The following is a 40,617-nucleotide window of genomic DNA, read 5'->3' as shown; positions in this document are numbered from 1 at the left end:
CGGCAGCTCCTACCGGACATTCGTTGCAGCCACCTGGAGTATTGCCATGCACAAGCCTTGCGCGTTAGCTGCTGTCCTTTCCTTAAGCCTCTGCTCGCAATGGGCGCTGGCGACTCCTGAACTTCCCGAGCGATTAAGCAAGAGCGAGAAAATCGTCTATTGCTCCGGCATGGATTCGCCACCGCTGGTGTCGTTTGATCTGAAGCAAAAACCGGTCGGCCTTCAGGTGGATATGGGCGAGGCGATTGCCCAGCGCCTGGGTGACAAAAAAGTCGAATGGCGGATCTCTCCATTCGCCGGGCTGATCCCGGCGCTGTTGGCGCAACAGTGCGACATGATCGTCGATCAACTGTTCGACAAGCCCGAACGCCGTGAGGTGATCGACATCGTCAACTTCATGTATTCCAGCCAGTCCATCGTGGTGCCCAAAGGCAATCCGAAATCAGTGAACACGCTGGAAGATTTATCGGGGCTCAAGGTCGCGGTCAGTAATGGTTCAACCATCCGCGTGCTGCTGGGCAAAGAGAACGAAAAACTCGAAGCGGCCGGCAAGGCACCGATGAAGCTGGTGGTCTACAACGTCGACGCCGATGCATTCCAGGCCTTGCGCATCAACCAGGTGGACGCTTTCGGCACCACGGTCGAGTCTGCCGGTCATTACCAGCAACTGGCCCCTGACTTGTTTCAATCAGCGGTGCCTGCTTTCAACCGCATCCTGACCGGTTTCGGTGTGCGCAAAAGTGATCCGCAATTGACTGTCGCATTGACCGAAGTCTTGCAAGGCATGCGTGCCGACGGAAGTTACGAAGCGCTCCTCAGTAAATGGCATGTCAGCAGCGACAAACTGGACTGAGGACGAACCTGATGAACTTCAATTGGGATGTGTTCTGGCAATACCTGTTACAGCCCAGTGATGTCTACCTGACGGGGTTGTGGCTGACGTGCCTGATCAGTGTGTCGGCGATGTTGCTCGGCTGTGTGCTGGGGTTGATCGCGGCGTTGATGAAACTGTCGAGTAACCCGCTGTTGCAATACCCGGTGCGCTTTTATGTCTGGCTGATGCGCGGCACGCCGCTGCTGGTGCAGATCGTGTTTCTGTACACGGCATTGGCGGCCGGTGGCATTTTCCGCTTCGAAGACCTGGACCTCGGCTGGTTCATCGTGCCGGGCAACATTCAGGCCGCGATCATCGCCCTGGGCCTCAACGAAGGCGCGTATATGGCCGAGATCATTCGGGCCGGCATCGGTGCGGTGGACAAGGGGCAGTACGAAGCCGGACGGTCCCTGGGCATGACGTTCCCCAGGTTGATGCGCCGTATCGTGCTGCCCCAGGCCTTCCGGGTCATCGTTCCGCCGCTGGGCAACGAGTTCAACGTGATGTTGAAAAACACCACGCTGGTCAGCGTGATCGGCGTGCAGGAGTTGTTGCTCAGTACGCAAATGGTGACCTCGGCGACCTTCCGGGTGTTCGAGTTGTATCTGGTTGTTGCCATTTACTTCCTGGCATTGACCACGCTCTGGGGCTTTTTCCAGCGCTGGCTCGAGGCGCGTTTCGGCCAATCCGATCGTCCGGCTCCGGCCGCCAGCCGAATGTTCGGTCGCAACACCATGAAACTGTTGAGAGGGCGTTGAGATGGCACACATGAGTGAAGAGCTGGTCATCGAAGCGCTGGATATTCACAAGTCGTTTGGTGACCTGGAAATTCTCAAGGGCATTTCGCTGCAAGTGAAGCGGGGTGAAGTGGTGGTGCTGATCGGCGCCTCCGGTTCGGGCAAAACCACCTTTATTCGCTGCATCAATCTGCTGGAGGACATTCAGTCCGGGCAAATCCGTGTCAGCGGCCAGCCCATGGGTTACCGCACCCGTGCCGATGGCAGCCTGGTCCGGGACTCGGAGCGCAACATTGCGCGTCAGCGCCGGGACATCGGCATGGTGTTTCAGCGCTTCAATCTGTTCCCGCACATGACGGCCCTGGAAAACATCATCGAGGCGCCCATCCATGTGCTCGGCGTGCCTCGCGCGGCAGCGGTGGAGCAGGCGCGGGCGTTGCTCAAGCGGGTCGGGCTGGCCGAGAAGGCGGATCACTACCCTTCGATGCTGTCCGGTGGGCAGCAGCAGCGGGTGGCCATCGCCCGGGCGCTGGCCATGAAACCCCTGGCGATGTTGTTCGACGAGCCCACCAGCGCCCTTGACCCGGAGACGGTGGGTGAAGTGCTGCAAGTCATGAAGGAACTGGCCGAGGAGGGCATGACCATGGTCGTGGTCACCCACGAAATGGGTTTTGCTCGCGAAGTGGCCGATCGGGTGGTGGTCCTCGATCAAGGCGAACTGATCGAGCAGGGTCCACCCGAACAGATCTTCAGCCAACCCCGCCATGCCCGTACCCGGGCGTTCCTCAGCCGCGTGCTGTAGGAGCGAGCAGGCTCGCTCCTACAGATTTTTATGAACATTACTTTTGTGTGAGTCCTGCCATGTTCAAGTTTTCTGCCCATGAGTATCCCTATACCTCACAACGTCAAAGCGTTTTCGCCAAGCGCGGCATGGTCGCCGCCTCTCAGCCACTGGCCRCCGAAGCCGGGATTGAAATGATGCGTCGCGGCGGCAATGCCATCGATGCGGCCATCGCCACGGCAGCAGCATTGACGGTGGTCGAGCCCACCGGTTGTGGTATTGGTGGTGACGCTTTTGCCTTGGTCTGGACCCAAGACAAACTGCATGGCTTGGCTGCCAACGGCGCCGCTCCGCAAGCCCTGAGCATTGAGGCAGTGAAAGCGGCCGGCCATGAAAAAATGCCGCTGCATGGCTGGACGCCTGTCACTGTTCCTGGCTGCCCGTCGGCCTGGGCGCAATTGTCCCGGCGTTTCGGTCGTCTGCCCTTTGCGGACTTGCTGCAGCCGGCGATCAGTCTGGCGCGGGACGGATTTCCCGTTTCGCCAGTGGTCGCCTTGCAGTGGCAAACCGCGCTGGAGGATTTCACTTCCGACCGTAGCGACGTGCTCGAGAGCTGGTTCGAGACCTTCCTGATCGAAGGCCGTGCCCCCCGCGCCGGCGAACTGTTCCGTAACCCGGCCCAGGCACGGACCTTGAGCGAATTGGCCGCCACCGAGTGCGAAAGTATTTACCGTGGCGCGCTGGCGCAGAGGCTGGATGAGCATTCGCGGGCCACGGGCGGCTATCTGCGCGCCAGTGATTTGCAGGACTACCGCGCTCAGTGGGTTGAGCCGATCAAGGTTAACTATCGTGGTGTCGACGTCTGGGAGATTCCACCGAGCGGTCAGGGACTCGTGGCGTTGATGGCGTTGAAGATTCTCGAGGGCTTTGACTTCGATCATCGCGACAGCCAGCAGACCTGGCATCGTCAACTTGAGGCCATGAAACTTGCCTACAGCGATGGTTTGCACTACATCACCGATCCGGAGCACATGCGGGTGGCGGCGGACGATTTGCTTAGCGACCACTATTGCGCTCATCGCCGGGCGCGGATTGGTGAGCAGGCCGTGGCGCCCCTGCCGGGTGATCCCCACGCCAGTGGTACGGTCTATCTGGCCACCGCCGATGCGGAGGGCAACATGGTTTCGTTCATCCAGAGCAACTATCACGGCTTTGGCTCCGGCGTGGTATTGCCCGACAGCGGTATCGCCCTGCAAAACCGCGGTGAAGAGTTCAGTCTTGATCCCGGGCATTCCAATTGCCTGGCGCCTGGCAAAAAGACCTTCCACACCATCATTCCAGGGTTCCTTACAAAAGACGGTGAAGCGATGGGCCCCTTTGGTGTCATGGGCGGCTACATGCAACCGCAAGGACATGTGCAGATGGTCATGAATCTGGTGGATTTCGGACTCAACCCTCAAGCCGCGCTGGACGCACCGCGTTGGCAATGGTTGGGGGGCATGAAGGTGGGCATTGAGCAGGACGCTTCGCGGGATATGGTTGCGGCACTGGCGCGTCGCGGGCACGAGGTTCAGGTGGCGAGCGATCTCACCAGTTACGGGCGTGGCCAAATTATCTTGCGCGACCCTGAAACCGGCGTGTTATGCGGCGGGACAGAGCCACGAACGGACTCACATATAGCGGTGTATTGAAGAACACGAGAGAGGGCGAGGAGTTGGGGGGCGTCCTCCTTGACGCCGCCGCAGCTTAGAGACTGTGTGACTGACTCTCAAGTGCTGCCTGTCGCTGGTTTGAACCCATGGTGCCGGGCTTCTCTTGCCAACTGGTATTCTTTTGATATCATCCGCGCCATCGAATTTGCGACACATGAAGACTTCATTAGCCTGAAGCCAAAGCCAGAAAAACTGGCAAAAAAAGACCCGGCAAAAAGCCGGGTCAAAAACCGTGATTAGCCTGATGAGGAGATAGTCCAGGAGACCGACCTAAGGTCACCTGGTCCATCGACTGATCTCGCGACCAGTTGATGCAATAATAATCATTCTCGTTTGCAAGTCAAACGAATTTGCCTGCTCGATAGGAAAATTCTTTCCTGTCCTCCTTGTTTGCGATTCCACCTCAGCCGTTTGCATACCCCTCCAGTGATCGATCGACCATTGCCTTGGCCATGTCGATCATGTGCACCGTCGAAAATGCCAGGTCACGGTTCGCGCCTTGCAGGTGATTGGCTGACTCGTACGCGGTGGCGGCAGCACAGCGCAACAGGTCCAAAGCATGGACCAGCGCCTCTTCGCCGCTGATATTGCGGTTCACATCAAAAAAACGCGGCTCGGCCACTTCCTCCGAAATAGCTGGTTTCAAGTAATAGTCCAGCGCGCGTTGTGCCGCCGCTGAGCCCTGGGGCGAGGTGAGGGTGGTGTCGATTTGCATGTCTGGCAGGTCATTGGCGGGTGGGTTCATGGCGATGGCAAGCTCCGTGTTAGATTCAGATCCGTGAATTGATCCTAATACGAACTGTATTTGTGACGATAATTTAAATACTACAATTTGTGTTTTGATGGCCGGAGTCACCCACGTATCGTGCCGCACATGGATAAATGGATTGAATTGGTCAAGGCCAAGATGAGTGAACTCAAAATCACTCAAGAGATACTCGCCGAGCGCCTCGGGATGTCCCAGGGCGGCATTGGCCACTGGCTCAACAAACGTCGTGAACCCGGCATCGAAGACATGAACCGTGTCCTGCGGGCGCTGGGCCTTGAGTTTCTCGAAGTGGCGCTGGTAATCCGGGAGCCGCAGGCGTCAACGGACGACGAAATCCCTCTGACACATAAGTACAATCCGTACTTCCGCTACCCGGTCAGTGACTGGCGCGAACCTGCCGAAGTGCGCGATGGCGAGGTCGCGGTGTATGGGAAAGGGCACTTTGAGTTGTCCGATTATCACGCGCAGGGACCGGCATTCTGGTTGAGAGTGTCAGGTGATGCGATGACCGCGCCCACTGGTATCAGTATTGCGCAAGGCATGCTGATCCTGGTGGACCCGGCGGTGGAAGCGGTGCCCGGCAAACTGGTCATTGCCCAGTGGCCGGACAGCACCGAAGCCACGTTCCGCAAGCTCATCGAAGAGGGCGGGCAGCGTTATCTGGTCCCGCTCAATCCGACGTATCCGAAAGCCTTGTACACCGACGAATGTCGAATCATCGGTGTAGTGGTTCAGGCAACAGCCAGGTTCTGATCGGATCGGTCCTCGTGATGCGTAGGACCGATCTTCATTTCACGCGTCTTCCAGTTCGACCAGTGCACTGCCTTCGCTGACCATCTCGCCTTCCTGGCAATACAGCGCCTTGATCACCCCGGCGTGGGGCGCGCGGATGCTGTGCTCCATTTTCATCGCTTCCAGTACCACCAATTGCGCCCCGGCTTCGACCGATTGCCCGGCCTCCACCAACACACGGACGATGCTGCCGTTCATCGGTGCGGTCAGCCCGCCGTGATGGCTGTGGCTGGCCTCGACGGCGCTGATCGGGTCGTAAGCCTCGATGCGGCGCAACTCGCCATCCCATTGCAAATACACCTGTTCGCCACGGCGTATTGCGCGGTGTTGACGGCGCACACCAGCCTGCTCGGTCAGCAGCTGCTCACCCTTGAGCCGAGCGCTGTGGGCATTGATGTCGCCCAGCGTCAGCGCCCGGTCCTGGCCTTCACAACTCAGGTGCAGGGTGATTGCTCTCGGCAAACCGGCACGCAGGCCATTACGCGCCGCCCATGGCGAACTCGGATCATCGGCGCGGGTTGCAGGCGGTTGGCTCTGGGCAAACGCCTGGGCGGCGGCCTGCCAGAAATCATCGCTGAGTTGCGCAGGCGTCGGCAGCAACTGCTCCTGATAGCGCGGAATGAAGCCGGTATCCAGTTCGGCAGCGGCAAATGCCGGGTGACCGATGATGCGCCGCAGGAAATTGATGTTGGTCTTCAGCCCGCCGATGGCGAATTCGTCGAGCATGCTCAGCAGGCGTAAACGCGCCTGTTCACGGTCCTCGCCCCAGGCAATCAGCTTGCCGAGCATCGGGTCGTAGAAAGGCGAAACTTCATCGCCTTCTTCAACACCGCTGTCCACTCGACGCCCCGGTCCCTGGGCGGATTCGCGATACAGCTCCAGGCGACCGGTTGCCGGCAGGAAATCATTGCCCGGGTCTTCGGCATATAGCCGCACCTCGATCGCGTGCCCCATCAGCGGCACCTGGTCTTGCGTCATCGGCAACGCTTCGCCACGAGCCACGCGAATCTGCCAGGCCACCAGGTCGAGGCCGGTGATGGCTTCGGTGACAGGGTGTTCCACTTGCAGGCGGGTGTTCATCTCCATGAAGAAGAACTCGCCCCGCGCATCCAGCAAAAACTCAACGGTGCCGGCACCGACATAACCGATGGCCTGCGCTGAACGCACAGCGGCTTCGCCCATGGCGCGTCGCAGCTCCGGGCTCAGGCCAGGTGCTGGCGCTTCTTCGACGACTTTCTGGTGACGGCGCTGAATCGAGCAGTCGCGTTCGTTGAGGTACAGGCAGTTGCCGTGCTGGTCGGCGAACACCTGGATTTCCACGTGACGTGGCTTGAGCAGGTACTTCTCCACCAGCATCCGCGAGTCGCCGAACGACGATTGCGCTTCGCGCTGGGCCGAGGCCAGGGCTTCGGCCAGTTGGCTGACGTCCTCGACCACTTTCATGCCTTTGCCGCCGCCACCCGCGGTGGCCTTGAGCAGCACCGGGTAGCCGATGCGTTCGCAGGCGGTGCGGAAGGTTTCCAGGTCCTGGGCTTCGCCGTGATAACCGGGCACCAGCGGCACGCCAGCGGTTTCCATCAAGGCTTTGGCCGCGGACTTGCTGCCCATGGCGTCGATGGCCGAGGCGGGCGGGCCGAGGAAAATCAGACCGGCGTTTTCGATGGCGCGGGCGAACCCGGCGTTCTCCGACAAGAAGCCGTAGCCGGGGTGAATCGCCTGGGCGCCGCTGGCCTTGGCGGCGGCGATCAGTTTGTCGATCTGCAGATAGCTGTCGGCGGCTTTGCTGCCACCCAGGTCGACGCGAATGTCGGCTTCGCGGCTGTGTCGGGCGTCACGGTCGGTGGCGCTGTGCACGGCCACGGTGGTCAGGCCCAGCGCCTTGGCGGTGCGCATCACCCGGCAAGCAATTTCGCCACGGTTGGCCACCAGCAGGGTGGTGAGGACAGGTGCGCTCATCAGCGGGGCTCCTTGGTGGATTCGGCCTGCCAGCTCGGCGGACGCTTTTGCAGGAAGGCACGCAAGCCTTCCTGGCCTTCGGGGCTGACACGAATGCGGGCGATGGCGTTTTCGGTGTAGCGGCGCAATGCCGGGTTCAATGAGCCGTCGCCGACTTCGCGCAACAGATCCTTGCTGGCGCGCATCGCGGCCGGACTGTTGAGCAGCAGATTGTCGATCCATTGCTCGATTTTTTGCTCCAGCTCAACGAGTGGATAGCTTTCCGACAACAAACCGATTTCCCGAGCCCGTTGCCCACCGAAGCGCTCGGCGGTCAAGGCATAGCGACGGGTAGCGCGCTCGCCAATGGCTTGCACCACGAACGGGCTGATCACTGCCGGCGCCAGGCCGATGCGCACTTCCGAGAGGCAGAACTGCGCGTCATCAGCACCGATGGCCATGTCGCAGCAACTGATCAGGCCCAGCGCGCCACCGAAGGCCGCGCCCTGTACCACTGCCAGGGTCGGGACTTTCAGTTTGGCCAGGTTGTACATCAACTCCGCCAGTTCCCGGGCGTCATCGAGGTTGGTGGCGTAATCGAGCTCGGCCGATTGCTGCATCCAGGCCAGGTCGGCGCCGGCGCTGAAATGCTTGCCGCGACCGCGCACGATCAGAAATCGCAGGCTGGCATCGCTCGCGACTTTGTCGAGGGCGAGGATCAGTTCGCGGATCATTTCAGCGTTGAAGGCGTTGTTCTTTTCTTCACGGCTGAGCCACAGCGTGGCAAAACCACGGGGGTCGGTCAGCAGTTCGAGGGTGTTGAAGTCGCTCATATTCGTCCGTCTCCACGGCACTTGTAGGAGCGAGCTTGCTCGCGATGGACTAAAGGGCGGCGCGTTAAATCAGAAAGCGCGCGTTATCGTTAACGTCCATCGCGAGCAAGCTCGCTCCTACAAAAAAATCACATCCGGAACACGCCGAAGCGGCTCGGTTCGATTGGCGCGTTCAACGACGCGGACAAGGCCAGGGCCAGTACGTCGCGGGTCTGGGCCGGGTCGATGACACCGTCGTCCCACAGGCGCGCGCTGGAATAGTAGGGGTGACCCTGCTCTTCGTACTGGTCGAGGATCGGTTGCTTGATCTCGGCTTCCTGCTCGGCGCTGAAACCCTGGCCGCTGCGTTCGGCCTGCTCACGCTTGACCTGCACCAGTACGCCGGCCGCCTGTTCGGCACCCATCACGCCAATACGCGCATTCGGCCACATCCACAAAAAGCGCGGGTCGTAGGCGCGACCGCACATGCCGTAGTTACCGGCACCGAAACTGCCGCCGATGATCACGGTGAACTTCGGCACCTTGGCGCAGGCCACGGCGGTCACCAGTTTCGCGCCGTGCTTGGCGATGCCGCCAGCTTCGTATTTCTGGCCGACCATGAAGCCGGTGATGTTCTGCAGGAACAGCAGCGGGATGCCGCGCTGGCACGCCAGTTCGATGAAGTGCGCGCCTTTCTGCGCCGCTTCAGCGAACAGGATGCCGTTGTTGGCGAGGATCGCGATCGGGTAACCGTGCAGGTAAGCAAAACCGCAGACCAGCGTTGTCCCGAACAGCGCCTTGAATTCGTCGAATACCGATCCGTCCACCAACCGCGCAATCACTTCGCGCACGTCGAACGGTTGCTTGGCGTCGGCCGGGACCACGCCGTACAGCTCGTCGCTGCTGTAGAGCGGGGCGATCGGAGTGCGTTGCTGAACCTCACCTTGCTTGCGCCAGTTGAGGTTGGCGACGCTGCGGCGGGCGAGTGCGAGTGCGTGCTCATCGCTCTCGGCGTAATGGTCGGCCACTCCGGAAATCTTGCAGTGCACATCGGCCCCGCCGAGATCTTCGGCGCTGACCACTTCACCGGTCGCGGCTTTCACCAGCGGCGGGCCGGCGAGAAAGATCGTTGCCTGTTCGCGGACCATGATTGCTTCGTCGGCCATCGCCGGTACATAGGCGCCGCCAGCGGTGCAGGAACCCATGACCACGGCAATCTGCGGAATGCCCATGGCGCTCATGTTGGCCTGGTTGAAGAAAATTCGCCCGAAGTGCTCGCGGTCCGGGAACACTTCATCCTGGCGCGGCAGGTTGGCGCCGCCCGAGTCCACCAGGTAGATGCACGGCAGACGGTTCTGTTGGGCGATGGTCTGGGCACGCAGGTGTTTTTTCACCGTCAGTGGGTAATACGAGCCACCTTTTACCGTGGCGTCGTTGGCGACGATCATGCATTCGACGCCCTCCACTCGGCCGATCCCGGCAATCACGCCAGCGGCAGGGACGTCTTCGCCRTACACCTCGTACGCCGCCAGTTGGCTGATCTCCAAAAATGGCGAACCCGGATCGAGCAAGCGGTTAATGCGCTCGCGAGGCAGCAGTTTGCCCCGCGAGGTGTGGCGTTCCTGAGCCTTCGGGCCACCACCTTGCGCCACTTGGGCGAGCAGGGTGTGCAGGGCGTCGACTTGTTTGAGCATCGCCGCGCTGTTGGTGGCGAACTCCGCTGAACGGGGGTTGAGCTGGGTATGCAGGGTAGCCATGGGCAGCTCCGTTTAGCGGGTTTCGTTGAACAGTTCGCGACCGATCAGCATGCGACGGATCTCACTGGTGCCCGCGCCGATTTCGTACAGCTTGGCGTCACGCAACAGACGGCCGGCCGGGAATTCATTGATGTAGCCGTTGCCACCGAGAATCTGGATCGCGTCGAGGGCCATTTGCGTGGCGCGTTCGGCGCTGTAGAGGATCACGCCGGCGGCGTCCTTGCGCGTGGTTTCGCCGCGCTCGCAAGCCTGGGCCACGGCGTACAGGTAGGCGCGGCTGGCGTTGAGTTGGGTGTACATGTCAGCGACCTTGCCCTGGATCAGCTGGAATTCGCCGATGCTTTGGCCGAACTGCTTGCGGTCGTGGATGTACGGCACGATCAGGTCCATGCACGCCTGCATGATCCCGGTCGGGCCACCGGAGAGCACGACGCGCTCATAGTCGAGGCCGCTCATCAGCACTTTCACGCCGCCGTTGAGCACGCCGAGGATGTTTTCTTCCGGCACTTCGACGTCATCGAAAAACAGTTCGCAGGTGTTCGAACCGCGCATGCCCAGCTTGTCGAACTTGTTGCTGCGGCTGAAGCCTTTCCAGTCGCGTTCGACGATGAAGGCGGTGATGCCGTGGGGGCCCTTTTCCAGATCGGTCTTGGCGTAGATCACGTAGGTGTTGGCGTCCGGACCATTGGTGATCCAGGTCTTGCTGCCGTTGAGCACGTAATGATCGCCGCGCTTGTCGGCGCGCAGCTTCATCGAGACCACGTCGGAGCCGGCGTTCGGTTCGCTCATGGCCAATGCGCCGATGTGCTCGCCGCTGATCAGCTTGGGCAGGTATTTGGTTTTCTGTTCGTGGTTGCCATTGCGATTGATCTGGTTGACGCACAGGTTGGAGTGGGCGCCGTAGGACAACGCCACCGAGGCCGAGCCACGGCTGATTTCTTCCATGGCCACCACGTGGGCCAGGTAACCCAGGCCGGCACCGCCGTACTCTTCCGGCACGGTAATGCCCAGCAGGCCCATGTCGCCGAATTTGCGCCACAGGTCGGCGGGGAACAGGTTGTCGATGTCGATCTGAGCGGCGCGCGGGGCGATCTCCTTGGCGACGAAGGACTGAACCTGATCGCGCAGCATGTCGATGGTTTCACCGAGGGCAAAGTTCAGGGATGGATAGCTCATGGGTCACCTTTTGGCTTTTTTATCGGTTGGTGAGACTGTCAATGGGTTCTCACCTTTACGTTAACGTAAGCCTGTGATGAATGGCTGTCAATCACCCTTTACGTTAACGTCAACTTGAGCGAGAGTAGAGCCAGTTCAAGATAGAACGCGGACCACGCCTGTGGCACCGCCGGTAGCCCATAAATAAAGACAATAGGGGTCGTCATGGATCAAACCAGTGCAAGCCCGCAACGCAGTTATACCCGCGGTTCCCAGGACAAAGCCTTACTGGCGATGACCATCGGCCAGGCTTTCGACAACACGGTCGCGCAATACCCGGACGGGGAGGCGCTGGTGGTGCGTCATCAACAGCTGCGTTACACCTGGCGGCAATTGGCAGAGGTCGCGGACCTGCACGCCAGAGCACTGCTGGCGCTGGGGCTGCAAGCCGGGGACCGCCTTGGCATCTGGGCACCGAACTGTGCGCAGTGGTGCATCAGTCAGATTGCCACCGCGAAAATCGGCGTGATCCTGGTCAACATCAACCCCGCCTATCGCAGTTCCGAACTGGAATACGTGTTGAAGCAATCCGGCTGCCAATGGCTTGTGTGTGCCGGGGCCTTCAAGTCCTCGGACTATCACGCGATGCTGCAAGGCCTGGTGCCGGAACTGGCCGGGCAATCCATCGGCAAACTGCACAGCGAGCGGCTGCCGGAGTTGCGTGGTGTCATCAGCCTGGATGCACAACCACCGTCAGGGTTCCTGCCATGGTCGCAACTGGCCGATCTGGCGGGCAGCGTCACGGTCGAGCAACTGCATGAGCGTCAGGACAGCCTGCACTTCGATCAGCCGGTGAATATCCAGTACACCTCCGGCACCACCGGTTTCCCCAAGGGCGCGACCCTCAGTCACTACAACATTCTCAACAACGGTTACATGGTCGGCGAAAGCCTGGGCCTGACGGCGGCCGATCGGCTGGTGATCCCGGTGCCGCTGTATCACTGCTTCGGCATGGTCATGGGCAACCTCGGCTGCATCACCCATGGCAGCACGATGATTTATCCAAACGATGCATTCGATCCGTTACTGACCCTAGGCACCGTCGCGGAAGAAAAAGCCACGGCGCTATACGGCGTGCCGACCATGTTCATCGCCGTGCTCGATCAGCCTCAGCGTGCCGGGTTCGACCTGTCGAGCCTGCGCACCGGGATCATGGCGGGCGCGACCTGTCCTATCGAGGTGATGCGCCGGGTCATCAGCGAAATGCACATGAGCGAAGTGCAGATTGCCTACGGCATGACGGAAACCAGTCCGGTGTCATTGCAGACCGGTCCTTCAGATGACCTGGAGCTGCGCGTGACCACCGTCGGTCGTACCCAGCCGCAGCTGGAAAGCAAGATCATTGACGAGGCGGGCAACCTGGTACCGCGCGGCACCATCGGTGAGCTGTGCACCCGCGGTTACAGCGTGATGCTGGGTTACTGGAACAACCCTGAAGGCACGGCGCAAGCCATCGATCAGGCCGGCTGGATGCACACCGGTGACCTGGCGAGCATGAACGATGAGGGCTACGTGTGCATTGCCGGGCGCAACAAGGACATGATCATCCGCGGCGGTGAGAACATTTACCCGCGGGAGCTGGAGGAATTTTTCTTCACTCATCCGGCCGTTGCGGATGTTCAGGTGATCGGTATTCCTTGCTCGCGTTACGGCGAAGAGATCGTCGCCTGGATCAAGTTCCACCCCGGCCACAGCGCCACCGAGCAAGAGCTGCAAGCCTGGTGCAAGGAGCGCATCGCGCACTTCAAGACGCCGCGTTACTTCAAGTTCGTCGAGGAGTTTCCGATGACCGTGACCGGCAAGATCCAGAAATTCCGGATGCGCGAGATCAGTATTGAGGAATTGCGCAACAAGCAGGGTTGATGCGTAACCCTGAGGGAGCGGGCTTGCCCGCGATGACGGCAGCACATTCAACATGGATGTTGGCTGACCCACCGCTATCGCGAGCAAGCTCGCTCCCACAGGGGGCGGTGGTGGAAACACAAATGCCAGACAGCACAAAGGGGAGCCGAAGCTCCCCTTTAATTTTGTTGCGCGTGCTCTTTTTTTATTATTGAGGGTCGGTCTGTTGTTGTTTTTGGCAACCGTTGCCCTTTACCGCTGTTTTTGGCGATCCCCATCCGGGATCAAGAGCAAACGTATTTTTTTGAGCGCTGATCTACTTTCTCGCTGAGCGATCCAACCGAATCGGGAGCTACCTGAAGGTAGTTTTATTATTCTCTGCCCGGTTGCGGGTAACTCCGAAAAGCACCCTGAAAAGCACATCTTCTCCAAAAAAATCTGTTAGCTGCGTCTCTGCCGTGTTGTTTTTGTTATGTCAGAGTCGTTACGTCTTGTTTTTATTAGGTTTGCCGCAATTTTTTTATTCTTGTTGTGCGATAGATATAGCAGGAGCCATGCCAACTTTTTAAAAGCCTTTAAAATCAACGGTTTGGAGATTTTCAGAGTTTTACGCTTCAGGCAAAACCCTACATTTTGTTTCCGTGTTACTCGCTTGCGCCCACGTTTGAGTCCGTGCGGTAACACCCGGACACACTCAGCGCACTCACTGTGCGCTGCGGGCCTTGGCCACGCGGGAACCGGTAGGGCGACCCAGTACGGTACAAATCTGTTGACCGGCAACCATCAAGGCGTCGAGGTCGATTCCGGTGTCGATGCCCAGGCCGTTGAGCAGGTAAACCACGTCCTCGGTCGCGACGTTACCGCTGGCGCCCTTGGCATAGGGGCAGCCGCCGAGACCTGCGATGGAGCTGTCGAACACCGAGATGCCTTCCAGCAGGCTGGCGTAGATGTTGGCCACAGCCTGACCATAGGTGTCGTGGAAGTGTCCGGCGAGTTTTTCCCGGGGCACATCCTTTGCTACCGTTTCAAACATCTTGCGGGTTGCGCCGGCGGTGCCGGTGCCGATGGTGTCCCCCAGCGAGACCTCATAGCAGCCCATGGCATAGAGCTCGCGAGCGACTACGGCGACTTGTTCCGGGGCGACGTTACCTTCATAGGGGCAGCCCAGCACACAGGAAACATAACCGCGCACGGTCACCCCGTGTTGTCTGGCAGCGTCCATGATCGGTGCGAAACGCTCCAGGCTTTCGCTGATCGAGCAATTGATGTTGCGTTGGGAAAACGCCTCTGAAGCCGCGGCGAACACGGCCACTTCCTTGACCCCGGCGGCGAGGGCGTCTTCGAAACCGCGCAGGTTGGGAGCGAGCGCGCCGTAGACCACGCCCGGCTTGCGCTGGATCTGCGCGAAGACCTCGGCGGAGCCGGCCATCTGCGGCACCCACTTGGGCGACACGAAACTGCCGACTTCTATATAGCCGAGCCCGGCTGCGGTCAGTGCATCGACCAGTTGTACCTTGTCGGTAACACTGATGGGCCGGGCTTCGTTTTGCAGGCCGTCGCGTGGGCCGACTTCGACAATGCGTACGTGGGTGGGGAGGGACATGGGCTTCGACCTGTTGTAATTGTCTGAATGCGCTGAGAACCCTGTGGGAGCGAGCTTGCTCGCGATGAGGGCATCACATTCAACATTTTTGGTGACTGACACTCCGCTATCGCGAGCAAGCTCGCTCCCACAGTGGATAGTGTGGATTTATTGAACCGATTCCTGGCTTTTGAGCGTCTGCTCCAGCGCCTGCACACAGCGCTCTTCAGCGGTATCCAGCTCAAGCTTCATCTGTTCGATGTCCAGCAACTGCTGTTCAAGCTGCTCACGGCGTTCGCTGATTTTCGCCAGCATGCTGTGCAACTGCTTGGTGTTACCGCTGGAGGGGTCGTAGAGCTCGATCAGTTCGCGGCATTCAGCCAGCGAAAAGCCGATGCGCTTGCCCCGCAGGATCAGCTTCAGGCTGACCTTGTCGCGGGGTGAGTAAATGCGTTCCTGGCCACGACGCTCGGGGCTGAGCAGGCCTTGCTCTTCATAAAAGCGAATGGCCCGGGTGGTGATGTCGAGCTCGCGGGCGAGATCGGAAATGCTGTAGGTCTGGCTGCTCATGGAAGCGCTCGCAAAAGGTCATGGCGCTAAGCTAATGGCAGGTTGACGTTTACGTCAAGGGGCAGAGATTTTCGGTTTCCTCGCGGGCCTCATCGCGAGCAAGCTCGCTCCCACATTGGATCTGCAGTGAACACAATATCTGCGTAAGACAGAGAACCCTGTGGGAGCGAGCTTGCTCGCGATAGGGGCACCCCGGTATCAATCCCTACACCTTCTCGAGCTTCTTCTCCTGCGCCGTCACCTGCTGGCACAGCTCGATCATCTGCTCGCGCATCCAGCGATTCGCCGGGTCCTGGTCAGTGCTTTCGTGCCAGTAAAGATGGGTTTCCACCGGCGGCACATCGTTGACTGGCAGATAAAAGGCGTGCAGGTCGTTACGCCGGGCGAAGCGTTCCGGCACGGTCATGACCATGTCCGTCTGTTGTAGCACTTGCGAGGCCATCAGGTAATGCTGGGAGCGCAGGGCGATCTTGCGCTGGATGCCCATCTTGCCCAGCGCCAGGTCGACATAGCCGAGGCCGCTGCGGCGGCTGGAAATATGGATGTGGGTCAGGCCCAGGTAATCATCCAGGGTGAGTTTCTCTTTGCCCGCCAGCGGGTGCCCCTTGCGCATGGCGCACACGTAGCGGTCTTCCATCAACTTGACATGACGTACCTGCGGGTCGGTGTTGAGCGGCGCATCGACCGCGAAGTCGAGGCGACCGGCCGCCAGTTCCTTGGTGGTTTCGCGGCGTTTGGACAGGAAGCTTTCGATGATCACCGTCGGCGCCAGGCGGCGCAGGCGCTGGAACAGCGGCGGCAGGATCACCGCTTCGGTGAGGTCGGTCATGCTGATGCGGTAGGTCTTGACCGCTTGCTGCGGGTTGAAAATGCGGCTTTCCTGCACCGATACGCGCAGCAGCGAGAGGGCGTTGCGCACCGGGCCGATGATGTTCTGCGCCATCGGCGTGGGCACCATGCCCTGGGCAGTGCGCACGAACAACGGGTCGTTGAAGGTCTCGCGCAGACGCGCCAGCGCGTTCGACACCGCCGGCTGGGTGATGCCGACGATTTGCCCGGCGCGGGTCAGGTTGGCTTCGGTGTAGATCGCGTCGAAGACGATGAAAAGGTTGAGATCGACCTTGCTCAGATTCATTACGCGGCTCTCTTATTGTGTGTGCGGGCTGACCTTGACGATCAGCCGATCATATATCGGTGATGAATGTTTATACACGCCGAGAATAGGCTAGGTAAATGTTCATGGCTGTTCTAGCATCGATTGCATGATCTAAACAACCTCCCCCAAGAAGGTATCTCGCTCATGGATTTCGCTTATTCGCCCAAGGTTCAGGAACTGCGCGAGCGCGTGACTGCGTTCATGGACACCTACGTTTATCCCGCCGAAGCCGTGTTCGAACGCCAGGTCGCCGAAGGCGATCGCTGGCAGCCGACCGCGATCATGGAAGAACTCAAACTCAAGGCCAAGGCCGAAGGCCTGTGGAATTTGTTTCTGCCTGAGTCCGAGCTCGGTGCCGGCCTGACCAACCTCGAATACGCGCCGCTGGCGGAAATCATGGGGCGCTCGCTGCTGGGGCCAGAGCCGTTCAACTGCTCGGCACCGGACACCGGCAACATGGAAGTGCTGGTGCGTTACGCCAACGAAGAGCAGAAACAACGCTGGCTCGAACCCTTGTTGCGCGGCGAGATCCGCTCGGCCTTCGCCATGACCGAACCGGACGTTGCGTCCTCCGACGCCACCAACATGGCTGCCCGTGCGGTGCGCGATGGCGACGAGTGGGTGATCAACGGCAAGAAATGGTGGACCTCGGGTGCTTGCGACCCGCGCTGCAAAATCCTGATTTTCATGGGGCTGAGCAATCCTGACGGGCCACGCCACGCGCAGCACTCGATGATTCTGGTACCGGTGGACACCCCCGGGGTAAAAATCCTGCGTCCACTGCCGGTGTTCGGCTACGACGATGCGCCTCACGGTCACGCCGAAGTGCTGTTCGAAAACGTCCGGGTGCCGTACGAAAACGTCCTGCTGGGGGAAGGTCGCGGCTTCGAAATCGCTCAAGGTCGCCTTGGTCCGGGCCGGATTCACCACTGCATGCGTTCGATCGGCATGGCCGAGCGTGCACTGGAACTGATGTGCAAGCGCTCGGTGAGCCGCACCGCATTCGGCAAACCCCTGGCGCGGCTGGGCGGTAACGTCGACAAGATCGCCGACTCGCGGATGGAAATCGACATGGCTCGCCTGCTGACGTTGAAAGCGGCGTACATGATGGACACAGTCGGCAACAAAGTGGCGAAAAGCGAGATCGCGCAGATCAAGGTCGTCGCTCCAAACGTTGCGTTGCGAGTGATCGACCGGGCGATCCAGATTCATGGTGGAGCAGGGGTTTCCAACGATTTCCCGCTGGCCTACATGTACGCCATGCAGCGCACCCTGCGCCTGGCCGACGGCCCGGACGAAGTGCACCGAGCGGCGATCGGTAAATTCGAGATTGGCAAATATGTGCCGAAGGAGATGATGCGTAGCGGGCAGTAAGACCGCGTTATCGTTCATCGCGAGCAGGCTCACTCCCACAGGTTCACTGCGATCCCTGTAGGAGTGAGCCTGCTCGCGATGGCGTCAGTAAATTCACCCTCTCAACCTCAACCTCAACCTCAACCTCAACCTCAAGCTCAATATACCCAAACCTCAACCCGCCGATTCTTGATCCTTCCCTCATCAGCGCTATTGGCCGCCACCGGCATTTCGGCACCGAATCCGCGAATCTCGCGAAACACCACGCCGCTCTTCACCAACTCCCGCCGTACCGCCATGGCCCGCAGTTTCGACAACAGGTCGGCACGCGCCGGGTCGCTTTTGGCGTCACCAAATCCCACCAGCGTGACCTGTCCATCGGTCTTGTCGTGCTGCTTTATATAGTCGAGCACCCGCCACAGGTCTTGCCGCGCCTTGTTGTCCAGGCTGGCACTGCCTTCCTCGAAACGGAAATTCACCGACAGCCGTTGAGCATGTCGACTCAGTGCCTGATAACCCTCGGGCATCAATGCATTGGGGGTAACGGCCATGGCCTGGACGGTTTGGGCAATAAAACCGTTGGCGGCCACAATGGCCTGGCCGTCAGTACTTTGGGCAAAGGTCACCAGTGCTTTAGCCCAGGGATTTTTGCCATTGGGTGGCAGGTAGAAGAACAATCGACGGGACAGCGGATAGTCTTCCGTGGCAATCAGGCTGTTGAGCGGCAACATGGCTTGCGATTGCCCGTCGACAATGGCCACGGTTTTGGCCTGGCGCACATAGGGCAATCCGATAAATCCGATGCCTTGCGGGTCGGCGCTGACCGCATCGGACAGTTGCTCGCTGGACTCGAAGCGTTTCGCCGTGCTGCTCAGAGCTTTCCCACGGCTACTGAGGAGCAGTTCCTTGAAGGTGTCGTAAGTCCCGGACTGATCATCCCGCGCATACAGATGAATGGGTCCGCCGCGGCCGCCGATGTCTTCCCAGTTTTTTACCTCGCCATTGAAAATGCGCGCCAGTTGCACGGTGTCGAGTTGGTTCAGCGGATTGCCCGGATGCAGGATGATCGCCAGGCCATCGATGGCAATGACCTGTTCGGCGCTCGGGCTTTTCAGGTCACCGAGGGATTGCAGGCTGCCCAGTTCGCTGTCCTTGATCGGGCGCGACGAGGCGGCCAGGTCGGCGCTGGCTGCTTTGAGCGCAGTGAAGCCTGTGCTGGAACCATGGGCCGCCACCTCCACCATGACCCGCCGGCCTTGAACGGTTTCGCCGACGATGCGCAGTTCATTGGCGGTGTCCGGGGTTTCGCGGTGAATCCTGCGCAGGCCCTGTTCGCTCAGCAGGCCCTCGACCAGTGCCGGTCCCAATGCCGCGCCGATGGTGTTGGAACCCTGGATGCGCAGCACTGTGCCGTGTTCGGGTATCGGCAAGTCGCCGGCCGGGGCCGCCTGCGGCAAGCCCATGCACAGCATCAACAGGAACAACACGCGCAGCATCATGCCGGCACCTTACATAGCCAAAGGAGGTGCCGGGAGAATAAGTCAGTAAGGTTTCCGAAAAATGACAGGTTGTGCGATGGACCAATGTGGGAGCGAGCTTGCTCGCGATGGGGCCTTAACATTCAATATCGATGTTGAATAAAAGACCGCTATCGTCGGAACGCCGCCCGGAGCAAGCTCGCTCCCACAGGGTATTGATGTGATCAGGAGAAATCAGCTCAACTCAAGCCAGATCGGCGCATGGTCCGAAGGTTTTTCCATACCGCGCAGTTCGTAGTCCACCCCTGCGGCCTTCACCCGTGGCAGCAAGCCCTGGGAGGCGAGGATCAGGTCGATGCGCAGGCCACGCTTGGGTTCGTCTTCGAAGCCACGGCTGCGGTAGTCAAACCAGCTGAAGGTGTCGGTCACGTCCGGGTTCAGGTGACGGAAACTGTCGACCAGGCCCCAGTTCTTCAAGCGGGCCATCCACTCGCGCTCTTCCGGCAGGAAGCTGCATTTGCCGGTTTTCAGCCAGCGCTTCATGTTGTCCGGGCCGATGCCGATATCGCAGTCTTCCGGGGAGATGTTCACATCGCCCATCACCACCAGTGGCTGGTCGTTCTCGAACTGGCTTTCCAGCAGTTGCTGCAAATCGCTGTAGAAGCGTTCCTTGGCCGGGAATTTGGTCGGGTGGTCGCGGTTTTCGCCCTGTGGGAAATAACCGTTCATGATGGTCACCGGCACACCATTGGCGTCGGCGAAGGTGCCCCAGATGAAGCGTCGTTGGGCGTCTTCTTCGTCGGTGGCGAAACCCTTGTGCAGGGCCAGCGGCTCCTGTCGCGAGAGCAGGGCGACGCCGTAATGCCCCTTTTGTCCGTGGAAGTACACGTGGTAGCCCAGTGCTCTGACTTCATCGAGGGGAAACTGGTCGTCGTGGACCTTGGTTTCCTGCAAGCCGATCACATCGGGCTGGTGCTTTTCGATCAGCGCCGCCAGCTGATGGGGACGGGCGCGCAGCCCGTTGATGTTGAAGGAGACGATCTTCATGGTCGGCAGTCCTGGCAAAAGGGCGATGCTAGCTGACATGTGGGAATCGGGCCAGTGTGGGGTGAGGGGATTTACTGTGTTCTGTCGGACCTGTGTTGACCATCCCGGCCTCTTTGTCGATTTCATTGCCTACACTGATTTCGGATCTGTAAGGAACTGTGTCAGCGCCGATCCGCTCGTAACAACAAGAGTGCAGCCACCCGAGCTGTACCGGGGAGATCAACCGTCATGCCCGAAACCTCGACCGCCATCGCCGATATTCACATGCTTGACAGCGGCTACGCCCGCGAAGCGCGTTCGCTCCTGTACCAGGCTTATCGACACGAGCCGACTTTCGGCTATTTGTTCGAAGCCGAACGCCCCGGTTACGAACAGCGGGTTCGTGCCACCGTGCGCGAACTGGTGAGCCAGCATTTTCTCCAGGACCTGCCCGCCATCGGCCTGCTGGTCAACGACCGCCTGATCGGCATCGCTCTGATCGCACCGCCGCAACGTCGGCTTGGCGTCACCGAAAGTTGGGCCTGGCGCCTGCGCATGGTGCTCAGTACGGGATTTCGCTGCACCCGTCGCTACCTCGAATATCATGCTGCCGTGGAGGCCTGTGTGCCGAACGACTCGGTGCACGTCCTGCCATTGCTGGGGGTGCATCCACAATTCCAGGGCAAACATTTCGGCGAGCAGTTGTTGCAGGCCGTGCACAACTGGTGCGCGGTGGATGAAAACTCACAGGGCGTGATCCTCGACACCGGGAATCCGCGTTATCTGGAGTTCTACAAGCGTCAAGGCTACGAGGAAATTGGTGAGGTCGCCGTAGGACCGATCCGCGAACACGTGTTTTTTCACCCCAATCCCCAGGTGTTACAAACAGCAACTGCTTGAACGGCGAACTTTCCGGGCATGTCAGGCTCTATCACGCTCTCAAGCTCGTGATAGCATCCGCGCCTATGAAGTTTCCAGGAAGAATTACCAGTGGCGTGCTCATGCTGTTATCCAGCTGCACGGCGCTGGCGCAAAGTGAATTGGATGTGCGGATCAAACCGTCCAACGATGAACTGAAGGCCAATATAGAGGGCTATATCGGCAGCCTCGGCGATCGTGACGAAGAAGCCTTGCAGCGCTTCGGTCGTGGCGCCGAAGAGCAGGCGCGCAAGGCCTCCCAGGCCTTGGGTTATTACCAGCCGCACATCGACAGCGAGGTGAAAGGTGGCAAGACACCACGCCTGGTGTTGACCATCGATCCTGGCGAGCCGGTGCATCTGCGCAATGTGACGATACGCGTCGACGGACCGGCGGCCTCCCTCAAAACCTTTCGTGTACCCAAGAGCGACGCGCTCAAACCAGGGGCGGTGCTCAATCATGGGCATTACGAGGACGCCAAGCGCCTGATCCAGAATCAGGCTTCGCGCTATGGCTTTTTCAGCGGCCGTTTCACCCGTTCAAAATTGTCGGTCGACCCGCGAGCCGGCGTCGCCGATATCGAACTGATCTATGAAAGTGGCCCGCGCTATACCTTGGGCAAGGTCAGTTTCGAGGGTGATACGCCGTTCGATGACGAGCTGCTGCAACGCATGGTGCCATTCAAGGCCGGCGAGCCGTATGACTCGGAACTGATCGCCGAACTCAATCAGAATCTGCAATCGAGCGGGTACTTCGAAGGTGTGCGCGTGGACGCGGCACCCAAGGCGTCCAAGGACGATGCGATCCCGGTGGACGTCAAGCTCGAAACCCGCAAGCCGCGGACCATGGGCCTGGGCCTGGGTTTCTCCACCGACGTCGGCCCACGGGCCAAGGCCAACTGGACCCGACACTGGGTCAACGCCCAAGGGCACAGTTATGGCTGGGAGACCGAAGTCTCGGCGCCGCGGCAAAACGTCGGGCTGTTCTACGACATTCCACTGGACCCGCCACTGACCGACAAACTGCGTTTTGCCGGCGGTTATCAGAATGAGGACATCGCCGGCACCGACACCCACAGCAAGTTGCTGACCCTCGGCCCCGAATGGCACAGCAAGTTGCCCAGCGGCTGGCAACGGGTGGTGTCGCTGAAGTGGCAGCGCGAGGATTACCAACTTGGCGATGACTCCGGACTCAGTAACCTGCTGATGCCCGGCGTGAATTATTCGTACCTGAAAAGCGACAACCGCATCGACCCGCATAACGGCTATCGGCTGCAATTCGAATCCAGAGTGGCCAAGGAAGGTTTGGGTTCCGACAGCAACCTGCTCTACGGCACGGCGCTGGTCAAAGGCTTGACCACGGTGTTCGACAACCATCGTTTTCTCGGGCGGGTGCAGGTCGGCGGCAGTGCCACCAACGGCTTCAAATCGGTGCCGCCATCGCTGCGCTTCTTCGCCGGTGGCGATCAGAGCGTGCGCGGTTACGACTATCAGAGCCTGTCCCCGGAAAACTCCGACGGTGCCCGTATCGGTGGTCGCTACATGGTGGCCGCCAGCGCGGAATATCAGTATTCCATCGCCGAAAAATGGCGGGTCGCGACCTTTGTCGATCAGGGCAACTCCTTCAATACACTCGAACTGCCGAATCTCAAGACCGGGGTCGGTATCGGCGTGCGCTGGGTATCGCCGGTGGGGCCTATCCGCCTCGACCTGGCCCGCGCGCTGGACGACGATGGCGGCTTTCGACTGCACTTTTCCATGGGGCCTGAGCTGTGAAGCGTGGTTTGAAAGTAACGCTGCTGGCGATAGCGGCATTGTTGATGCTGGTTGTCCTGACGCTGGTCACGGTGCTGGGCACGGCGACGGGCAGCCGCTGGGCATTGGGCTTCGTGCCGGGCTTGACCCTGGACAACTTCCAGGGCCGTCTGGGCGGGCAGTGGAGTGCCGACCGGGTGTTGTGGCAACAGGCCAACAACCGGGTTGAGCTGAGCAAGGTGATTTTTGCCTGGTCGCCGTTGTGCCTGACTCGCATGACCTTGTGCATCGAGCAATTGCAGGCCGATCAGGTCAGCCTGACGTTCCCGCCGGGTGCCGAAGAGTCAGACAGCGGCCCGATCACACTTCCGCAGCTCAAGTTACCCTTGGCCATCGRACTGGGGGAGATCAAGGTCGGCAGCCTGTTGTTCAACGGCAGCGAAGAGCTCAAGGGCTTGCAACTGGCGGCGCACTGGACGACGGCCGGTTTGAGGATCGATTCGGCGGCGTTGCAGCGCGATGACCTGAGCCTGAACCTGTCCGGCCTGCTGCAACCCTCCGGCAACTGGCCCCTCAGTGCCGAAGGCAAACTGACCCTGTTGTCGACGCCTGAACCCTTGGCGCTGGCGCTGAAAGTCGACGGCGATCTGCTCAAAACCCTGAACTTGAAAGCCGACAGCAGCGGTTACCTCAACGGGCAACTGAGCGGCGAACTGCAACCGCTGGTGGAAAACCTGCCGGCCAAGGTGCGGATCACCGCCGATGGCTTCAAGCCGAGTACCGATCTGCCGGACACCCTGCAACTCAATCAGCTGGAGCTCACCGGCGCTGGCGACCTGAAGAACGGCTACGCGCTGCTCGGCAAAGCCACGCTGCCCGCCGAGCAAGGGCCAGTCGCCCTGGTGCTGCAAGGCAAGGTCGACGCCAAGGGCGCGCAGATCGCCGCGCTGGACCTGACCGCCAACGACAAGCAAAGCCTCAAACTCACTGGACAGCTGGATTGGAGCAAGGGCCTGAGCGCCGAGGCGAAGATCGACTGGCTGGACTTCCCATGGCACAGGCTCTATCCGCTCATCGACGAACCGCAAGTAGCGCTTCGCACGTTCACCGGCGAAGTCTCCTACACCGACGGTAAGTACCTTGGGCATTTCGCCGCCGCGGCGGACGGTCCGGCCGGCGCTTTCACCCTGGCCAGCCCGTTCGCGGGCGACCTGACGAAAATCTACCTGCAGCAGATTCAACTCCAGGCTGGGCAGGGTAAGGCCGAAGGTCACCTCAACCTGCAATTCGCCGACGGCATTGCCTGGGACACCGCGCTGGACCTGTCGGCGATCAATCCCGCGTACTGGGTCGCGGAGCTGCCGGGCACGCTGGCCGGGCCGTTGCGCAGCCAGGGCGAGATGAAAAACGAAGTGCTCAGCCTCAATGCCGACCTGGACCTCAAGGGCAAACTGCGCGGTCAACCGGCGGTGATCCAGGCCAAGGCCGATGGCCGTGGCGAGCAATGGAACCTCAATGCCCTGCAAGTTCGTCTCGGCGATAACAGCATCAGTGGCAAAGGCAGCCTGCAACAGAAACTCGCCGGCCAGATCGATCTCAAGTTGCCGCGCCTGGCCCAGCTCTGGCCGCAACTGCGCGGCCAACTCAATGGCCGCGTGGATGTCGCCGGCACGCTCAAGGCGCCCCAGGGCAAGCTTGACCTGCAAGGCTCGCAACTGGCTTTCCAGGACAATCGCCTGCAAAGCCTGAACCTGGACGCCACCCTGGACAGTGCGCAAAGGGCGAAAATCGACCTCAAGGGCAGCGGCATCCGGGCCGGTGACACCTCGCTGGGAACGCTGACCGCCAGCGGCCAGGGCGATATCAAGAACCAGAAGCTGAACCTCGATCTGCAAGGGCCGAAGCTGAAACTGGCGCTGGGTCTGGACGGTGCGCTGGACAAGGGCAATTGGCGCGGACGCCTGGCCAGCGGTGACATCCAGGCCGGTGGCCAGGACTGGAAGCTGCAAGGGCCGGCGAAACTCGAACGCCTGGCGGACGGCAAAATCAGTTTTGGCGCCCATTGCTGGGCATCCGGCCAGGCCAGTCTGTGCGGTGAAGACTCGCGCCTGATGCCCGAGCCGAAGCTGCGTTATCACCTCAAGCAGTTCCCGATCGACAGCCTCGCGCAATGGTTGCCGAAGGATTTCGCCTGGCAGGGTCGTCTCAACGCCGACCTGCAACTGGACCTGCCGGCCAGCGGCCCGAACGGCCAGATCAGCGTCGATGCCGGCGGCGGCACGTTGCGCATCAAGGAAAAGGAGCAGTGGCTGGACTTCCCGTACCAGACCCTGAAACTCACCAGCAAACTCACGCCCAAACGCATCGACACCGAGCTCAATTTCGTCGGTGGCAAACTCGGTGAGTTGATGGTGCAGGCGCAGCTCAATCCGTTGCCGAAGAACAAACCGTTGAGCGGCTCGTTCCGCTTGAGCGGGCTGGACCTGTCGGTGGCGCGACCGTTCGTGCCGATGGTCGAGAAACTGACCGGGCGCTTGAACGGCAGCGGCACGATTTCCGGCGGGCTGCTGGCGCCGCAAGTCAACGGCAGTCTGCAACTCAGCGACGGTCAGATCTCCGGGCCTGAATTGCCGATGGAGCTGAAAAACCTGCACGTTCAAGCTCTCATCGCCGGTGAAAGCGTAGAACTGAAAGGCGGCTGGAGCAGCGGCAAGGCCGGGCAGGGCAGCCTGAACGGCAACATAGCCTGGGGTCAGGCACTGGTGGTGGACCTGGTGCTCAAGGGCTCGCAATTGCCGGTCACCGTCGAGCCATACGCCAAGCTGGAAGTCGCTCCGGACCTGAAAATCTCGATGAAGGGCGACGAGTTGGCCATCGCCGGCAAAGTGCTGGTGCCCAAGGGCGAAATCACCATTCGCGAGTTGCCGCCGTCAACGGTCAAGGTCTCCGATGACACGGTGATCGTCGGTCAGCAAACCGAGGAGGGCAAACCGCCGCTGGCGATGAAGATGGACATCGAAGTGCTGGTCGGCGAGGACAAGCTGAGCTTCGCCGGGTTTGGCTTGACCGCGAATGTGCAGGGGCATGTGCACATCGGTGACAACATGGACACCCGTGGCGAGCTGTGGCTAAACGATGGCCGATACCGCGCCTATGGCCAGCGGCTTTCGGTGCGCCGGGCACGCTTGCTGTTCGCCGGGCCCATCGATCAGCCGTATCTGGACATCGAGGCCATTCGCAAGACCGACGATATCATCGCCGGCATTCGCCTGAGTGGCAGCGCCGAGCAGCCGACCACACAGATCTTTTCCGAACCGGCCATGAGCCAGGAGGAGGCCCTGTCTTATCTGGTGCTCGGGCGTCCGCTGAGCAGCAATGGTGAAGACAACAACATGCTCGCCCAGGCAGCCCTCGGTCTGGGCTTGATGGGCAGTTCCGGAGTGACCAGTGGTCTGGCCAAGAACCTGGGCATCCAGGACTTCCAGCTTGACACTCAGGGCAGCGGTACCACCACCAGTGTGGTGGCCAGCGGCAACCTTTCCGAGAAGCTCAGCCTGCGCTATGGCGTCGGTGTGTTCGAACCGGCCAACACCATTGCCTTGCGCTACAAGCTGAGCAAGAAGGTCTATCTCGAAGCTGCTGGCGGCGTGGCCAGTTCGCTGGATATCTTCTACAAGCGGGATTTCTAGGCCTGCGTTTTCTTTAAAACCGAGTCGCCCCCATCGCGAGCAAGCTCGCTCCCACAAGGTCCAGTGCGATCCTTGTGGGAGCGAGCTTGCTCCGGGCGGCGTTCCGACGATGGCGTCAGAGTGGCCGCAACAAATTCCGACACCGTTTGTCAACTATTTACAAAGCTTGCTAACTATTGCATTGACATTCGCTGCCTAGGCAGTAACATCTCGACATACATTCACTGCCTAGGCAGCTAATTGGTGGTCAGATGAAACATTTCTCTCCGGAAGATTTCCAGAATTGCCATCTCGGCCTGTTGCTCGGGCGCGCCGCGCTGCTCAAGGACCGGATCATCGACACCCACATGGAACCCCACGGCATTACCGCCGCGCAGTTCAAGGTGTTGATCATCATGGCCCAGTTCGGCGTCGATTCGCCGGGCGAGTTGTGCCGTCACCTGTCCCTCGACAGCGGCTCGATGACGCGCATGCTCGATCGCCTGGAACAGAAAGGTTTCCTTGCCCGCCAACGCTCCGAGGCGGATCGCCGCCAGGTGCAGTTGGTACTGACCGAAGAAGGGCAGAAGCTGGCCGACCGCCTGCCGCACATCGGCGCCGAAGCCATGAATGAACTGGCCGGTGCAATCACTCCAGAAGAATTGAAAACCCTGGAGCTGATCCTGAAGAAAATTCTGGTGGCAGCCGGTGACTCGATCACCCTGCTGCGGGTAGGTGACAAATGAGCAGTAACCCCTTGCGTACCGGCCTGAGCCTGGTGCTGTTGGCCATGAGCCTGGCCGGTTGCGCCAGTTACAGCGGCCTGAAAACCGAAGGCGTCAACCTCGATGCGAAGAGCCTCAAGGCCGGGCAATCCCTTGGCGGCGTGACCCTGTCGCCAGCCGCCTGGCCGAAAAGCGACTGGTGGAAAAGCCTCGGCGACCCGCAACTCGACGGTCTGATCCGCGAGGCCCTGCGCGACAGTCCGGACATGCAGATCGCCGACGCCCGTGCCCATCAGGCCAGCGCTGCCGCTTCCGCAGCCGACGCCGAGCGGATGCCGACCCTGGATGCCAGCGCCGGTGTCAGCCGCTCTCGCCTGGCCCGAGACCAGGACCCGCGCGGGCAGGGTGATGCATACGCCACCATTCGCAACATAAGCACCGGTTTCAATTACAACTTCGACCTGTGGGGTGGCCAGCGCGATGCCTGGGAAGCCGCTCTGGGCCAGGCTCGTGCCGCCGAAGTCGACCAGCAGGCCGCGCAACTGACGCTGGCCGCCGATGTCGCCCGGGCCTACAGCGATCTGGGGCAGGCGCACATCGTCTATGACCTGTCCAGCGAAGACCTCAAGCGCACCCGACAAATGCTCGAGCTGAGCCAGCGGCGCCTGACTGCCGGGATCGACAGCCAGTATCAGTTCCAGCAGACCGAAAGCCTCGAAGCCACATCCCAGGCCAATCTGATCGATGCCGAAAAACGCCTGAACAGCACGAAAATCGCGCTTGCGGTGCTGCTCGGCAAAGGTCCGGACCGAGGCAATGAAATTGCCCGTCCGAACATTCTTCAGCCGAGTGCGGTAGCGCTACCTTCAGTGCTGCCGGCCGAGTTGCTCGGGCGTCGCCCGGACCTGGTGGCCGCGCGCTGGCGGGTCGAGGCGGCGAGCAAAAACATCGATGCCGGCAAGACCCGGTTCTATCCCAACTTGAACCTCAGCGCCGCTGCCGGTGCCGAATCCCTGTTGGGCGATGCGATGTTTGGTTCGGCCAGCCGCTTCTTCAACATTGCACCGACGATCTCTGTGCCGATTTTCGACGGTGGCCGCCTGCGCGCCGACCTCGATTCGCGCGACGCCGATTACGACCTCGCCGTGGCGCAGTACAACAAAAGCCTGGTGAAGGCGCTGGGGGATGTCAGTGACAGCATCAACCAGCTGCGTGATATCGGCCGGCAGATCGCTGCCCAACAGCACGCCACCGACATCGCCCAGGATTCCTACAACACCGTGGTCCAGCGTTACGGTTCCGGCATCGGCAACTACCTGGACGTGCTCAGCATCGAGCAGCAATTGCTCCAGGCCCAGCGTCAGCTGGCCAACCTGAATGCCGAGCAGATTGACCTGTCGATCCAGTTGATGCAGGCGCTGGGCGGCGGATTCCAGCCTGAGGCCATCGCCTCGGCCAACGCCACGCCAGCCACGCTGACCCACTAATTCAAGGTACTTGTCATGGCCACTGCCGATACAACTCAACCTCCTGAAAACACCCAGGGCAACCCCAATTCGGGCAAGCGCAAATTCATGCTGTTGATCCTGGCGGCCTTCGTCGTGCTGAGCGGCGCGGGCGTCTGGGCCTACCACGAATTCTACGGGCGCTGGAGCGAAAGCACCGACGACGCCTATGTGAACGGCAACGTGGTGGAAATCACGCCGCTGGTCACCGGCACCGTGGTCAGCATCGGCGCCGATGACGGCGATCTGGTCCATGAAGGCCAGGTGCTGGTGAACTTCGACCCGAACGACGCCGAAATCGGGTTGCAAAACGCCCAGGCCAATCTGGCGCGCACCGTGCGTCAGGTGCGCGGCTTGTACAGCGATGTGGATGGCATGAAAGCCCAGGTCAACGCCCAGAAAGCCGAAGTGCAAAAGGCCCAGGACAACTTCAGCCGACGCAAGAATCTCGCCGCTGGCGGGGCGATTTCCCAGGAAGAGCTGTCCCACGCCCGCGACGACCTGACCTCGGCGCAAAACGCCCTGGCCAACGCCGAACAAAGGCTCAAGACCACCAGCGCGCTGGTCGATGACACCGTGGTTTCGTCGCACCCGGACGTGATGGCCGCCGCCGCGCAATTGCGTCAGGCCTACCTGAACAACTCGCGCAGCGTCCTGATTGCACCGGTCACCGGTTATGTGGCCAAACGCTCTGTACAGCTTGGTCAGCGTGTACAACCGGGTACCGCGCTGATGGCGGTGATTCCGCTGGATCAGCTGTGGATCGACGCCAACTTCAAGGAAACCCAGCTGCGTGACATGCGTATCGGTCAGCCGGTGGAGATCGAAACCGACCTCTACGGCAGCGACGTGAAGTACAGCGGCACCATCGACAGCCTCGGCGCCGGGACCGGCAGCGCATTTGCCTTGCTGCCGGCGCAGAACGCCACCGGCAACTGGATCAAGATCGTGCAGCGCGTGCCGGTGCGAGTCCACGTCAATGCCGAGGAGCTGGCCAAACATCCGCTGCGGGTCGGTTTGTCGACCATGGTCGATGTGAACCTGCGCGATCAGAGCGGGCCGGTGCTGGCGCAACAACCGCCGCAGAAGGCTTCGTTCAGCACCAACGTCTACGACCGTCAACTGGCCGAGGCCGACGCGATGATCACCCAATTGATCCACGACAACAGCGCCGCGGTCAGCAAGACCGCGCAACGCTGATATGCCAATCCGTCATCACACTGACCTCTGTGGGAGCGAGCTTGCTCGCGATAGCGGACTGACATTCAACATCAATGTCGACTGAACCGACGCAATCGTCGGAACGCCGCCCGGAGCCGGCTCGCTCCCACAGGGTTAGCTGCGTCTGTAACAGGCGCAGTACCAATTCTGCTCCAAAAAAATCAGCTCCAAAGGATTCGCGATGAGCAATAACGCGTCTTTCACGCCACCCAGCCTGCTGCTCAGCACCATCGGCCTGTCGCTGGCGACCTTTATGCAAGTGCTCGACACCACCATCGCCAACGTGGCGTTGCCGACGATATCCGGCAACCTGGGCGTGAGTTCGGAGCAGGGCACCTGGGTCATCACTTCATTCGCGGTGAGTAACGCCATCGCCCTGCCGCTGACCGGTTGGCTCAGTCGCCGTTTTGGCGAGGTGAAACTGTTTGTCTGGGCGACACTGCTGTTCGTGCTGGCTTCCTTCCTCTGCGGGATTTCCACCTCGATGCCGGAGCTGGTGGGCTTCCGGGTACTGCAAGGGGTGGTCGCGGGGCCGTTGTACCCGATGACCCAAACCCTGTTGATCGCGGTGTATCCCCCAGCGAAACGAGGGATGGCCCTGGCGCTGCTGGCGATGGTCACGGTGGTCGCGCCGATTGCCGGGCCGATCCTTGGCGGCTGGATCACCGACAGCTACAGCTGGCCGTGGATTTTCTTCATCAACGTGCCGATCGGACTGTTCGCGGCATGGGTGGTGACCCAACAGATGAAAAAGCGCCCGGTGGTCACCAGCCGCCAACCGATGGATTACGTCGGCTTGATCGCGCTGATTATCGGCGTCGGGGCTTTGCAGATCGTGCTCGACAAGGGCAACGATGCCGACTGGTTCGAATCCAGCTTCATCGTGATCGGTTCGGTGATCTCGGTGGTGGCCCTGGCGTTCTTCGTGATCTGGGAAATGACCGACGAACACCCGGTGGTCAACCTGCGCCTGTTCGCCCATCGCAACTTCCGTTACGGCACCATTGTGCTGATTCTGGGCTATGCCGGGTTCTTCGGAATCAACCTGATCCTGCCGCAGTGGCTGCAGACGCGCTTGGGCTACACCGCGACCTGGGCCGGTTTTGCCGTGGCACCGCTGGGGATCCTGCCGGTGCTGCTGTCGCCGTTTGTCGGCAAGTACGCGCCGCGATTCGACATGCGCGTGCTGGCGGGCGGGGCGTTCCTGGCCATCGGCCTGAGCTGTTTCATGCGCGCAGGTTTCACCAATGAAGTGGACTTCCAGCACATCGCCATGGTGCAGCTATTCATGGGGATTGGTGTGGCGCTGTTCTTCATGCCGACCTTGACCATCCTGCTCTCGGACCTGCCGCCGAGCCAGATTGCCGACGGTTCGGGGTTGGCGACGTTCTTGCGGACCCTGGGCGGTAGTTTTGCGGCGTCGCTGACCACCTGGATCTGGATTCGTCGTGCCGATCAGCATCACGCCTACCTGACCGAAAGCATCACCCCGTTCGATCCGGCGACCCGCGAAGCGCTGACCCATCTGGGCGGGGCAGGGGCCAGGGCCTATACGCAACTGGAGCAAACGGTGATCAGCCAGGCGTACATCATGTCCACGGTGGACTACTTCACCTTGCTGGGCTGGATGTTCATGGGGCTGATATTGATTGTGTGGCTGGCCAGGCCGCCGTTTACTGCCAAGGCGGGGCCTGCGGCTTCAGCGGGACACTAAACACCGCACAACCCCTGTAGGAGCGAGCCTGCTCGCGATAGTGGTGGATCAGTCAACAGAGATATTGAATGTTAATCCGCTATCGCGAGCAGGCTCGCTCCTACAGGGGTTTGTGTTTGGTAGTTAGTTCGCGGGTGCAGCCAGTTGTGGTGGCGGAGTGAAATCAAAGGGCGCCAGGGCAAACCCTTGCTCATCCACCTGTAACGCCCACCCTTGGCGATCCCAATCCCCCAGCACAATGCGCCGGGCCGCTTGCTCACCTAGCTGCAATTTGTGAATCGCGGGACGATGGGTATGCCCGTGGATCAAGGTCTTCACGCCGTACACCTGCATGATCCGTGGAATCTCTTCGGGCGTGACATCGACGATGTCGTTGGCCTTCATCCGTGTTTGTGCACGGCTTTCACTGCGCAGCTTGCGCGCCAGCTTGTGCCGGGTGCGCAGCGGCAGGTGCCGCAGGATAAACAGGGTGACCGGGTTGCGCAGGTAGCGACGCAGCTTCATATAGGCTTCGTCGCGGGTGCAGAGGCTGTCGCCGTGCATCAGCAGCACCGGCTCGCCGTTGAGTTGCACGACACTCGGATCTTTCAACAAGGTGCAGCCTGCCTGTTTGCAGAACGCCTTGCCGAGCAGGAAGTCGCGATTGCCGTGCATCAGAAAAATGGCCGTGCCGCTGTCGCTGAGGTCGCGCAGGGCCTGGCAGATGGAACGCTGGAAGGGTGTCATGGCGTCGTCGCCAATCCATACCTCGAAAAAGTCGCCCAGAATGTACAACGCACTCGCCGAGCGGGCGCGTCCGGCGAGCAAATCCAGAAACGCCCGGGTGATGTCCGGGCGCTCCTCTTCCAGATGCAAGTCTGAAATCAGCAATATCACTCAATGATCTCGGCTTTCTCGATGATCACGTCGTCTGCCGGTACGTCCTGGTGGCCGGACTTGGAGGTGGTGGCCACGCCTTTGATCTTGTCGACAACGTCGGTGCCTGCGGTCACTTTACCGAATACCGCGTAGCCCCAGCCTTGAACGTTCTTGCCGCTGTGGTTCAGGAAGCTGTTGTCCGCCACGTTGATGAAGAACTGGGCGGAAGCCGAATGCGGTTCCATGGTGCGGGCCATGGCGACGGTGTACTTGTCGTTGGAAAGGCCGTTGTCCGCTTCGTTCTGGATGCTTGGACGCTTGTCTTTCTTTTCTTTCATGCCTGGCTCGAAACCGCCGCCCTGGATCATGAAGTTACCGATGACGCGGTGGAAAACGGTGTTTTCGTAGTGACCGGCTTTGACGTATTCGACGAAGTTGGCCACGGTGATCGGGGCTTTATCGGCGTTCAGTTCGAGGACGATGTCGCCGAAGTTGGTAGTCAGTTTGACTTGGGTCATGATCGTTACTCTTTATAAGGAATTCGTGGTGTTGGAACATCATGTCCCGCCACCGGTTCAGCCTGTTTTGGCCAAGGTGCGCAGTTTAGCGTGCCAGACGCGAATTTCGAGGCTGTTTTTTCATTTACGGCCTATTAAATGCGACGGTTTACAGAGTGCGCTCTGTCAGGCACTTGACAGCATCGGCTATGATAGCGGCTTTGTTTTGTCCGGCCTTCATTACGGCCACGCACTTGTACGTTCAAGGATCCTATGAGCAAGCCCACTGTCGACCCTACCTCGAATGCCAAGACCGGCCCTGCCGTGCCGGTCAACTTCCTGCGGCCGATCATCCAGGCAGACCTGGACTCGGGCAAGCACACGCAAATCGTCACCCGTTTCCCGCCTGAACCCAACGGCTACCTGCACATCGGTCACGCCAAGTCGATCTGTGTGAACTTCGGCCTGGCCCAGGAGTTCGGCGGCGTCACGCACCTGCGTTTCGACGACACCAACCCGGCCAAGGAAGACCAGGAATACATCGACGCGATCGAAAGCGACGTCAAATGGCTGGGCTTCGAGTGGTCCGGTGAAGTGCGCTACGCCTCGCAATATTTCGACCAGTTGCATGACTGGGCGGTGGAGTTGATCAAGACCGGCAAGGCCTATGTTGACGACCTGACCCCTGAGCAAGCCAAGGAATACCGTGGCAGCCTGACCGAGCCGGGCAAGAACAGTCCGTTCCGCGACCGCTCGGTTGAAGAAAACCTCGACCTGTTCGCCCGCATGAAGGCCGGCGAGTTCAAGGACGGCGCACGCGTGCTGCGGGCCAAGATCGATATGGCCTCGCCGAACATGAACCTGCGCGACCCGATCATGTATCGCATCCGTCACGCGCACCACCACCAGACCGGCGACAAGTGGTGCATCTACCCGAACTATGACTTCACCCACGGTCAGTCGGACGCCATCGAAGGCATCACCCACTCGATCTGCACCCTGGAGTTCGAAAGCCATCGTCCGCTGTACGACTGGTTCCTCGATAACCTGCCAGTACCGGCGCACCCGCGCCAGTACGAGTTCAGCCGCCTGAACCTGAACTACACCATCACCAGCAAGCGCAAGCTCAAGCAGCTGGTCGATGAAAAACACGTCAATGGCTGGGACGACCCGCGCATGTCCACGCTGTCGGGCTTCCGCCGCCGTGGCTACACGCCGAAATCGATCCGCAACTTCTGCGAAATGATCGGCACCAACCGTTCCGACGGCGTGGTCGACTTCGGCATGCTCGAATTCAGCATCCGCGACGACCTCGACCATAGCGCCCCGCGTGCCATGTGCGTGTTGCGTCCGCTGAAAGTCGTGATCACCAACTACCCGGAAGGCCAGGTCGAGAACCTCGAACTGCCGTGCCATCCGAAAGAAGACATGGGCATGCGCGTTCTGCCATTCGCCCGTGAGATCTATATCGACCGTGACGACTTCATGGAAGAGCCGCCGAAGGGCTACAAGCGCCTGGAACCGGCCGGTGAAGTGCGTCTGCGTGGCAGCTACGTGATCCGCGCCGACGAAGCGATCAAAGACGCAGATGGCAACATCGTCGAACTGCGTTGCTCGTACGATCCGGACACCCTGGGCAAGAACCCGGAAGGTCGCAAGGTCAAAGGCGTGGTCCACTGGGTGCCGGCTGCTGCCAGCGTCGAGTGCGAAGTGCGTCTGTACGATCGTTTGTTCCGCTCGGCCAACCCTGAGAAGGCCGAAGACAGCGCCAGTTTCCTGGACAACATCAACCCTGATTCGCTGCAGGTACTCACCGGTTGTCGTGCCGAGCCTTCGCTGGGCAATGCACAGCCGGAAGACCGTTTCCAGTTCGAGCGTGAAGGTTACTTCGTCGCCGATCTCAAGGACTCGAAACCAGGTCAGCCGGTATTCAACCGTACCGTGACCCTGCGTGATTCGTGGGGCCAGTGATTCAAGGAACATAAAGTGCTTACGATCTACAACACGCTCACCAAGAGCAAAGAAGTTTTCAAACCGCTGGATGGCAACAATGTGCGCATGTATGTCTGCGGGATGACCGTGTACGACTACTGCCACATTGGCCATGGCCGCAGCATGGTCGCGTTCGACCTCGTGACCCGCTGGTTGCGGTTCAGCGGTTACAACCTGACCTACGTGCGCAACATCACCGACATCGAAGACAAGATCATCAATCGTGCCCGCGAGAACGGCGAGCCGTACGACGCGTTGACCGAGCGCATGATCACCGCGATGCACGAGGACGAGGCGCGCCTCAACATACTCAAACCGGATATGGAGCCACGTGCCACGGATCACATCCCTGGCATGCTGAGCATGATCCAGACCCTGATCGACAAGGGTTACGCCTACGCGCCAGGCAATGGCGACGTGTACTACCGCGTCGCCAAGTTCATGGGCTACGGCAAGCTGTCGCGCAAGAAGATCGAAGACCTGCGCATCGGCGCACGCATCGAAGTCGACGAGTCCAAGCAGGACCCGCTGGATTTCGTGCTGTGGAAAGCCGCCAAGCCGGGCGAGCCGAGCTGGGAATCACCGTGGGGCGCCGGGCGTCCGGGCTGGCACATCGAATGCTCGGTGATGTCGACCTGCTGCCTCGGTGAGACTTTCGACATTCATGGCGGCGGCAGCGACCTCGAGTTCCCGCACCACGAAAACGAAATCGCCCAGAGCGAAGCGGCCACCGGCAAGACCTACGCCAATGCGTGGATGCATTGCGGCATGATTCGCATCAATGGCGAGAAGATGTCCAAGTCCCTGAACAACTTCTTCACCATTCGCGACGTGCTCGACAAGTACCACCCGGAAGTCGTGCGTTACCTGCTGGTGTCGAGCCACTACCGCAGCGCCATCAACTACTCGGAAGACAACCTCAAGGACGCCAAGGGCGCCCTGGAGCGTTTCTACCACGCGTTGAAAGGCCTGCCGACTGTCGCGCCTGCCGGTGGCGAAGCCTTCGTCGAGCGTTTCACCCAGGTGATGAACGACGACTTCGGCACGCCGGAAGCCTGCGCGGTGCTGTTCGAGATGGTCCGCGAGATCAACCGCCTGCGCGAGAGTGATCTGAACGCAGCGGCCGGTCTGGCAGCCCGTTTGAAAGAACTGGCCAGCGTGCTGGGTGTGTTGCAGCTCGAGGCCGATGACTTCCTGCAGGCCGGTGCCGAAGGGCGCGTGGATGCCGCTGAAGTCGAGGCGCTGATCGCTGCGCGCCTGGCGGCACGTGCCGGCAAGGACTGGGCTGAATCCGACCGCATCCGCGACCAACTCACCGCCATGGGCGTGGTGCTGGAAGACGGCAAGGGCGGCACGACCTGGCGTCTGGCGGACTGATAGTTTTGCTTGTTACAGACAAAACCCGCCTAGTGCGGGTTTTTGTTTATGGGGTTGGACTCCAGGCTTGTGTTGACAGGGCTGACGCCTTCGCGAGCAGGCTCGCTCCTACATTGGATTTTCGTAATGTCTGAATGTGGTGTGCGACGCAGATCCCCTGTGGGAGCGAGCTTGCTCGCGATGGTCTCAAGCCAAACACCGCCAGTGCGGCCAACCTGTCATTCAGTCTGCCGCAACCGCTTGTAAAGGGTATTGCGGCTAACGCCCAGTCTGCGGGCGAGATACGAAATGTTCCCCCCAACCGCCTGCAACTGCCGGTTCAAATCCTCGGCATCATTCAGGTCCACGGCCAACGGCTCTGGCGCCTCCACCGGCTCCATTTCCAGATCGACAAAAAAATCATCCGGCAAATGTTCCGGTCGTACTGGTTGTTCTTCGGCCATCGCCAACGCCACCTGCATCACGCTGCTGACCTGGCGCAAATTGCCCGGCCATGGGTGGCGGTCGAACAGCTCTAATACTTCGCGGCTTAGGCCCGCCCACTGGCTCGGTTCGCGGTGCTGTTCCCACAGGCGCTTGAACAGAGCTTCTTTATCACTGCGTTCCCTGAGCGGCGGCAACTCCAGGGTCAAGCCGCCGATCCGGTAATACAGATCCTCACGAAACCGCCCCAACTGAACCTGCTCGCGCAGCACATGATTGGTTGCGGAAATGATGCGGATGTCCACCGGGAACAACTCACTGCTGCCCACCGGTTGCACGCAACGCTCCTGCAATACCCGCAGCAACCGCGCTTGGGTAGGCAGCGGCATGTCACCGATTTCGTCGAGAAACAGCGTGCCTTTGTCAGCCTTGCGGATCAGCCCGATGCTGCCTTTCTGGTTGGCCCCAGTGAACGCGCCTTTCTCATAACCGAACAACTCGGACTCCACCAATTCGGCGGGAATCGCCGCACAGTTGACGGCAATGAACGCTTGTTTGCTGCGCGAGCTGGCCTGGTGCAGTGCTTTGACGAACACTTCCTTGCCGACCCCGGTTTCGCCGTGGATCAGCAAGGGAATATCTTTTTCCAGCAAGCGCTCGGCCTGACGCACGGCCTTTTCCACGCGGCTGTCGCCGAAGTGCAGGGTGTTGAGGCTGATGGCCGCGGGAGCAGCTACAACCGGCTCGGCGAATACTCGGGGTTGAATTGATGCCTGTTTCGGCCGCTTCAACAGGCACTGGAAGCGGTTGCGCCCAGAGGTTTGCAAGGCGAAGGGCAGGCCTTCGGGCTGGTTCAGCAACTCCAGCAGCGAGACCTTGAACAGGCTTTCGACACTGACCCGCGACAGGCTGATGCCCAGCAGATTGTCGGCCCTGCGGTTCGCCGACAGCACCTGGCCGCTTTCATCGAAGATCAGCAACCCCGCCCACTGGCTGTCGAGGTTGTTCAGGCCGGTATTGAACGTCAACTGGAAATGCTGGCCATGGAACAGGTTGAGGATCAGCCGGTTTTCCACGGTCTGGCTCATCATCTTGACCATGCCCAGGGTGTGGGAGGGTGGCAGGTAGCTGTCGCTGGACACGTCCAGCACCGCGATCACCTTGCGCTCGGCATCGAAAATCGGCGCGGCGGAACCGGTCATGAAGCGGTTGGCCTTGAGGAAATGTTCGTCGTGCTCGATGTGTACCGCTTGTTCACAGGCCAGGGCGGTGCCAATGGCGTTGGTGCCGCTGCAGCGCTCCATCCAGCTGGCGCCGGCGCTGAACCCCCGGGCCAGTTTGGGTTCGATAAAGCGCTGTGTACCCCACGACGTGAGCACCTGGCCCTGATGGTCGGCGAGCATGATCAGGCAATTGGAGTTGCTCAGGATGTTCTCGTAGTAGGGCAGCACTTCCTGGTGGGTGGTTTGCACCAGTGAATGCTGGCTCTCCAGCAATTGCGCAATTCCCGCGGCCGGCAATTGGTTGAATGCCGGCGCGCTCTGATGGCTGAGGCCAAACGCGCGGCAACGGGACCAGGAGTCCTGGATGATCGCTTCGTGGGACAGCGGCGATGCGGGTGCGGCCATGGCAGTCGATCTCTGAATCAGCATTCTTATTGTTTTTATGGGGTAACGCCGATCCCTGTAGGAGCGAGCTTGCTCGCGATGTACTTGAGAGCGCCGCGTTTATGCAGGCAGCCCTCATCTCCGTTAACGTCCATCGCGAGCAAGCTCGCTCCTACAGGGGGGCGTGAACAATCCATAGATTGTTGTTCACTATTGTTCACTGTCAATGGGTGAACTGTTCAATTGTTCATTTCAGATTGTTCATTTGTGTTCAGCAACGAACGTTGTTCTGCCGTCCTCCCCGGAAATTTCAAGCGCAATCAATAACTTGAATTTTTTGGCACGGATGTCGCTTTATCGCTCCAGTCGCTTGACTCCAATAATAAAAAGGCCGAGCCATGTCACTCACCCTGGAGCACGTCAGCCGCACCGTCGAGGGCCAGATCTGGATCGACGATGCCAACCTGAGTTTTGAACCCGGTTCCTTCAACGTTTTGCTGGGTCGCACCTTGTCCGGCAAAACCAGCCTGATGCGCTTGATGGCCGGTCTGGACAAGCCCGACAGCGGCCGCATCCTGATGAACGGCGTCGATGTCACCCAGCGCCCGGTGCGCTTGCGCAACGTGTCGATGGTGTATCAGCAGTTCATCAATTACCCGACCATGACCGTCTTCGAGAACATCGCCTCGCCGCTGCGTCAGGCCGGTGTATCCAGCGAGCTGATCCAGAGCAAGGTGCTGGAAACCGCGAAGATGCTGCGCATCGAGAAATTCCTCCAGCGCCATCCCCTCGAACTCTCCGGCGGCCAACAACAGCGTACGGCCATGGCCCGGGCGCTGGTCAAGGACGCCGAGCTGATCCTGTTCGACGAGCCACTGGTCAACCTCGACTACAAGTTGCGCGAAGAGCTGCGCCAGGAAATGCGCGAGCTGTTCAAGGCGCGCCACACGATTGCCATCTACGCCACCACTGAACCCAACGAAGCCCTGGCTCTGGGCGGTACCACGACCATTCTTCATGAAGGCCGGGTGATCCAGAGCGGCAAGTCCTCCGAGGTTTATCACCAACCGCAATCGGTGCTGGCGGCCGAGCTGTTCTCCGAGCCGCCGATCAATCTGATGCCGGGGCGCATTGCCGGCAACGAAGTCAGTTTCGCCAATTTCGTGCACTTTCCGTTAAACGTCGATCTGCGGCCGGTAGGCGAGGGCGAGTTCCGTTTTGGCGTGCGCCCCAGCCATATTTCGCTGGTGCCAAGCAACGACGATGACCTTGAGCTGGCAGTGACCGTCGAGGTGGCCGAGATCAGCGGTTCGGAAACCTTCCTGCACGTGCGCAACGAGTATTTCCTGCTGGTGCTGCACTTGCCGGGTGTTCACGAATACGACGTCGATGCGCCGATTCGCATCTATATCCCGACCCATAAACTGTTTGTGTTCGATATGCAGGGGCGGCTGGTTCAGGCGCCTGGTCGCCGCATTGCGAGGGTTGCCTGATGGCCGAAATCCGTTTGCAGAACCTCGCCCACAGCTACTCCAAAACCCCGGTGGGACCTGAGGACTACGCGATCCGTGAAATGGATCACATCTGGGAGCAGGGCGGTGCTTATGCGCTGCTCGGGCCTTCGGGGTGCGGCAAGTCGACCTTGCTCAACATCATTTCCGGGTTGCTCAGCCCGTCTCAAGGGCATGTGCTGTTCGACGGCAAAGCGGTCAATGATCTGACTCCCGAGAAGCGCAACATCGCCCAGGTTTTCCAGTTCCCGGTGGTCTACGACACCATGACGGTGTTCGATAATCTGGCCTTTCCGTTGCGCAATCAGGGCATGGTCGAAGCGAAAATTTACAGCAAAGTGCAGGAAATCGCTGAAGTCCTCGACCTCCAGGCACTGCTGTACAAGAAAGCTCGCAACCTCACCGCCGACGAAAAACAGAAAGTCTCCATGGGCCGCGGGCTGGTGCGCGGTGCGC

At 60.3% G+C, this 40,617-nt stretch carries 32 protein-coding genes; 19 read left to right on the top strand and 13 right to left on the bottom strand.

All coding sequences use genetic code 11. The features are described 5' to 3' along the window. The first annotated feature begins 46 nt into the window (after positions 1-46). The 5 genes from AC1DU9_RS19640 to AC1DU9_RS19620 all read left to right on the top strand — a co-directional run bounded on the left by AC1DU9_RS19640 (position 47) and on the right by AC1DU9_RS19620 (position 4,344). The gene (locus AC1DU9_RS19640; RefSeq protein WP_223461486.1) at positions 47-853 is read left to right on the top strand and encodes an ABC transporter substrate-binding protein; all 807 of its coding nucleotides are present in this window, start codon (positions 47-49) and stop codon (positions 851-853) included. A gap of 11 nt (positions 854-864) precedes the next feature. Then, a complete protein-coding gene (locus tag AC1DU9_RS19635) occupies positions 865-1,632 on the top strand; it encodes an amino acid ABC transporter permease (RefSeq protein WP_223461488.1) in 768 nt (255 codons plus the stop codon). A 1-nt stretch (position 1,633) separates the two neighbouring features. After that, on the top strand, positions 1,634-2,413 hold the full coding sequence (locus AC1DU9_RS19630; protein ID WP_223461490.1) for an amino acid ABC transporter ATP-binding protein: 780 nt from the start codon (positions 1,634-1,636) through the stop codon (positions 2,411-2,413). A gap of 59 nt (positions 2,414-2,472) precedes the next feature. Next, positions 2,473-4,083: a gamma-glutamyltransferase family protein gene (locus AC1DU9_RS19625; protein ID WP_477810657.1), complete on the top strand. Its 1,611-nt coding sequence runs from the start codon at positions 2,473-2,475 to the stop codon at positions 4,081-4,083. Between the two features lie 66 nt (positions 4,084-4,149). Then, a complete protein-coding gene (locus tag AC1DU9_RS19620; protein WP_223461494.1) occupies positions 4,150-4,344 on the top strand; it encodes a hypothetical protein in 195 nt (64 codons plus the stop codon). A gap of 163 nt (positions 4,345-4,507) precedes the next feature. Here the strand turns inward: AC1DU9_RS19620 and AC1DU9_RS19615 are convergent, their stop codons facing one another. Next, positions 4,508-4,849: a DUF6124 family protein gene (locus AC1DU9_RS19615; RefSeq protein WP_223461644.1), complete on the bottom strand. Its 342-nt coding sequence runs from the start codon at positions 4,847-4,849 to the stop codon at positions 4,508-4,510. A gap of 129 nt (positions 4,850-4,978) precedes the next feature. On the opposite strand from AC1DU9_RS19615, the gene AC1DU9_RS19610 reads away from it, so the two are divergent. Continuing rightward, a complete protein-coding gene (locus tag AC1DU9_RS19610) occupies positions 4,979-5,626 on the top strand; it encodes a LexA family protein (RefSeq protein ID WP_223461496.1) in 648 nt (215 codons plus the stop codon). Positions 5,627-5,665: 39 nt separating this feature from the next. Here the strand turns inward: AC1DU9_RS19610 and AC1DU9_RS19605 are convergent, their stop codons facing one another. The 4 genes from AC1DU9_RS19605 to AC1DU9_RS19590 form a co-directional block, all read right to left on the bottom strand. Then, positions 5,666-7,621 (bottom strand): acetyl/propionyl/methylcrotonyl-CoA carboxylase subunit alpha, encoded by a 1,956-nt coding sequence (locus AC1DU9_RS19605; RefSeq protein WP_223461499.1) that lies wholly within the window; start codon positions 7,619-7,621, stop codon positions 5,666-5,668. Continuing rightward, a complete protein-coding gene (locus tag AC1DU9_RS19600) occupies positions 7,621-8,433 on the bottom strand; it encodes a gamma-carboxygeranoyl-CoA hydratase (protein WP_477810656.1) in 813 nt (270 codons plus the stop codon). Before AC1DU9_RS19600 ends, AC1DU9_RS19605 begins: the two co-directional genes overlap by 1 nt. 128 nt (positions 8,434-8,561) lie before the next feature. Next, positions 8,562-10,169, bottom strand: a complete 1,608-nt coding sequence (locus tag AC1DU9_RS19595) for a carboxyl transferase domain-containing protein (RefSeq protein WP_056724065.1) — start codon at positions 10,167-10,169, stop codon at positions 8,562-8,564. Between the two features lie 12 nt (positions 10,170-10,181). Then, positions 10,182-11,345 carry an isovaleryl-CoA dehydrogenase gene (locus AC1DU9_RS19590; protein WP_108219085.1) on the bottom strand — a complete coding sequence of 388 codons (1,164 nt, stop codon included), beginning with the start codon at positions 11,343-11,345 and terminating at the stop codon, positions 10,182-10,184. Between the two features lie 204 nt (positions 11,346-11,549). Here AC1DU9_RS19590 and AC1DU9_RS19585 point away from each other — a divergent pair, with 204 nt between their 5' ends. After that, positions 11,550-13,247 carry an AMP-binding protein gene (locus AC1DU9_RS19585; RefSeq protein WP_223461503.1) on the top strand — a complete coding sequence of 566 codons (1,698 nt, stop codon included), beginning with the start codon at positions 11,550-11,552 and terminating at the stop codon, positions 13,245-13,247. Between the two features lie 682 nt (positions 13,248-13,929). Here AC1DU9_RS19585 and AC1DU9_RS19580 read toward each other — a convergent pair. The 3 genes from AC1DU9_RS19580 to AC1DU9_RS19570 all read right to left on the bottom strand — a co-directional run bounded on the left by AC1DU9_RS19580 (position 13,930) and on the right by AC1DU9_RS19570 (position 16,513). Then, entirely contained in the window at positions 13,930-14,829 is a 900-nt protein-coding gene (locus tag AC1DU9_RS19580) for a hydroxymethylglutaryl-CoA lyase (protein WP_223461505.1), read from the bottom strand. Positions 14,830-14,976: 147 nt separating this feature from the next. After that, on the bottom strand, positions 14,977-15,378 hold the full coding sequence (locus AC1DU9_RS19575; RefSeq protein ID WP_007992801.1) for a MerR family transcriptional regulator: 402 nt from the start codon (positions 15,376-15,378) through the stop codon (positions 14,977-14,979). A 205-nt stretch (positions 15,379-15,583) separates the two neighbouring features. Then, on the bottom strand, positions 15,584-16,513 hold the full coding sequence (locus AC1DU9_RS19570; RefSeq protein WP_008053617.1) for a LysR family transcriptional regulator: 930 nt from the start codon (positions 16,511-16,513) through the stop codon (positions 15,584-15,586). A 165-nt stretch (positions 16,514-16,678) separates the two neighbouring features. Between AC1DU9_RS19570 and AC1DU9_RS19565 the strand changes: the two genes are divergently transcribed. Next, entirely contained in the window at positions 16,679-17,908 is a 1,230-nt protein-coding gene (locus AC1DU9_RS19565; RefSeq protein ID WP_223461507.1) for an acyl-CoA dehydrogenase, read from the top strand. A 137-nt stretch (positions 17,909-18,045) separates the two neighbouring features. Here the strand turns inward: AC1DU9_RS19565 and AC1DU9_RS19560 are convergent, their stop codons facing one another. Both AC1DU9_RS19560 and xthA read right to left on the bottom strand, forming a co-directional pair. Beyond that, positions 18,046-19,386 (bottom strand): phosphate ABC transporter substrate-binding/OmpA family protein, encoded by a 1,341-nt coding sequence (locus AC1DU9_RS19560; protein ID WP_223461510.1) that lies wholly within the window; start codon positions 19,384-19,386, stop codon positions 18,046-18,048. Between the two features lie 213 nt (positions 19,387-19,599). Further along, complete coding sequence (gene xthA, locus AC1DU9_RS19555) at positions 19,600-20,412, bottom strand: exodeoxyribonuclease III (protein ID WP_223461512.1); 813 nt, start codon at positions 20,410-20,412, stop codon at positions 19,600-19,602. Positions 20,413-20,640: 228 nt separating this feature from the next. On the opposite strand from xthA, the gene AC1DU9_RS19550 reads away from it, so the two are divergent. The 7 genes from AC1DU9_RS19550 to AC1DU9_RS19520 all read left to right on the top strand — a co-directional run bounded on the left by AC1DU9_RS19550 (position 20,641) and on the right by AC1DU9_RS19520 (position 31,896). Further along, entirely contained in the window at positions 20,641-21,291 is a 651-nt protein-coding gene (locus AC1DU9_RS19550) for a GNAT family N-acetyltransferase (RefSeq protein ID WP_223461514.1), read from the top strand. A gap of 65 nt (positions 21,292-21,356) precedes the next feature. Further along, positions 21,357-23,084: an autotransporter assembly complex protein TamA gene (locus tag AC1DU9_RS19545; protein ID WP_223461516.1), complete on the top strand. Its 1,728-nt coding sequence runs from the start codon at positions 21,357-21,359 to the stop codon at positions 23,082-23,084. Beyond that, on the top strand, positions 23,081-26,752 hold the full coding sequence (locus tag AC1DU9_RS19540; protein WP_477810655.1) for a translocation/assembly module TamB domain-containing protein: 3,672 nt from the start codon (positions 23,081-23,083) through the stop codon (positions 26,750-26,752). The genes AC1DU9_RS19545 and AC1DU9_RS19540 overlap by 4 nt, the downstream gene beginning before the upstream one ends. A 251-nt stretch (positions 26,753-27,003) precedes the next feature. Next, the gene (locus AC1DU9_RS19535; protein WP_477810654.1) at positions 27,004-27,477 is read left to right on the top strand and encodes a MarR family winged helix-turn-helix transcriptional regulator; all 474 of its coding nucleotides are present in this window, start codon (positions 27,004-27,006) and stop codon (positions 27,475-27,477) included. Beyond that, positions 27,474-28,943, top strand: a complete 1,470-nt coding sequence (locus tag AC1DU9_RS19530; protein WP_223461522.1) for an efflux transporter outer membrane subunit — start codon at positions 27,474-27,476, stop codon at positions 28,941-28,943. The genes AC1DU9_RS19535 and AC1DU9_RS19530 overlap by 4 nt, the downstream gene beginning before the upstream one ends. A 15-nt stretch (positions 28,944-28,958) precedes the next feature. Beyond that, positions 28,959-30,161 (top strand): HlyD/EmrA/EmrK family protein, encoded by a 1,203-nt coding sequence (locus AC1DU9_RS19525; protein ID WP_223461524.1) that lies wholly within the window; start codon positions 28,959-28,961, stop codon positions 30,159-30,161. A 202-nt stretch (positions 30,162-30,363) separates the two neighbouring features. Then, positions 30,364-31,896, top strand: a complete 1,533-nt coding sequence (locus tag AC1DU9_RS19520) for a DHA2 family efflux MFS transporter permease subunit (protein WP_477810653.1) — start codon at positions 30,364-30,366, stop codon at positions 31,894-31,896. Positions 31,897-32,019: 123 nt separating this feature from the next. Here the strand turns inward: AC1DU9_RS19520 and lpxH are convergent, their stop codons facing one another. After that, entirely contained in the window at positions 32,020-32,772 is a 753-nt protein-coding gene (gene lpxH, locus AC1DU9_RS19515; RefSeq protein ID WP_223461526.1) for a UDP-2,3-diacylglucosamine diphosphatase, read from the bottom strand. Continuing rightward, the gene (locus AC1DU9_RS19510) at positions 32,769-33,272 is read right to left on the bottom strand and encodes a peptidylprolyl isomerase (RefSeq protein WP_008053603.1); all 504 of its coding nucleotides are present in this window, start codon (positions 33,270-33,272) and stop codon (positions 32,769-32,771) included. Before AC1DU9_RS19510 ends, lpxH begins: the two co-directional genes overlap by 4 nt. Before the next feature lie 252 nt (positions 33,273-33,524). Here AC1DU9_RS19510 and AC1DU9_RS19505 point away from each other — a divergent pair, with 252 nt between their 5' ends. Both AC1DU9_RS19505 and cysS read left to right on the top strand, forming a co-directional pair. Then, complete coding sequence (locus tag AC1DU9_RS19505; protein ID WP_477810652.1) at positions 33,525-35,222, top strand: glutamine--tRNA ligase/YqeY domain fusion protein; 1,698 nt, start codon at positions 33,525-33,527, stop codon at positions 35,220-35,222. A 15-nt stretch (positions 35,223-35,237) separates the two neighbouring features. Further along, positions 35,238-36,620: a cysteine--tRNA ligase gene (gene cysS, locus AC1DU9_RS19500; protein WP_223461530.1), complete on the top strand. Its 1,383-nt coding sequence runs from the start codon at positions 35,238-35,240 to the stop codon at positions 36,618-36,620. Between the two features lie 218 nt (positions 36,621-36,838). On the opposite strand, the gene AC1DU9_RS19495 is transcribed toward cysS, so the two are convergent. Continuing rightward, entirely contained in the window at positions 36,839-38,671 is a 1,833-nt protein-coding gene (locus AC1DU9_RS19495) for a sigma-54-dependent Fis family transcriptional regulator (RefSeq protein WP_477810651.1), read from the bottom strand. A 377-nt stretch (positions 38,672-39,048) separates the two neighbouring features. On the opposite strand from AC1DU9_RS19495, the gene AC1DU9_RS19490 reads away from it, so the two are divergent. Together AC1DU9_RS19490 and AC1DU9_RS19485 are read left to right on the top strand one after the other, a co-directional pair. Then, a complete protein-coding gene (locus AC1DU9_RS19490; RefSeq protein WP_223461534.1) occupies positions 39,049-40,143 on the top strand; it encodes an ABC transporter ATP-binding protein in 1,095 nt (364 codons plus the stop codon). After that, positions 40,143-40,617 (top strand): ATP-binding cassette domain-containing protein (locus tag AC1DU9_RS19485; RefSeq protein ID WP_477810650.1); only part of this gene is annotated, 475 nt, incomplete at its 3' end. The genes AC1DU9_RS19490 and AC1DU9_RS19485, both read left to right, overlap by 1 nt.

Source organism: Pseudomonas sp. P4_C1 (assembly GCF_056402155.1).
The sequence above is the reverse complement of the archived record's forward strand: the minus strand, read 5'-3'. Positions and strand labels throughout refer to the sequence as shown.

What these genes read in the sequence shown, in the direction of transcription:
- AC1DU9_RS19635 (WP_223461488.1), top strand. Translation starts at nt 865, where the DNA reads ATGAACTTCAATTGGGATGTGTTCTGGCAATACCTGTTACAGCCCAGT.
- AC1DU9_RS19610 (WP_223461496.1), top strand. Translation starts at nt 4,979, where the DNA reads ATGGATAAATGGATTGAATTGGTCAAGGCCAAGATGAGTGAACTCAAA.
- AC1DU9_RS19585 (WP_223461503.1), top strand. Translation starts at nt 11,550, where the DNA reads ATGGATCAAACCAGTGCAAGCCCGCAACGCAGTTATACCCGCGGTTCC.
- AC1DU9_RS19565 (WP_223461507.1), top strand. Translation starts at nt 16,679, where the DNA reads ATGGATTTCGCTTATTCGCCCAAGGTTCAGGAACTGCGCGAGCGCGTG.
- AC1DU9_RS19490 (WP_223461534.1), top strand. Translation starts at nt 39,049, where the DNA reads ATGTCACTCACCCTGGAGCACGTCAGCCGCACCGTCGAGGGCCAGATC.
- AC1DU9_RS19580 (WP_223461505.1), bottom strand. Translation starts at nt 14,829, where the DNA reads ATGTCCCTCCCCACCCACGTACGCATTGTCGAAGTCGGCCCACGCGAC.
- AC1DU9_RS19615 (WP_223461644.1), bottom strand. Translation starts at nt 4,849, where the DNA reads ATGAACCCACCCGCCAATGACCTGCCAGACATGCAAATCGACACCACC.
- AC1DU9_RS19505 (WP_477810652.1), top strand. Translation starts at nt 33,525, where the DNA reads ATGAGCAAGCCCACTGTCGACCCTACCTCGAATGCCAAGACCGGCCCT.
- AC1DU9_RS19630 (WP_223461490.1), top strand. Translation starts at nt 1,634, where the DNA reads ATGGCACACATGAGTGAAGAGCTGGTCATCGAAGCGCTGGATATTCAC.
- AC1DU9_RS19605 (WP_223461499.1), bottom strand. Translation starts at nt 7,621, where the DNA reads ATGAGCGCACCTGTCCTCACCACCCTGCTGGTGGCCAACCGTGGCGAA.
- AC1DU9_RS19590 (WP_108219085.1), bottom strand. Translation starts at nt 11,345, where the DNA reads ATGAGCTATCCATCCCTGAACTTTGCCCTCGGTGAAACCATCGACATG.
- AC1DU9_RS19575 (WP_007992801.1), bottom strand. Translation starts at nt 15,378, where the DNA reads ATGAGCAGCCAGACCTACAGCATTTCCGATCTCGCCCGCGAGCTCGAC.
- AC1DU9_RS19570 (WP_008053617.1), bottom strand. Translation starts at nt 16,513, where the DNA reads ATGAATCTGAGCAAGGTCGATCTCAACCTTTTCATCGTCTTCGACGCG.
- AC1DU9_RS19530 (WP_223461522.1), top strand. Translation starts at nt 27,474, where the DNA reads ATGAGCAGTAACCCCTTGCGTACCGGCCTGAGCCTGGTGCTGTTGGCC.
- AC1DU9_RS19550 (WP_223461514.1), top strand. Translation starts at nt 20,641, where the DNA reads ATGCCCGAAACCTCGACCGCCATCGCCGATATTCACATGCTTGACAGC.
- xthA (WP_223461512.1), bottom strand. Translation starts at nt 20,412, where the DNA reads ATGAAGATCGTCTCCTTCAACATCAACGGGCTGCGCGCCCGTCCCCAT.
- AC1DU9_RS19520 (WP_477810653.1), top strand. Translation starts at nt 30,364, where the DNA reads ATGAGCAATAACGCGTCTTTCACGCCACCCAGCCTGCTGCTCAGCACC.
- AC1DU9_RS19510 (WP_008053603.1), bottom strand. Translation starts at nt 33,272, where the DNA reads ATGACCCAAGTCAAACTGACTACCAACTTCGGCGACATCGTCCTCGAA.
- AC1DU9_RS19560 (WP_223461510.1), bottom strand. Translation starts at nt 19,386, where the DNA reads ATGATGCTGCGCGTGTTGTTCCTGTTGATGCTGTGCATGGGCTTGCCG.
- AC1DU9_RS19640 (WP_223461486.1), top strand. Translation starts at nt 47, where the DNA reads ATGCACAAGCCTTGCGCGTTAGCTGCTGTCCTTTCCTTAAGCCTCTGC.
- AC1DU9_RS19535 (WP_477810654.1), top strand. Translation starts at nt 27,004, where the DNA reads ATGAAACATTTCTCTCCGGAAGATTTCCAGAATTGCCATCTCGGCCTG.
- AC1DU9_RS19600 (WP_477810656.1), bottom strand. Translation starts at nt 8,433, where the DNA reads ATGAGCGACTTCAACACCCTCGAACTGCTGACCGACCCCCGTGGTTTT.
- AC1DU9_RS19495 (WP_477810651.1), bottom strand. Translation starts at nt 38,671, where the DNA reads ATGGCCGCACCCGCATCGCCGCTGTCCCACGAAGCGATCATCCAGGAC.
- AC1DU9_RS19525 (WP_223461524.1), top strand. Translation starts at nt 28,959, where the DNA reads ATGGCCACTGCCGATACAACTCAACCTCCTGAAAACACCCAGGGCAAC.
- AC1DU9_RS19545 (WP_223461516.1), top strand. Translation starts at nt 21,357, where the DNA reads ATGAAGTTTCCAGGAAGAATTACCAGTGGCGTGCTCATGCTGTTATCC.